Origin of the sequence: Acetobacter vaccinii, assembly GCF_008365315.1 — a bacterium.
GTDB lineage: Bacteria > Pseudomonadota > Alphaproteobacteria > Acetobacterales > Acetobacteraceae > Acetobacter > Acetobacter vaccinii.
Window position 1 is genome coordinate 670,001 of sequence record NZ_CP043506.1, and the last position, 57,079, is coordinate 727,079.

Genomic DNA, 57,079 nt, shown 5'->3' on the forward strand with positions numbered 1-57,079 from the left:
TTCCGTACCGTTGCGAATAAGGGCAGGCAGATGCCGGGCAAGGTGATGCGCCTGCTGGCGCGCCACCTGAGCCGTCGGCGGCAAAGGCTCATCGCGGATGAAGGAACAGTCGCCCATGGCGAAAATCCGCTCATCATCCACAGAGCGCAGGTTCGGCTGCACAATAATCTGCCCGGAGCGATTCAGGGACAGACCACCGAATTTCTGTGTAACTTCCGGTGCCTTGACCCCAGCCGCCCAGACCCGCAGCGTTGCGGGCACATGGGTGCCGTCCTTCAGGGTAAAGCCGGTTTCATCCGCGCCCGACACCATGGCCGATGTGCGGACATCAACATGAATATGCTCAAGCTGCTTCTTCGCGGCCTCTGAAACCTGCTCAGGGAAAGCAGGGAGAATGCGTGGACCAGCCTCAAGCAATGTGATCTTGAGTGTCGGGGGTTTGCTGTCAAAAGAATACAGGCGCACAAGATCAAGCGCCTTATGCAGCTCCGCAGCAAGCTGCGTGCCAGTCGCGCCCCCGCCAACAATGGCGATATCCAGTTCACTGTTCTGGGAATAGGCTTTCAGCAGTTCCATACGGAACTTGTCATAAAACCCGTTGGCTTCAACCAGATTGTCGATGAACAGGCAGTGCTCCGCCACACCAGGTGTGCCAAAGTCGTTGGCGCAGCTTCCTATGGCCAGAACCAGTGCATCATAATGCACGGTACGCCCTTCAAGCACGGCCGACCCTTCTGCGGATTGGAACGGCCCCAGAACAGCCTTTCTGTTCTGACGGTCGATGCTGATCACCTCACCGGGCCAGAAGTCAAAATTATACTGACTTGCCTGCGACATGAAGCTGATACGGTTGTTCTCATTCTGGACTGTGCCCGCCGCAAAGCAGTGCAGCATGGGTTTCCAGACATGCGAGAAGCTTTTGTCGATCAAGGTAATGCGCGCTTCGCCGCGTCGGCCAAGCGTTTTGCCCAAACGTGTTGCCAGAGCCAGCCCGGCGACACCGCCGCCCACTATAAGAATTTCTGATTTTGCCGCCATTGCTCTCAAGCACCCGTTTAGGAAACATTTAGAAGCGAAGATGGGGTGCCAGGCACCCCATCCGTTTCAAACAGCTCAGAAGAAACCGAGTTTCTTTTCGCTGTAGCTGACCAGGAGGTTCTTGGTCTGCTGGTAGTGTTCAAGCACCATCTTGTGGGTTTCACGCCCGATGCCCGACTTCTTGTAACCACCGAAGGCGGCATGAGCGGGGTAAGCATGGTAGCAGTTGACCCACACGCGGCCCGCTTCGAGCCCACGGCCCATACGGTAGCAGGTGTTGGCATCACGCGACCACACGCCCGAACCCAGACCGAAGGGGGTGTCGTTAGCAATTGCCAGTGCTTCTTCCTCAGTGCGGAAGGTCGTGACGGCAAGAACCGGCCCGAAGATTTCTTCCTGGAAGATACGCATCTTGTTGTTGCCGCGGAACACGGTCGGCTGGACGTAGCAGCCTTTGCTGTAGGCATCGCCCAGGTCGGGTTCGCCACCGCCGGTCAGCAGTTCTGCGCCTTCTTCCTTACCGATGCGGATGTAGTCGAGAATCTTCTGCTGGTGACCAACAGAGTTCTGCGCACCCATCATCGTGCTCAGGTCAAGCGGGTTGCCCTGCTTGATGGCCTTCACGCGCGGCAGAACGCGCTCGATGAAGCGGTCATAGATGGATTCGTGCACCAGTGCGCGGCTCGGGCAGGAGCAGATCTGGCCCTGGTTGAGCGCAAACATGGTGAAGCCTTCGATCGCCTTGTCCAGGTAATCGTCGTCTTTGTCCATGATGTCGGCAAAGAAGATGTTGGGGGACTTGCCACCCAGTTCCAGCGTAGCCGGGATCAGGTTTTCTGCCGCAGCGTGTGCGATCATCTTGCCGGTCGGGGTGGAGCCGGTGAAGGCAACCTTGGCAATACGTTCGCTGGTGGACAGAGCCGCACCAACGTCACGGCCCAGACCGTTGACAATGTTGAGCGTGCCAGCGGGGAACAGATCACCGATCAGTTCCATCAGCACCAGCATGCTGGCGGGGGTGGTTTCGGCGGGCTTCATGACCACGCAGTTACCAGCGACCAGAGCCGGAGCCAGCTTCCATGCGCCCATCAGCAGCGGGAAGTTCCACGGAATGATCTGCGCGACAACGCCCAGCGGTTCGTGGAAGTGGTAGGCGATGGTTGAGTCGGTAATTTCGCTCAGCGTGCCTTCCTGCGCGCGGATACAGCCAGCGAAATAACGGAAATGGTCGATCGCCAGCGGGATATCGGCGTTCAGCGTCTCGCGGATCGGCTTGCCGTTGTCCCAGGTTTCGGCACGAGCCAGCAGCTCAAGGTTGGCTTCCATCCGGTCTGCTACCTTGAGCAGAATGCCCGAACGTTCGGCAACGGAGGTATGAGCCCAGCCTTTGAAGGCCTTGTGCGCGGCATCGAGTGCCAGTTCGATATCTTCAGCCGTGGACTGCGGCACTTCGCACAGAACCCGCCCGTCAATCGGGGAGGTGTTTTCCATGTACGCACCCTTTACAGGCGCGATCCATTCTCCACCGATGTAGTTGCCATAACGCTTTTTGAAAGGAGGTTCTTGATTAACGGACACAGACTGGCTCCATCATCTGATTGGGGGCGCCCCCGCGCAAGAGAGGACACGACCGGACACACAACAAGCCCCGCATTCAGGACCATATTGTTCGCCTTTGCTGATATATAGTCCGCAGGCCCAACGCAATGCGTTGGAGGTCACATGATTGTGATATTTTGACACTGAGTGCCATTTTTTACAATGGGAGAGCACCGTCCGCGAACGGAGGAAATTTTTGGCCTTGCCTTGCCGCGATCGGCCAGAAATTGCCCTTCTTTCGCCATCGGCGCTGAATGTGGGGATAGTATTTCGACCCGGCGACCGAATGCAAGTGCAGCTTCACCCGCAGGGCAGACATACAGAAAGGGCGACCCAGCTTCCGCTGGATCGCCCTTTCCGCCATCACCACCACTGGCCTAACGGGCCGAGCAGCATGTTGGTTCCCACGCGGGAACCACTTTCTTGATTTTTGCAACCCGCACTCAGCGGCCAGTCATAATCCGCTCAACCAACTGGCCAACTGTAGGCACAAACCCATCGGCGTAGAACGGGTCTGTTGCAAAGCGCCAGGCATTGGTGCCGCCAAACATCAGATTGCTATCCACAATCTTGTCCTGATCCTCGCCACTGGCATGCGCCACGGTCTGGAGTGTTTTCTGAATGCAGAAAGAACGCGGGTCGGCCTTGTGGCCATTGGTATAGCCCGGCCCACGCTGGCTCCAGTTGGAAAACTGGCATTCAGACAGGCAGCCCATGCAGTCGGCCTGATCGGCCAGAATCTCGCGCGCCCGATCAGGAGTGACAAAAATCAGGGTCGAGTCGGGTGTCCGTAAGGCTTCGGTATAGCCCTGAGCCTCCCACTGCTGCACCCGCGGCACATCATCAGGGGCCAGAAACACCTCGCGCTTGCGCGGCCCGATACCGTAGGACGCGCTCAATGCACCCTCGACCTCGCTTGCAAACGGCACCTGCCGTTCGGACCGGCCTTTCAGCTCCTGCAAGAAGCCGTTATTGACCGCTGACGAATAGAAGCCGGTAGGCGAAAACTTGTTCAGATGCACATCGCCCTGCTTGAGGGTGCGCAAACGCTGCTTCCAGGCATCAGGAATAGGGCTTTCGCGTGTCAGCAGCGGACGGGTGCCGAACTGGAAAACAATCGGCCCGAGCTCGGGGTTGTCAATCCAGTCTTCCCACTCTTCCAACCACCAGACACCACCGGCCATAATGATCGGCACATCATTCAGACCAAACCCGCGCATGACCTGACGCAATGCCAGAACGCGAGGGTAAGGGTCTTCCGGGTTCAGCGGGTTTTCCGTGTTGGACAGGCCGTTATGTCCACCAGCCCGCCAGGGGTCCTCATACACCACGCCGCCGAGCAATTCTGGAGCTTTGTGAAAGGAACGCTTCCACAATGCATTGAACGCCCGGCCGGACGACACGATCGGGTAATAATGCACCCCAAACCGCACCGCGATTTCAGCAAGACGATACGGCATGCCCGCGCCACAGGTCAGGCCATGGATCAGCCCCGGCGCACCTTCCATGACACCGGTAATAACCCGTTCAGCCGCACCCATTTCCCACAGGATATTGGCATGGATACGACCACGACCACCCGCCATTTCATGAGCAATTCTGGCCTGGGCAATACCACCGCGCACGGCGTATTCAACCAGTTCTTCATGCCGTTCGCGGCGTGTGCGGCCCTTATACACCTGCGGCACCGGGTTGCCCTGCGCATCGTAGCTGTCGGCATTAACAATGGACACCGTACCAGCACCGCCAGCCGCAGCCCATGCCCCAGCCGATACACCGGTGGATACGGAAACCCCTTTGCCGCCTTCAACCAGCGGCAGGATTTCAGCCCCCCCCATGCGCAGCGTGTTGATCGCCTTCATCGTCGTCCTATTCGTCCTGCAACTACCGTGGTCAGAGCGTAGACAGGTATTTTGCGTTCCTGCCCGCGCAACCTGGAAAAAAACACCAAGACACCGACAGGGCAAACCTGTCGGTGGTCATGGATAGCACAAATACCAGCGCAACGGCCTGCCTGGATCTACCCGGCAGGCCCTCAGCCTCTCTGGCTGCTTTATTCAGCATCCCGGCGAGGCGCACGCGCAGGCTTTTCGCCAACGGTCTCGGTAATATCGGCACCGGTTGCCTGGTCAACCACCCGCATGGACAGCTTGACCTTGCCGCGGTCATCAAACCCGATCACCTTCACCTTAACGGTATCACCATCCTTCACGATATCGGTGGTGCGACCCACGCGACCCTGTGCCAGTTCGGAGATATGCACAAGGCCATCACGCGCGCCAAGGAAGTTCACAAACGCGCCGAAATCAGCGGTCTTGACCACCTTGCCGTCGTAAATACGGCCCAGTTCAGGCTCGGCCACAATCCCGTTGATGCGCTCCAGAGCTTTCTTGGTCTGCTCTTCAGCCGTGGAGGCAATGGTGATCGTGCCGTCATCACCGATATCAACCTTGGCGCCAGAGTATTCCACGATTTCGCGGATAACCTTGCCACCAGACCCGATGACATCACGGATCTTCTCGCGCGGCACTTTCATGGTGGTGATGCGCGGTGCCGTAGCGGAAACCGTGTTACGGGTTTCTGTCAGGGCACGGGCCATTTCACCCAGAATGTGCATGCGACCTTCGCGGGCCTGACCCAGAGCGATCTTCATGATTTCCGGTGTGATGGACGTAATCTTGATGTCCATCTGCAGCGCGGTCACACCTTCTTCCGTGCCCGCAACCTTGAAATCCATGTCGCCCAGGTGGTCTTCATCACCCAGGATGTCGGACAGGACGGCAAACTTCTCACCTTCCTTGATCAGACCCATGGCAATGCCAGCCACAGGGCGCTTAAGCGGCACGCCTGCGTCCATCAGCGCCAGAGAACCACCGCACACCGATGCCATGGAGGAAGAGCCGTTGCTTTCCGTGATCTCGGAAACAACACGCACCGTGTAGGGGAATTCCTTACGGTCGGGCATCAGCGGGTGGATGGCTCGCCATGCCAGCTTGCCATGCCCGACTTCACGACGACCGGGGGAACCAACACGCCCGCACTCACCCACAGAGTAGGGAGGGAAGTTGTAGTGCAGCAGGAAGTTGGTGCGGTATTCACCTTCAAGCGCGTCAATAACCTGCTCGTCCTGGGCGGTGCCAAGGGTGGTGACCACCAGAGCCTGGGTTTCGCCACGGGTGAACAGGGCAGACCCATGCACGCGGGGCAGCACGCCCACTTCCGGCACGATGGGGCGAACGGTGACCAGATCACGACCATCAATACGCTTGCTGGTCTTGAGGACGGAGGTCCGCACCACGTCGGCTTCCAGGTCCTTGATCATCGGCTTGGCAGCGGCGGCATCCAGTTCAGCAGCAACCAGCTTTTCAGTAATGGCTGTGCGGGCAGCGCCGAGCTTTTCGTAACGTGCCTGCTTCTGCTTTTCCTTGTAGGCGTCAGCAATCAGCTTGCGGCCGAGCTTGTCCACCTGCTTGCGCAGTGCCTGGGCTTCCTTGCTTTCCTGCGGCAGGGGCCAGGGTTCCTTGGCGGCGTGTTCAGCCAGGGAGATGATGGCATCAAGCACAGGCTGGAACCCGGCGTGACCGAAGGTCACAGCCTCCAGCATGATCTCTTCCGACAGTTCGGAGGCTTCGGATTCGACCATCAGTACGCCTTCGGCCGTCCCGGCCACGACGAGGTCAAGATCGCTTTCCTTCATCTGGTCCAGGGTCGGGTTCAGGATGAAAGCACCATCCTTGAAGCCAACGCGCGCAGCGCCAACCGGACCGAAGAAGGGAATACCCGACAGGGTCAGGGCAGCGGAGCAGCCGATGAGAGCCGCAATGCCAGGATCATTTTCCATATCGTGCGTCAGCACGGTGGCGATGACCTGCACCTCGTTGCGGAACCCTTCGGGGAACAGCGGGCGGATAGGACGGTCGATCAGCCGTGAAACCAGCGTCTCATTCTCGGACGGGCGGCCTTCACGCTTAAAGAAGCCACCGGGAATCTTGCCCGCAGCGTAGGCTTTTTCCTGATAGTTGACGGTCAGGGGGAAGAAGTCCTGCCCAGCCTTGACGTTGTGGTCACCCACAGCCGTACACAGCACCACGGTCTCACCATAGGTGACCATGACAGCGCCATCGGCCTGACGGGCAACCTTGCCGGTTTCCAGCACAAGCGTGCGGCCCGCCCATTCAATTTCTTTACGGTAATAATTAAACATTCTGTTTTCCAAGCCTCTGATACAAAAACGGTTCAGGGTCACGGAAACAGGCTGGGACAGCACCGGATGGCGGACAGCGCCTCGGACGGCATGGTGACTGGCGGCAAATACCACCCAGGCGCCATGTGGTCGGAAACGCCGTGGCCGGTCCGGAGCTTTCAATCCCGCATGCCTGACCTGTGACGCCGTGTCACCATAAGGGCATTGACCGGGTATGGCCAGCCCAATGCCTCATGCCGGTGCAATAGCCCGGCAAGCGTGCCCGCACAGACTGCCCCAACCCGTGGGTTATGGCAGGTCATGCGGGCAAAACCTGTTAGCGACGCAGGCCCAGACGTGCAATCAGCGCCTCGTAACGGGTCTGGCTCTTGCCACGCAGGTAGTCGAGCAGACTGCGACGACGGCCAACGAGGATGAGCAGACCACGGCGGGAATGGAAGTCCTTGGCGTGGGTCTTAAGATGTTCGGTCAGGTTGTTGATACGCTCGGTCAGGATCGCAACCTGCACTTCCGGCGAACCGGTGTCGGTCGGGGTGGTCTGGTATTCAGCGATCAGCGCCGTGCGGCGTTCTGCGGTAATCGACATCACATGTCTCCATTCAAACAAACATAAAAACTAGAGAATCCGTACAGGGCGCAGCCACCCGTCTTCCAGGCGGCCTATGCCCAATACGCGCTCCCCTTCCATGACCCGGACAGTGCCGCTGGCGTCTGTCTGTGGGATACGCCCCATCAGACCGACAAGGCCCAGTGGCCGCCCGTGGCACAGGGATGTAGCTTCTTCTTCAGTCAGGGCCAGCGCCGGGATGTCGGCCAGCGCGGTCCCGACCGGACAAAGAAGGTCCGGGGAAGCAGGGGCCTTGTCGTCGTTTGGGGCGAGTTTGTCCAGCATAATCGCATCGGACTCGGTAAAAGGCCCCACCCTGAGCCGCCGCAACGCGATAATATGCCCCAAGGCCCCACAGGCCAGCGCCACATCCCGCGCCAGAGCACGCATATAGACCCCTTTGCCGGACTCCACCTCGAACACGGCAGTATCCGCATCCAGCCGTTCGACCAGTTCAAAACGGTCCACCCTGGCCGGACGGGGGGGCAGTTCCGGCGGGCGGCCATCACGCGCCATATCATAAGCACGTTCCCCCGCGACTTTCAGTGCGGAGAACACGGGCGGTACCTGCATGATGTTGCCCGTCAGGGCGGGCAAGGCCGCACGGAGCTGGGCATCTGTCGGGCGGACGTCTGACTGGCCTGTCACGGCGCCATCGGCATCGTCACTATCGCGCGATTCCCCCAGCCTGAGGGTAAAGCGGTAAATCTTGGTGCCATCCATAACATAAGGCACTGTTTTAGTGGCCGTACCAAACGCCAGAGGCAGCAGGCCTGTAGCCAGCGGGTCCAGTGTGCCACCATGCCCGACCTTTTGCGCGTCAAACACACGGCGGGCATAGCCCACGACCTGGGTCGATGTCATACCGCTGGGCTTGTCTACAATAAGCCAGCCATCCAGCGGCCTGCCGCGTTTACGTCGCATGCGTCTCTCCCCCTACAGGGCGCAGCCCCGTGGTGTCATTCTTCCAAAGCGGTGCATCTAGCCGAGCCAACACGCCCCGGCAATGCCACGCCTGCCCGCAAGGCTGGCCTGCCCCTATGGTCTGCCTGTGTGCCAAAAGCGCACTAAACCGGACATTCCCATCCCCCGACCGCCCCCGGCAGCACTGAAGAAGCCCGATACGCACACTAGCCAGCACTGCCCCCTTGCCTTAGGGTTGCCTTAAAGCCATGCCTGAACCTACGCCCCCTCCCCCGCCCGGCCCGGCCACACAGGCCAGCGACACACCACAGTGGACCATCCATGACACCACGGATGGCCCCAGCCTGTGCGTACAAGGGGGCTGGACACTGGCCAACGGCGGCATGACACCCTTTGACACCAAGGCTCTGGCCAGCATACCCGCAGGCCAGACACTGACTGTCGATGCCTCTGGCCTTGGGGCATGGGATTCCGCTCTGGTCTCTTTTTTATGGAGCGCCAAGCAGGCAGCCAGCACCGCAGGACTGCATTTTGAAAACGGCAGCCTGCCAGCCCCGGCCCAGCGCCTTATGGCGCTGCTGCCCCCCACAGCTGCCACGCCTGCGCGCCATGCTGCCAGCCACGCCAATATTCTGGAAAAAACCGGCGACCTGACGCTGGATGCCCTGAACGAAGCAGGCACCCTGGCGCAGATGATGAGCGATGCCACGACGGGGGCCATGCGTGCGCTCCGGGGCCACGGCTTCATGCGCGGCAAGGACCTGTTGACCGACATCTGGAACGCTGGCCCCAGCGCCCTGCTAATTGTCGGGGTGGTCAACTTCCTGCTGGGGGCCATTCTGGCTTTTGTCGGGCTGGTAGAACTGCAACGCTTTTCTGCTGAAATTTATGTGACCGACCTTGTGGGCATTGCCTGCGCGCGTGAGATTTCGGCCATCATGACCGCCATTATCATGGCCGGTCGCACAGGTGGCGCTTATGCAGCGCGTATTTCCACCATGCAGGGCAATGAGGAAATTGATGCCCTGACGGTCTTTGGCATTCCCATCTCGGGCTATATCCTGCTGCCCTCCATTGTCTCGCTCTCGCTGATGATGCCGCTGCTCTATATCTACGGCACGCTCATTGGCATTCTGGGCGGGTTTGTGGTGGGCATGCTCATGATGGACGTGTCACCCGTCGGCTACTGGATTGCCACCTTTGACGGCGTTGCCTTCAAGGAATTCGTGTTCGGCTTCATCAAGTCGTATTTCTTCGCCATTTTCATTGCCGCTGCGGCCTGCCGTGTAGGCCTTAAAGCCGGGCGCAGCGCTGCCGACGTGGGTATTGCCGCCACACGTGCGGTCGTGATCGGCATTGTCGGCATCATCGCCATGGACGCGATCTTCGCCGTCGTGGCCAACGCACTGGGAGTCTGACCACCATGTGTGCAGCCCCCACCACAACCCCACAGGCAACGCAGCCGCTGATTGCCGTGCGGGACATGACCATCGCTTTCGGCCCGAAAGTGATCCAGCATAACGTCTCCTTCGACCTCAAACGCGGCTCCATCTTTGCCGTCATGGGTGGGTCGGGCTGCGGCAAAAGCACCCTGCTGAAAAGCATGATCGGCCTGCTGCGCCCCACCACAGGGCAAATCCTGGTGGAAGGGGAAGATTACTGGGCGCAGGATGATGCCCGGCGCACCGCCATCAACCATCGCTATGGGGTGCTTTTTCAAAGTGGCGCGTTGTGGAGCTCCATGACAGTGGGCGAAAACGTCGCCCTGCCGCTTGAAATGTTTACCAGCCTGCCGCCAGAAGTTGTGCGCAGGCTGGTTGAACTCAAGCTGGGCCTTGTCGGCATGGAACAGGCGATAGACCTGTTTCCGTCGGAAATTTCAGGCGGTATGCGCAAACGCGCAGGGCTTGCGCGCGCCATCGCCCTGGACCCCGACATCCTGTTTTTTGACGAACCCTCGGCCGGGTTGGACCCCATAACCTCCGCCCGGCTGGACGACCTGATCCTGACCCTGCGCGACGGGCTTGGTGCGACAATTGTTATTGTCAGCCACGAACTGCCCAGCCTGTTTGCCATCGCGGATGACGGCATTTTCCTTGATGCCGTGACCCATACCCCCATTGCCCATGGCTCCCCCACAGCCCTGCGCGATACCTGCACCATTCCGGAAGTGACGGCTTTCATGAACCGCGCCTCCTCCATTTCCGATACCGAAGAAGGCTGAGCGGCACATGTCACAAACCTCCAACCGCAAGACAATGCTCGGGGCGTTTGTAATCCTGGGCGGGTTGCTGGGCCTGTTCGTTATCATGGCCTTCGGTCACATGCAGATATTCACCCCCTCGCGCGAGGCGGCGGTTGTCTTCCAGAACTCCATCAGCGGGCTGTCCATCGGGGCACCGGTCAACTTCCGGGGCGTGAAGGTGGGCACGGTCAAAAGCATTACGCTGCGCTTTGATCCGGCAGACCACAAAGCCTACATCCCGGTGGTGCTGACACTCGACCCCGACCAGGTGCATGTCATCAAAGGGCCGTCCGGCGCGACGGATGTCAGCATTCAGGCTTTGATTGCCTATGGCCTGCGGGCGGAGCTGAACCTGCAAAGCTTTGTCACCGGCCAGTCCAACATTGAACTGAACTTTGACAAATCCGTCCCAGCCGTCTTGCACCCACGCATTACCAACCTGCCGGAAATTCCTGTGCAGTTGTCTGCGGTGGAGCAGTTGAAGAACACGCTGACACAGCTCCCCCTCAAGGAAATCGGGCAGCATGCCGACACAGCCCTGCTGTCCATTACCGCTGTCAGCGAGGACCTGCGCCAGCAGTTGCCCTCAATCATCGCCAGCATCAAAAGCACGTCTGACCATTCCACCGACGCTATGGCTGCTGCGACCGAGGCTATCCGCACCCTTCAGTCCAAGCTGACCATTACGCTGGACAAGATGAATACGCTGATGGAAACCGGCACCAACCAGCTTGATGCCCGCGGCAACGACCTGCATGCCACCCTGGCATCCGCCACCAAAACGCTGGATTCCCTGCAAAGCATTCTGTCCCCCCGCTCGATCGACCGGGCCAACCTGGACACGGCGCTGCGCGATATTGCCGCGACGGCTTCCGCCCTGCGTGGTTTTTCCAGCGATATCGAACATAACCCACAACTGCTGCTGATGGGACGCCGCCCATGATCCGCCTGCCTACTCCTGCCTCCCACCCTGCGGACCGTCGGGTCAGGCAGCGCTTTGCCGTCAGGATGGCCGGTGTCATGGCCGGGTGCCTGCTGCTGGCCGGGTGTGCCGGGCCGCCGCTGCGCCTGTACACACTGGGCATGCCATCGGACCGGGAGGCTCCACAGCCGCACCTGTCGCCCCGCGCGTCCACCATTGCCATAGGCCATGTTGTGGTGCCCGATTACCTGGACACACAGGATATTCTGGTGCGCAATGGAGAGGAAATTCACCGTAACCAGTCGTCACGCTGGGCGTCGCGCCTGTCCATCGGCATTACCAACCTTGTTACCAACGAGATCGCCAGCTTCCATCCATCAGAGCTGATTACCGACCAGCCTCTGGCCGATGCTGCCACCATGCAGATCCAGATCAACGTGTCCCGCTTTGACGTGGACTCTTCTGGTCAGGTCGTGCTGGAAGCCAACTGGTCCATTCTGCCAAGCGACCCCAACAAGCCGCTGATCCGCGACCGGGCGCAGATCCGGGATTTCGGGCCTGTGACCACCTCGGCAGATGTCGCGGCCCTTATGCGTGGGACTGTTATCAAGCTGGCTGACAAGATTAATGCCTCCCTGCCCTCCACGCTGACATCCGGGCATTAAGCTTACCGCTAGAGTTTATGACAAAATCATCTCATTGACCGAGGTCGCTTTCCTTTTCCCTTACGTTTTTTAGAATGCAGCCGCCCACCTGCATGCGCTGAGGGAGAAGGTCAGTGAGCGACACCGCCGAAACCAATCATCTTCTCAAAAAAATATACGCTTTGAAGTTTCTTGAATCTCAAGGAATAACCGTCAATTTTAACGAACTGGCGACAGAATATAACGCCGTTCTGCAGGCCATGGCGGAAGCCAAAAGCAAGCTGGCAAACTTTCAGGCCATGGAAAAGAAATGGACCCTGCAAGGCAACATGTCAGAATATGCCGGGGCCAAAGCGGAATGGCAGCAGAAACTTGAAAAGTCTTTTTCTATCAAAGAAAAATTTGAACGCGACCACAGGCTCTACCTGGACATTATCAAAGACATTCACGAAGCCCGCAAAAGCTGACAACGGACTAGCAGCCAGATAGCCCCCGCGACCTCCCCCCATTGAGGTAATGCCGTGTGGCTGGCCGTCAGGCGGGCCTTGTCCTGCCTGACACATCCCCCTCCCGGCAACTTGGGGTAAAGATGCTGCTGCTTCATCGGGCCACAATGGCAGACGCCACTATGTCGTGTTCCATGCCCCTGCAATGCCGCAGCATTCCATAACAAAAAAGCCCGGCATGGCGTTACGCCAGACCGGGCTTTTGTTCAGTCAGGCTGCACGCAGCCTGTCAGTCAGAGCTTACGCTCCAGCTGCAGTTCCTTGATCCGGCCGATCGCCTTGGCCGGGTTCAAACCCTTGGGACAGGTCTGGGTGCAGTTCATGATCGTGCGGCAGGCGTACAGCTTGAAAGTATCTTCAAGCGCATCAAGCCGCTCACCCGTATGTTCGTCACGGCTGTCTGCAATCCAGCGATAAGCTGCCAGCAGCACGGCCGGGCCGAGGTAACGGTCACCATTCCACCAGTAGGACGGGCAGGACGTGGTGCAGCAGAAGCACAGAATGCACTCCCACATACCATCCAGCTTGCCGCGCTCTTCAATACTCTGGCGGCGCTCACCATCGGGTGGTGGGGCGCTGTCGGCCTGCATCCAGGGCTGGATGGAACGCAACTGGGCGTAGGCACCATCCAGATTGGACACAAGGTCCTTCACGATCGGCATATGGGGAAGCGGATAAATCCGCACATCGCCCTTGATGTCCTTGATCGGCTTGAGGCAGGCCAGCGTGTTTTCGCCATCAATGTTCATGGCGCACGACCCGCAAATACCCTCGCGGCAGGAACGCCGGAAAGTCAGGGTCGGGTCCACCTCGTTCTTGATGTGGATAATGGCGTCAAGCACCATTGGCCCGATGGTATCAAGGTCCAGTTCGTAGGAATCGATGACAGGGTTTTTGCCATCTTCCGGAGACCAGCGATAAATCCGGAATGTCCGGACGTTCTTCGCACCCGCCGGGGCAGGAACAGTCTTACCTGTCCCGATGGTGCTGTTGCGTGGCAGTCTGAGTTCGACCATTTTCGCCTCCCTTTGCCCGGCAGATCAGTAAACGCGCTTTTTGGGCGGGAAGACCTCGACCTCATCGGTCAGGGTCTTCATGTGCACCGGACGGTAGGTCAGCTTCACGCCGCCTTTGTCATCCAGCCAGGATACGGAGTGTTTGAGCCATTCGTGGTCGTCACGATCGGGGTAGTCGTCACGCGCGTGGGCGCCACGGCTTTCATGGCGGGCCAGCCCGCTTTCCAGCGTGACCGTGGCGTTGGCCAGAAGGTTCTCAAACTCCAGAGCTTCCATCAGGTCGCTGTTCCAGATCAGCGACGTGTCGGAAACGGCGATATCACCAAGGCCGCCCCAGATCTCACGGATCTTATCAACGCCTTCCTGCAGGCTTTCCTGCGTACGGAAAACCGCCGCATGGGTCTGCATGTCGCGCTGCAGGCGGTCACGCATGGCGGACACCTTGGTGCCACCCTTGGCGTAACGCAGCTTGTCCAGACGATCGAGCGCCATTTCCCCCGCCCCTGCGGGCAGCGGACGCACGAAGTCGGACGGCTTGACCACTTCTGCCGCACGGCGGGACGCAGCACGACCAAACACGATAAGATCAAGCAGCGAGTTGGTGCCAAGGCGGTTAGCCCCATGCACGGACACGCAGGCGGCCTCGCCCACGGCCATCAGGCCCGGCACAACAGCATCGGGGTTGTCAGCCGTGGGGCGCACAACCTCACCATGGATATTGGTCGGGATACCGCCCATGTTGTAATGCACGGTCGGCAGAACCGGCACAGGTTCCTTCGTCACATCAACGCCTGCGAAAATGCGGGATGTTTCGATAATACCCGGCAGGCGCTGGTGCAGCAGGTCGGAGCCCAGATGCTCAAGGTGCATCATGATGTGGTCTTTCTTGGGACCACAGCCACGGCCTTCCTTGATCTCGATCGTCATGGCACGAGAGACCACATCGCGCGAGGCAAGATCCTTCGCCGTCGGCGCGTAACGCTCCATAAAGCGCTCACCTTCCGAGTTGGTCAGATACGCGCCTTCACCACGGCAGCCCTCTGTCAGCAGACAGCCAGCGGGGTAGATGCCGGTGGGGTGGAACTGCACGAACTCCATGTCCTGCGTAGGCAGGCCCGCACGCATGACCATGCCGTTGCCGTCACCCGTGCAGGTGTGGGCCGAGGTGCAGGACTGGTACGCACGGCCGTAACCGCCGGTGGCCAGCACGACCATCTTGGCATTGAAGCGATGGATGGTGCCGTCGTCCTGACACCAGGCCACAACGCCACGGCAGGCCCCTTCATCATCCATAATCAGGTCAATGCCGAAGTATTCGACAAAAAATTCCACATTATGCTTCAGGCACTGCTGATACAGCGTGTGCAGGATGGCGTGGCCCGTACGGTCGGCAGCGGCGCAGGCGCGGGGCACAGGGGCCTTGCCGTAGTCGCTCATATGCCCACCAAACGGACGCTGATAGATGCGGCCATCTTCCGTGCGGGAGAACGGCACACCAAAATGTTCCAGTTCCTGCACGGCGGGCACGGCCTCGCGGCACATAAACTCAATGGCATCCTGGTCACCCAGCCAGTCCGACCCCTTGACGGTGTCGTACATGTGCCAGCGCCAGTTATCTTCCGCCATGTTACCAAGTGAGGCCCCGATACCCCCCTGGGCAGCCACGGTATGGCTACGGGTCGGGAAAACCTTGGTCACGCAGGCGGTTTTAAGCCCTGCGGCCCCCATGCCCAGCGTAGCGCGCAGGCCCGAACCACCCGCACCCACAACCACCACGTCATAAGCGTGGTCAACAATCCTGTAAGCTCCCCTTGAAGGAGAGGAATTGGCATTCATCGTGACGGCGCTCCCAATATGCGTTCGGCCTGTCAGTCGTTCATGGTCATGCCGCCGGGTATCCGACCTGTCCACCGGCGGCCCATCATTCTCAATAGTGTGGCAAAGGCCCGCTTATTTCGCAGAGCTACCTGACGCCACCAGCCTGATCACGGCAAAAACCCCCAGAAGACCCAGGAGAGACGTGCCGATCTTGACCAAAAGCCGCGCGGGCAGATGTGCCTTGCCGTGCACGTAGTCATCCACGATCACCTGCAGGCCAACCTGCGCGTGGTAGAAGGTGGTAATGATCAGTGCGGCCAGCATGGTGGCGTTCACGGGCTTGCCGCCCCACTTCACCACTTCTGCGTGGTCTGCGCCGCCCAGGCGGAACATCTGCACCACAAACCAGCTGGACAACGGCAGCAGGGTTGCGGCGGATGCGCGCTCGGCCCACCAGTGGCCCACGCCGGAATGCCCAGCACCCAGCCCGCGTGCGCGCCCAAGCTGGGAACGCATGACCTCGATATGCGGAGTGTTCGCGTTCATTTCAGCCTACCTTCCCTGCTCTGGCCCGGCTGCGACGACGGCAGCCGCTAACACACAGCAGTGCGAGGGCAAGCACGGTGCTCACCCCTGCTGTCACGCCGACGGCAACGGGGCCGTCCTCATTGATTTCTTTTTTGTCAAAACGGTAACCGCTGTCCCAGATCAGGTGGCGGATGCCGCCGACCGTGTGGTACACAACGGATGCCAGCCAACCCACCAGCACAAGCTGGCCCAGGGGATTACCCGTGACCTTGCGTGCCGTAGCATAAGCCTTTGGCCCCTTGGCCGCTGCACCAAGCCAAAAAACGCCCAGTGTCGCGCCCGCCGTGGCAATAACGCCCGTAATACGGTTTGTGATCGAAAGAACCATGGAAAGCCGATAACGGTAGACCTGCAAATGCGGCGACATAGGCCGCTGCACCAGTGTGCCGTCACTTCGACTCCCCACGTAAAGAGCCTTACGGATATCCTGCATTGTCAGCCTCGTACCCCGTCTGTGTTCCGCCACCGCAATGGCGCCAGCGGACCTGTGCATCGCTTTGTCCTACGCCCCGCCACTCCGGCCGGTCAATTCAGGCTATCAACACGAGACCGAGAGGGGCGGGATTCTCACTCAGGCGTGTGCACGCAGGAGATCGAGCGCAATCATTGTTTCGGCAATCTGCACTGCGTTAAGTGCCGCGCCTTTCCTCAGGTTGTCCGACACGCACCAGAAGGCCAGACCATGGGGCACGGTAGGATCGACACGAAGGCGTGACACATAGCTTGCGTCCTCACCCACGCATTCAATCGGTGTCACGTAGCCACCGTCTTCACGCTGGTCCAGCAGGACTACCCCCTCCGCACCGCGCAGGGCCTCACGCGCACGCTCAAGGTCCACTGGCTCGGCAAATTCGGCCACAACCGCTTCCGAATGACCGATAAACACCGGAACACGCACACAGGTTGCCAGCACTTCCACATCGGGGTCGAGAATCTTGCGGGTCTCGACTCGCATCTTCCACTCTTCCTTGGTCGCGCCGTCTTCCATGAAGCGGTCGATCTGGGGAATGCAGTTAAAGGCGATCTGCTTCTGGAACTGTTCCACCTTGGGCGGATCATTCACAAAGCTGCCACGGGTCTGGGCAAACAGTTCGTCCATCCCATCCTTCCCCGCGCCGGAGACAGCCTGGTACGTGGACACCACCACCCGCTTGAGGGTGAACAGGTCGTGCAGGGGCTTGAGCGCCACCACCATCTGAATGGTCGAGCAGTTCGGGTTGGCAATGATGTTGCGCTTGATCTGCTTCAGCGCATCCGGGTTCACCTCTGGCACCACCAGCGGCACATCGGGGTCCATCCGGAACTGGGAGGTATTGTCGATGACAACACAGCCCGCCTTGGCCGCGATGGGGGCATATTTGGCGGAAACCGATGCTCCGGGGGAAAACAGTGCGACATCCCAGCCGGTGAAATCAAAGGTTTCGAGGTTTTCAACCTTCACAACCTTGTTGCCGAACGACACCTCACGCCCGGCAGAGCGGGGCGAGGCCAACGCGGCAATAGCGTCCACCGGAAATTCCCGTTCGGCCAGGGTTTTGAGAATTTCACGCCCTACGGCACCCGTCGCACCAACAACAGCAACCCGATAACCCATGATCCACCTTCTTCCCTGTCTTCTTCCTGTACAGTCTGAATGCGTGCGTTCCTGGCAACCGCGACATACGCGCTTCCGGCACGGGCAACAGCATGGCGGCAGACCCTAGACCATTCGCCCCACAAAGGGAATTGCCCACTCCACACCCGCCCGCCCCCTGCACAGGCCGAAACGAAATCGTTTTTTCAGTGTGGTTATTTTGATGCATATCAATGCGGCCCACGCGGGAAAAACGCTCTCATACCAGCCTTGGGGCAGGGAGACGCATCTCGCACACGCTCCGCGAGACATCGCGCCAGACCGACCTGACAGAACGGACTGGAAAAAACGTGACCGTTACAATCGCCATCCTTAAGGAAACGCAGCCCGACGAAAAACGGGTTGCCATGATCCCGGCGGTGGCGCAGCGCCTGGCCCACCTTGGTGCCACCCTTGCGGTGGAACAGGGCGCAGGCCAGGCCGCCACCTACCCCGATGCCACCTATACACAGGCGGGGGTCAGCCTGGTGGCCGACCGGACCAGCCTTGTTGCCCAGGCCGATATCGTGCTGGCCGTGCAGCCCCCTCCGCTGGAGGTGGTGCAGGCCATGAAGCCGGGCAGCCTGCTGGTGTCATTCCTCTACGCTACCAGCCAGCCCGACCTGGTCCGTGCCCTACGTGACCAGCGCGTGACCACCTTTGCCATGGAGATGATACCGCGTATCAGCCGCGCCCAGGCCATGGATGCCCTGTCCAGTCAGGCGGCCCTTGCGGGGTATTATGCCCCTCTGCTGGGCTGTGTACATATGCAGAAAATCCTGCCCATGATGACAACCGCCGTCGGGTCCCTCCGCGCGGCGCATGTGCTTGTCATGGGGCTTGGGGTTGCCGGGCTACAGGCACTGGCCACAGCACACCGGCTGGGGGCCATTTGCGAAGGCTACGACGTACGCCCCGAAACACGGGAGGAAGCAGCCTCCGTCGGGGCAAAGTTCGTGGACACCGGCGTGGATGCCCGCGGCGCTGGCGGCTATGCGCGGGAACTGACGGCGGAGGAAAAAGCCAAGGTCCGCACCGTTCTCAGCCAGCATATCGCCCAGGCGGATATGATCATCACCACCGCCTCCGTCCCCGGTCGGCGCGCCCCACGCCTGATTGATGCCCAGCAACTGGCGGGCATGAAGGAAGGGTCCGTGGTGGTGGACATGGGCGCACCCAACGGCGGCAACTGTGAAGGCACCAAGGCGGGAGAGATCGTCCGGGTTGGCCCCGTCACCCTTGTCGGCCCCACCAACCTGCCCTCCTGCCTGGCCGCACAGGCCAGCGAACTTTACGCCAAGAACATCCTCAACCTGTTGCAGCAGGTGCTGCATGACGGGGTGCTCAAACCCGACTTTACAGACGATGTCATTGCCGGGACCACCCTGACCCATGACGGCACCATTACCAACCCCGCCATCCGGCAGGCCCTTGAGCCTGCACCTGCGGAGAAAGCCTGATGGAATCCGCAACATCCATGACCCTTCTGGTCGCGCTTTATATTTTCATGCTGGCGGCCTTTACCGGCTACGTGGTGATCAGCCGCGTACCCTCCATCCTGCATACCCCACTGATGTCGGGGTCCAACTTTATCCACGGCATTGTGGTCGTGGGCGCGCTGGATGCGCTGTTTAACGCCACAACCCCGCTGGAACAGGCCATCGGTTTTGTGGGGGTCTTTCTGGGGGCTGGCAATGTCATGGGCGGTTATGTGGTGACAGACCGCATGCTGGCCATGTTCCGCCCCAGCCAGAAACCCGCAGCCCCAACACAGGAGCCCCCCCAACATGGTCAGTGAATACTGTACGGGCCTGGGTGGCATTGTTGCGGCCGGGCTGTTTATTTATGGCCTCAAGGCCATGTCCTCCCCCGTTACGGCGGTCTCGGGCATTGTTGCCGCTGGGTACGGCATGCTGTGCGTGGTGGTGCTGACCTTCCTCAACCTTTTCCATACCACGCCGGAAGCCCAGGCCCACCTGCCCGCCAACATTGCCCTGGCCCTGCTGGCTCTGGCGCTGGGCTGCGCCTGGGCTGGATGGCGGGGCCGCACCGTGCAGATGACCGCCATGCCGCAGATGGTGGCCATCTTCAACGGTATGGGGGGCGGGTCCGCCGCCTGCCTTGCCGCCGTAGCCTTACTGGGTGGTCGGGCGGCCTCCCCCCTGCATCTGGGAGTGACCATGATCGGGGCGCTGATCGGGTGTATCTCCCTCTCCGGCTCCCTCATCGCCTGGGCCAAGCTGGATGGCCGCCTGAACAAGCCACTACGCTTTGGCGGGCAGCGCGTGTTCAATGCCGGGTTGTTCTTGGTGACCCTCGCCCTCGGGACTTTGGCAGTGCTGCAATACGGCACCCCGCTGGCAGGTGCCCCCAGCACCCTGTTCTTTCTGGCTGCCCTTCTGTTTGGTGTGTGCATGACACTGCCCATTGGCGGTGCAGACATGCCGGTCGTGATTTCGCTCTACAATGCCTTTACCGGTCTGGCCGTGGGGCTTGAAGGGTATGTCATGGACAACCCCGCGCTGATGATTGCGGGCATGGTTGTGGGCTCGGCAGGTGCATTACTGACCGCCCTGATGGCCAAAGCCATGAACCGGTCATTGACCAACGTACTGTTCAGCAACTTTGGGGACATCTCGGCCACGGCTGATGGCCCCCAAGGCACCATGAAGTCGGCCGAGGCATCGGACGCGGCCACCAACATGCGGTATGCCGCCAGTGTCATTATTGTGCCCGGCTACGGCCTGGCTGTGGCGCAGGCACAGCAGAAGCTCTATGAATTTGTGAAAATTCTTGTTGCCGCAGGTGTGGATGTCAAATTTGCAATCCACCCCGTTGCAGGACGCATGCCCGGCCACATGAACGTGCTGCTGGCCGAGGCCGGTGTTCCCTATGACATGATTTACGACATGGACGACATCAACGACAGCTTTGCCAGCACCGATGTCGCCCTGATTATCGGCGCCAATGACGTGGTGAACCCGCAGGCCCTGACCGACAAGACCTCCCCCATTTACGGAATGCCAATCCTGAACGCGTACAAGGCCCGTCAGGTGTTTGTCATCAAGCGTGGGGCGGGGACAGGGTACGCCGGGGTGCAGAACCCGCTTTTCTTTGAAGAAAACTGCACCATGGTTTTTGGCGACGCCCAGGCCGTTCTGTCCAAAATGGTTGAAGCCGCCAAGGCGCTGGCAACAGCATAATATACGCTCGAAAGGTTCAAGACCCATGTCAGGCACTATGAAAGCCGCCGTTGTCCACGAATTCGGCAAACCGCTGAGCTTGGAAGAGCTGGCCATTCCCACCATTAACGACACACAGGTGCTGGTACGCATGATTGCCTGCGGTGTCTGCCACACCGACCTGCACGCCGCCCGGGGGGACTGGCCGCAAAAACCCACCCTGCCCTTTATTCCCGGCCACGAGGGCGTCGGCACCGTGGTGCAGGTTGGCCGGGAGGTAAGCTGGGTCAAGGTCGGGGATGTTGTCGGTATTCCCTGGCTACATTCAGCCTGTGGCCACTGTCCGCACTGCCTGGGCGGGTGGGAAACCCTGTGCCCGCAGCAGGAAACATCAGGCTATTCCGTCAACGGCTGCTTTGCCGAATACACTGTGGCCGACCCCAACTATGTTGCCCATATTCCCGCCGGGGTAGACCCGATTGCCGTCGCCCCCGTGCTCTGCGCCGGGCTGACAGTCTATAAGGGCCTGAAAATGACCGACGCCCGACCAGGCGACTGGGTTGCCATTTCGGGGGTTGGTGGCCTGGGGCAGATGGCCGTGCAATACGCCATTGCCATGGGCATGAATGTGATTGCCGTTGATGTCAGCGATGAAAAACTGGCCACAGCCAAACGGCTCGGTGCAACGCATACCGTCAACGCCCTCACGACTGACCCCGCTGCCTATATCCAGAAGGAAGTGGGGGGCGCTCACGCCGGTTTGATCACCGCCGTTTCGACCTCCGCTTTCGAGCAGGCCATGGGGTATATCCGCGCAGGCGGCACGCTTGTGCTCAATGGGCTGCCCCCAGGTGATTTCCCCATATCTATCTTCGATATGGTGATGAATGCCATCACTATCCGCGGCTCCATTGTCGGCACCCGACTGGACATGATCGAGGCTCTTTCCTTCTTCGCGGAAGGCAAGGTTACCTCTGTCACGCAGACCGATACTCTCGAAAACATCAATCACATCTTCGAGAAACTCGAAAAAGGCACTGTCGAAGGGCGTATTGTCCTCGACTTCAGGAACTGAAGAACGCCCTACGGCATCTGAAAGGAACAGAAGCATGGCCTATGCGACAATCAATCCCTTCACCGAGGAAGCGCTGACATCCTTTCCCGACAGTACTGCTGCCGATATTGCCAGCGCGCTGGACAAAGGCCACGCGGCCTTCCTGCGCTGGAAAAAAGCCTCTCACGCCCAGCGCGGGCGTGTGCTGCAAAAAGCTGCTGATTTGCTGCGCCAGAATCTGGACAGCTACGCAAAGCTGCTGACCCTTGAAATGGGCAAGCTCTTTGCCGAGGCACGGGCCGAAACCGAACTGTCGGCCGCCATTTTTGAATATTACGCCATCCATGCAGAGCGCCTGCTGGCCCCCGAGATCCTGCCTGTCTCGACCCTGAAGGAAGGGCGCGCCAAGATTGTCTTTGAGCCGCAGGGCATTATCCTGGCCATCGAGCCATGGAACTTCCCGTTCTATCAGGTAGCCCGCATTATCGCGCCGCAGCTTTCTGCCGGGAATACGGTTGTTCTCAAACACGCTTCCAACGTGCCGCAGTGCGCCGCCGCCATGGAACGGTTGATGCTTGAAGCCGGGTTGCCCGAAGGTGGCTTTAAAAACCTCTACGCAACGCATGACCAGTTGAACACCATTATCGCTGACCCCCGCGTGCGGGGCGTGGCGCTGACAGGGTCGGAAGGTGCGGGGGCCAAGGTCGCATCGGAAGCCGGGCTGGCTTTGAAGAAATGCACCATGGAACTGGGCGGCTCGGACGCACTGATTGTGCTGAACGATGCTGATCTGGAAAAAACGGTGAAATGGGCCGTCTTTGGCCGCCACTGGAATGCAGGCCAGGTGTGTGTCAGCGCCAAGCGCCTGATTGTGGAAGACGGCATTTACGACACGTTTGTTGCCCAGTACCGCAAGGGTGTTGCCGCCCTGCGCATGGGCGACCCGATGGACCCCGCCACCACCCTTGCCCCGCTGTCGTCCCGCTCTGCCGTCGATGGCCTGCGCCAGCAGGTGGAGCAGGCCGTGGGCCATGGTGCCATTGCCGAGGAAATTCCGCTGGACCTGCCCAACCACGGCTGTTTTTTCCGCCCTGTGCTGCTCAGCGGCCTGAACGAAACCAACCCCGCCCGGCTGTGGGAATTCTTTGGCCCGGTCAGCATGCTGTTCCGCGCGCGTGATGCGGAACACGCCATCGCCATCGCCAACGACTCCCCCTACGGGCTGGGCGGTTCCATCTTCACTCAGGACGAGGAGCGCGGCGCAGAACTGGCACGCCAGATCGACACCGGCATGGTCTATATCAACCACCCGACCATGGTGAAGGCCGATCTGCCGTTTGGTGGCGTCAAACGCTCGGGCTTCGGTCGGGAACTGCTGGACCTGGGGCTGAAGGAATTTGTCAACGCCAAGCTGATCGATATCGTGGATATCGACGCACCGTTCTAAAAGTATTTGGTGAAGCTTTTTTCGGAAAGCTTCACCAAACGTCGCCTTTAAAAAAGACGCCCCCAAAAGCTTTTATCCTTTGAGACCGAGGGTGTCTGACACCTTCCCTGACACACCCTGCCATGCACTGTGCCTTTGCCTGCACGGAGTAAGGCGGGTGTCGTCTTCTGCCAACACTGTCTTTAAAGTCTGGTGCCTTAAACGCAGCAGGTTTTAACAGGCAGGGTCCAGGGTTCATGCGAAAAATATGTGTCTTTTCCGGCTCCAGCCCCGGACGGGACAGCCATTACCATGATGCCGCCGTCGCACTGGGCCAGCTTTTGGCAAAACGGGGTATTGGTCTGGTCTATGGCGGGGCCTCGGTAGGGTTAATGGCTGCCGTGGCCAATGCCACCCTGGCAGCAGGCGGGAATGTTATTGGCGTTATCCCGCAGGCTCTGGTCGCGCATGAGGTTGCCCATACGGGTCTGGCTGACCTGCGTATTGTTGGCTCCATGCATGAACGCAAAGCCCTGATGGCCGGACTGTCCGATGCCTTTATCGCCCTGCCCGGCGGCATAGGCACGCTTGAAGAACTGTTTGAAGTCTGGACATGGACCCAGCTTGGCACCCACGCCAAGCCCTGCGCCGTCCTGAACGTACTGGGCTTTTACGATAAACTGCTTGGCTTTCTCGATCATGTTGTGGACGAGGCTTTTCTCAAACCCGTGCACCGCAAAATCCTGCTATCGGCTGACAACCCCACAACCCTGCTGGACCAGTTAGCGGCGCAGAAACTGCCCAGCCAGACCAAATGGATCAATAATGCCCAACGATAACCTGCCCCGTGTTGGCTGTGGGGCAGCGATTATCCAACAGGGTAAGGTCTTGCTGGTTCGCAGGCGTCGCGCGCCAGAGGCAGGCTGCTGGGGCCTGCCTGGGGGAAAGGTGGACCCGTTTGAAACCATCAAAACGGCTGTCGCGCGCGAGATCAGGGAGGAACTGGGCATAACAATCCGCCCAGAAACGCTTTTATGCTGCGTGGATCAGATTGATCAGGCTGCCGGACAGCATTGGGTCGCGTTGGTCTACAGAGTGGCACAGTATGACGGCACACCCACCATTATGGAGCCCGATGCCCTGTCTGACATGGGCTGGTTTGCTCTGGACACGCTCCCCACCCCGCTGACGCAGGCTACGCAACAGGCTGTCCTGGCATTGGCTACGCCAACGGGGCTGAGCCGCTCGTAGCGGTGGATTGGAACCTGCAAAGCCCCATCCACCCGATATAACTGGTTCTGCCCTGTCACACACATGCGCAGCAGGGCAGAACCGAGTGCTCTCAGCGCACGCGCTCGGCAGGTATCCTGAGCACAAGCCCCACACCAACCAGAGCCAGAACCACCAGACAATACAGGGCCATCTGCGTACCGCCTGTTGCGTCCTTGATCCAACCCACCAGATACGGAATGATAAAACCCGCGATCTGCCCAAGGGAGTTGATCAGCGCAACCCCACCGGCCACCGCCATGGGGCTGAGGTACCCATTCACCAACGGCCAGAACAGCGGCAACCCCGACAAAGCGCCTGCGGTTGCAATGCTCAATGCCATCAGTGCCAGCACGGGCATGCCATGGCACAGGGCAGCGCCCCCAAGCCCGACAGCCGCCATCAGCAACGGCACGGCCAGATGCCAGCGGCGTTCACGCTGCCTGTCTGCCGACCGCCCGGCCAGCACCATGAACACACAGGCCACAACATAAGGAATGGCGCTCAGCCAGCCGATTGTTTCCGGGTTCTGGAACCCACTGCCCTTGATGATGCTGGGAAGCCAGAAATTGATGGCATACACGCTGCTCTGAATACAAAAATACAACGCCCCAAGGGACCAGATAGCAGGATTACGCACAACATCAGCAAAGCTGTCAGCAAGCTGTTTTGGCTGGGCATCCCTGTCCGCCTGCAGAATATCCTGCATGGTGGATTTTTCCTGCGCGGTCAGCCATGTGACCTCCGAGGCATCGTCCCGCAGGAAGACAAGCATCCCAAGACCCAGCAGAACCGTGGGCAGCCCTTCCAGCAAAAAGAGCCACTGCCAGGCTTCCAGCCCCCAGGCCCCGCCAGAAAACTTGCCCATGATCGTGCCAGACAGCGGTCCACCCAGAACGCCCGACAGCGGAATGGCAGCCATAAACAACGTCATGGCCCGCCCCTGCCGATATGAGGGGAACCAGCGTGTCAGATACACCACCATGCCGGGAAAGAAGCCAGCTTCCGCCAGACCTGTCAGAAAGCGCAGCACATAGAACACAGGGGCAGAATGTACAAACAGGAGTGCCGTGGACAGCAGCCCCCATAGTGTCATAATGGTTGCAAGCCAGCGCCGGGGGCCAATCTTGGCCAGGATCAGGTTGCTGGGCAGGCCAAAGGCAATATAGCCCAGAAAAAACACCCCGGCCCCAAACCCGTAGGCTGTTTCGCTCATGTGCAGGCTGTCGAGCATCTGCAACTTGGCAAAGCCAACGTTGACCCTGTCCAGATAATTGAACAGGTAGCAGACAAAAATATAGGGAATGAGCATAACGGTAATCTTGCGGAATGTGGCCGCTGCCGCATCCTCCTGCGTCATTCCTGTGCCCGGCACTGTATGGCGCATGTCCTCTTCCTTTTTTTCTTGTTCTTCTGGATATAAAGCCACCCAGCCCGGTTGCATGACCGAGCGCATGAGTTAAGCCATTCCCCCTCCGCCAATCAAGGTCACAGGCTGGCTGGCAGGGCTTTCATGGGTCAAAACAGCACGGAATCGAAACAGCATAACGCGCGGCTCCATATCAGGAGCAAGGCTGTCCGTGGCTTTTCCTTAAGGTACTGCACCACCTTGTCCGCCAAGGAGCGTGCAAACGCCCTGCCTTACTGGAGCAGGGCTTTCACAACGGGCCTGTCTGGCCCGCTTGACTGTCAGGCCGCAGGAGTGACCTGGGCAAAGGCCCAGTCCAGCCAGGGCAGCAGGGCTTTGATATCCGCAGGCTCAACCGTGGCACCACCCCATATCCGCAGACCAACCGGAGCATCACGGTAGCTGCCAATATCAAAGGCAACGCCTTCCTTTTCCAGCAGGGCCAGTATTTTTTTAAGGACTGCCATCTGCTCGGAGCGCTCCAGCGCCACAAACCAGGGGGCAACAATCCGCAGGCAAATAGCGGTGGAGGAACGCTCAGCCTCATGGCTGGCCAGAAACTCAACCCAGTCAGCCTGCGCCACCCATTCCGTCACAGCGGCAAGGCTGGCACGGCTGCGGGCTTTCAGCCCCTCCAGCCCACCTGCGGCTTCCGCCCAGATCAGGCTGTCCAGCGCATCTTCCACGCACAGCATGGAAGGCGTGTTGATCGTGTCGCCTTTGAAGATGCCGTCAATCAGCGCACCCTTGGAGGTCATGCGGAAGATTTTTGGCAGGCCACGGGGGGGCTGGTAGGCCTCAAGCCGCTGTACTGCACGGGGCGAAAGGGCGATCATGCCGTGTGCGGCCTCACCCCCCAAAGCTTTCTGCCAGGACCATGTCACCACATCCAGCCGGTCCCACGGCAGGTCCATGGCAAAGGCAGCCGATGTTGCATCGCAGATGACCAGCCCGTCGTGGCTGGCGGGAATAGCCTCAGGCCCCGGCAGGCATACGCCCGATGTGGTACCATTCCAGGCCAGCACCACGTCATGGTCCCAGTTGATGTCAGACAGGGCTGGCAGATGGCCGTAATCGGCCTTCAGGACACGGGCATTCTCAAGCTTGAGCTGCGACACAATGTCCTGCGCCCACAGGGCGGAAAAACTCTCAAACGCCAGCACGTCCACCGGGCGTTCCCCCAGGAGGGACCACAGTGCCATTTCCATGGCCCCTGTATCCGACGCAGGTACAATACCGACCTTCCAGCCTTCGGGGATGCCCAGAATACGGCTGGAACGGACAATAACCTCGTTCAGCCGGGCGCGCCCTTCAGCCGACCGGTGCGAACGCCCCACCAACGCCTTGGACAGTGCCGAAACATCCCACCCTGGGCGCTTGGCGCAAGGACCGGAAGAAAAGCATGGATTATGGGGGCGGCTGGCCGGGCGAGAAGCCACGGAAGGGGAAAAGGCGTTCATGACCCTGACTGGCACGTAAGGAAAGACATGGTACGAGAGAGGGGATTCGAACCCCTATGCCTTTCGGCGGTCGATTTTGAGTCGACTACGTCTACCGTTCCGTCACTCTCGCAGGCTGGGTTTTTCCTACCAGCAAAATGCGCTGTGGGAAAGACCCACATCACTCATCATGCGTGCAGGCCGCTTAACGGCAGACCCTGCGCGTGCCATCCGCTGCAATATAGGTGCCTGTCTGGGTATTGAAACAGGCGTTACGCACACAGGAGTTTCCCGTAGCCAGAGGCTGCGGATAGTTCTGCACCCCCATGGCCATGGCTTCACGCTCGGCCGTGCCACACAGCGGGGTGTTGGCTGGGGCGGAGGGGTCATTTTGCAAACCGCCACTATGGGCTTCCTCACCCGTCAGACCGGGGGCAAAATCCTGGGGCGGGGTCCGGCCCGATACCCCATGGCCCGGCGTTGCCGCACAGCCTGCCAGAAGGCCACAGGCAAGCCCGGCCCCAATCAAGGACATTCGAAAACGGATGGACATGCGTATCAGCCTTCCCGCCCGGCGCCGACCCACTGTCCGCGCCATATATTTTGCAGACTATTCCAAAACCTCAGACCAGCCAGCATAGCCCTGTCGGGACATGCCTCTCAACCAGCCTGATGGCACCAACACCGCATGACCCCTGTCTGCGCCTGCCAGCACAGACAGGGCCAGCACCACGGGCCTCAGAGATCAAACTCTCCCTGACCGTGACCACCTTTACCGTGGGTGATGGTGGCTTCCCGCGTGCCATCGGCAAATGTCAGCGCCACATTCTGCCCACCACGCAGGGCCGCAGCACTGGTCACAGCCTGCCCGCCGACACTGACAAGCGCATAACCACGCGCCAGCACCGCCATGGGGGATACTGCCTCCAACTGCCCTGCCACTCCGGCCAATGCCAAGCGCTTCTCACGCAGCAGGGCAGACAGGGGGGCGGAGGACAGGCGGCACCGGCCCTGCCGTACCTCCCACCGTTGGAAGGTATGCCGCACGCCCGACACCAGCCCGCCCCCCAGCACGGCAAGGCGTGTGCGCCGCCCGGCCAGCAACGTATCCACCGCAGGCATGCGCCGTTCCACCGCAACCAGAGCCGCCCGACGATGCTGGACAAACGCAGGCAGGGCGGCATCAAGCCTGCGGCTTCTGTCATCCAGCCGCATCCGGGCTGTCTGTAACAGGCTGGGCAGGTCGGGCAGGCCCGAAGCCGCACGGTCCAGCCGCAAGCGGGCGGTCTGCAACTGCCGGGCCAGCCCACCTGTTGCACGAGCGGCCCGATGGGCAATCTCAGCCAGCAGTTCGCTCCGCACCGGCACGGCCATTTCTGCCGCTGCCGTGGGGGTGGGCGCGCGCCTGTCAGCGGCAAAGTCAATCAGGGTTGTATCAGTCTCATGCCCGACGGCGGAAATAAGCGGGATACGACAGGCCGCCACGGCCCGGACCACGGCTTCATCATTAAACGCCATCAGGTCTTCCAGCGACCCGCCCCCTCGCGCCACAATCAGCACATCCGGGCGGGGTACCGGGCCCTGGCCGTCCAGGCTGTCAAAACCGGCAATGGCGGCCGCGATTCTCAATGCAGCCCCCTCCCCCTGCACAGGCACAGGCCACACCACCACAGGCCGGGGGAAACGACGGCGCAATGTTGTGCGGATATCGTGCAGAACAGCACCCTGAGCAGACGTTACAACCCCGATCACTCGTGGCAGCAGCGGTAACAGCTGTTTGCGGGCTGCCTCAAAAAGCCCTTCCTCGGCCAGGCGCTGGCGCAGCCGCTCGATCCGGGCCAGCAGCGCACCCTCGCCCGCATACTCCATACGCTCGACCACAAGCTGGTAGCTTGAACGCTCACCATAGGCAGAAATCCGCCCTGTCGCGATGATTTCCAGCCCGTTTTCCGGCACCAGCCCCAAGCGCGAAACAGACCCACGCCACACCACACCCGACAGTTTGCCCTGCTCGTCCTTGAGCGAGAAATACAGATGCCCCGACGGATAACGCTTGAACTCCGTAATCTCGCCACGCACACGCACCCGGCTGAAAGCGCCTTCCAGCGTACGGCGGATCGCACCGGAAATTTCCGATACGCTGTATTCGGGCACATTGCCCACACCCGCCTGGGACGAGGTATTTCCAAAGTCTTCGTGCATGGTGCCAACCTATGCTACAGACGCTCGCCCCGAAAGAGCAGACACGCACAGCAGGAGAAAAGAATGCGCGTACTTCTGGTTGGATCAGGCGGGCGCGAACACGCGCTGGCCCAGACACTGGCGCGTTCGCCCGAGCTGTCTGCCCTGTTTATTGCTCCGGGCAATCCAGGCACGGCATCCCTTGGGATCAATGTTGCCATTGGCGCGCATGACGTACCCGCCCTTGTGGCCTTTGCGCTGGAGCAGCACGTGGACCTGGTGGTCCCCGGCCCTGAAGCCCCGCTGGTTGCCGGGCTGGCCGATGCCTGCGCCGCTGCCGGGCTACCCTGTGCCGGGCCGACAAAGGCTGCTGCCCAGCTTGAAGGCAGCAAAACCTTTACCAAGGAAATCTGCGACGCTGCGGGCATTCCCACCGCCGGGTGGGCCCGCTTTACCGAGGCCGCACCCGCGCTGGACTATGTGCGTAGCAAGGGTGCCCCCATTGTCGTCAAAGCTGATGGGCTTGCCGCTGGCAAGGGTGTTGTGGTGGCCACAACGCTAGCCGAAGCAGAAGCCGCCATTACCGACATGATGACAGGTGGCTCACTGGGTGATGCAGGCCGCAGCGTGGTAATCGAAGACTGCCTTGTGGGGGAGGAAGTCTCGCTCTTCGCCTTCTGCGCGGGGGAAACCGCAACCCTGATTGGTGCCGCACAGGACCATAAACGGGTGGGCAATGGGGATACCGGCCCCAACACCGGCGGCATGGGTGCGGTTTCGCCCCCCAAAGGGTTTGACCGCGCCGCACAGGAAGCCGCACTGGACACGCTGGTACGCCCCATGCTGCATGAAATGATGCGCCGTGGCACGCCGTTCAGAGGCGTCATCTTTGCCGGTTTGATGCTGACTGAAACAGGCCCCAGCCTGATTGAATACAATGTCCGCTTTGGTGACCCGGAAGCCGAAGCTCTGCTGCCCCGCCTGACATCCGACCTGCTGCCCGCCCTGCATGCGCTGGCACAGGACAGGCTGGATGCAGCCCCGATTACCTTTTCCGACCAGGCTTCGGTCTGTGTGGTCATGGCCGCTCGCGGCTACCCCGCCAATCCGGAAAAAGGGGGCGTGATTACAGGGCTGGACAACGCTGCGGCCCTGCCCGGTGTGCATGTCTTCCAAGCTGGCACCATGCAGAACATGGCTGGAGAGCTTGTTGTCTCGGGCGGGCGGGTGCTGGTTGTCTGTGCTCTGGCTGACACCGTGCAGGAAGCCCAGAAGCGCGCTTATGCTGGCGTTGCCGCCATAAGCTGGCCGGGAGCCCACTGGCGCACCGACATTGGCGCACGCGCCCTATAAAACTGACTGAACTGGCTGGGGGTGGGCTATCCACCTCCCGCCAGCATAGTGCCTTTACAACACTGTCAGCCCGACTGCCCTGCGCATAAACGCCCCAGAACATAGGCATCGGAGCCATCTGCATAATAGCGTTTACGCAACCCGAAACGGGCAAAGCCTGCCTGCTGATACAGGGCAATCGCCCCCCCGTTCCTGACGGAAACCTCCAAAAACATTTCCGCCACCCCTGCCGTTGCTGCAGTGGACAGGCCCCATGCCACAAGCTGGCTGGCCAGACCGTAGCGGCGCATGGCCGGGGCCACGCACAGGGTCAGCACTTCTGCCTCATCCGCTGCACGGCGGAGCATGATCATCCCTGCTGGCGTGCCTTGCCAGACAGCCAGCCCGGCCCACACTCCGACAGAGGTCAGCAGTTCCTCCATGGCTTGGGTGGACCATTGCTCATCCTGCGAAAAGCTGAGCGCATGCAGCGCTGCCAGCACGGGGGCCTGTGTGTAACCCACCGCCGTAATGCCAGTCTGATCCGTGGGTCTGTCTTCAACCAACCTGTCAGACAACAGGCTGGGCGCACCATGTGGTGTCATACAGGGGCTGGCCGCAGGCCATCAGCGGGCAGACTTGCCTCTGGTGGGTCCACATACAAAGGCAGTGCCTCCCGCGCGGGCAGCCCACCGGACAGGCGCAGTAGCGCAACAGCCGCTATCTCCTCGGGAGTTGGCTGGGTCTGGGAGACCATGACCGGGGTCACATAGGGCAGGCTCTGGGCGGCATCACCCGCAATCAGCCATTGCCCCTCCGGGGGGTGCCAGTCTGCGATGCTGACGGCCTGTACACCCTCGACCCCTTCCACAAACACCCGACCACGCCGCGCCGCCGTTACCAGTTGCCAGCCACGCAGCGCGCCGCCGTGCGCCGTAACAGCGGCAGCCAGCATCGGAGCCATGGCCTCCCCCCGGGTTACCCCGATCAGAGCCGCACCAGCCCCCAAGGCATACCCTGCCGCCACAGCGCATGAGGCACGCAGGCCGGTAAACGACCCTGGCCCCACAACAACAGCCACGCAGTCAGGCCGACTGACGTGTGTCCACCCGGCTTGGGCCAGCGCCTGCTCGGCCAGCAGGCTTATGCCCTCCGCCGCAGAACGCCCGGCCTGCTGGCATAGTGCCACCACTGACAACCTGCCTGCGCCATCACGCGCAACACAGGCGGCAAGCCCGCAGGCGGCATCACCCGCCGGGCTGCCGTCGAGTACAAGAATACGCTGTTGGGTCATGCGATTACACGGCACCCCTGGCCAAAAGACAGCCTGGGCGCACGCGGGGGCAGGCCTTCGTGCTCGGCATACCCAAGGCAGAGCAGGAAGTTGGCACGCCAGCCATCTTCCGCCAGAAAGGCGCTCTCCACCGTGGACTGGTCAAAGCCCGAAACCGGCAGCACATCCAGCCCCAAAGCGCGGGCCGCCATGATCATGTAGCCCCCCTGCAATGTGCCATTCCTGAATGCTGTTTCCTCCGAAAGGCCAACATCAGCCGCAAACCATGGCCGCAGGTCCTCGGTCGGGCACAGCAGGGGCAACTGTTCAAAAAACAGCGGGTCATACGCCACCACCACAATCAGCGGCGCCCCCATGACACGATTGACATTACCCGCCGACAGGGCGGGCCGCAGGCGCTCCCGCCCCTCCGAGCCAGTGATAAAAACAAACCGCGCCGGGCTACAGTTGCCCGAGGTCGGGCCAAGACTGACCTGTTCGTACAGAGTCTGGACAAGGGCATCGTCCACAGGCCGGGTTGTCCAACGCTGCGGGGTACGCGCCGCACCGAACAGACAGTCCAGGGCGTTTGCATCAAGCCTGCGGGAAGGGCTTTCGGCCATGGAGTATGCTCCTCAGTCCACCTGCTCGACCGAGACAACCTCTGGCACATAATGGCGCAGCATGTTTTCCACCCCGTGCTTGAGGGTCGCGCGGGAGGACGGGCAACCAGAGCAGGCCCCCTGCATGGTCAGGCGCACAATCCCGTTGCGATAGCCACGGAACACGATATCGCCCCCATCCGCTGCAACAGCAGGCCGTACCCGCGTATCCAGCAGTTCCTTGATCTGGACGACAATTTCCGCATCTTCAGGGGCAATGGCGTCTTCCAGCACAGCCGCCCCTTCGGACACGATGGAATGACCCGCCACAAAATGATCCGTCAGCACGGACAGCACCTGCCCACGCAACTCTGCCCAGTCCGTCTCATCCGTCTTGGTGATGGACACAAAGTCATTCCCGAGGAAAACGCGGGCAACACCGGGAATGGCAAACAGGGCTTCCGCCAGGGGGGAGCGCCCGGCCACAGCATCGGCGTCAATAAAATCTATTGTGCCAATGTCACCCATTACGGTCCGGCCCGGCAGGAACTTGAGTGTGGCCGGGTTGGGAGTACCTTCGGTTTCAATAAACATGGGTCGTGGGTCCGATCAGCAGAGGTGGGATCTGTCGTTTGTGGCTTTCCAGTTGGCACCGGATGGCCAGCAAGACAAGACCGGTCCTCTTTTTTTGCCTGACCGCCCTGCACCCAGACGATAGCTGGGTGCATAGTACGCCCCAAGCAAACACCCCTTGCTTTGGCTGATCAGACAAAAGCAGACGGCCACTACAAGGCCCGGCCAGACAAAGACCAGCCCAGCCGACACAGCAACCAAACCAGCCCCGAAAAAGTCAGGCCTGGCAATGCCTCCGCTTAGCGCAGGATACCGGTGTGACCGATGGAATAACGGCCCGGCTGGGGCCAGACTGTCAGGCCATGAGGCTCCTGCCCGACAGGAATACTGATGACCGAACCATCCGCCGTGTTGATGCGGTACACCACATCATCAAACCGGCCAGACAGCCAGAGGCTTTTGCCATCGGCGCTGACATTGCCCATGTCGGGGCTGCCACCACCGGGAATCGGCCAGTTGGCCACGACCGCATTGGTCCCGAAGTCGATGACCGATACCCCACCGGCATGGCTGTGCGGGCGACCATGGATTTTGTGCGACCCCCGGTTAGCCACATACATGCGCTTGCCATCCCGGCTGGGATACAGCCCGTGGGTGCCGACACCGGTGTGGATAAAGCCGGTTTCCTTAAAGCTATCCCCATCGACCAGAAAGACGCCATCGGCCATCATATCTGCGATGTAGAAGGTCTTGCCATTGGGGGAGACCAGAATATCCTGCGGCATACCCCCGGAGGACAGCTTGAGGTAACCCAGTACCTTCTTGTTGACGGTATCAACCTTGACCAGATGGCCCCCAAATTCGCAGGTGAAAATGGCATAGCGGCCATCGGCTGAGAACGCGGCATGGTTAACACCTGCGCAATCTGGCGTTTCCACCGACTGCTGCAACGCCATGCTGTGCGGGTCGCGGAAGTCCAGCCTGCGGCGGGCTTCTGCCACCACAATGGCGGAGCGCCCATCAGGCGTGAAATACATGTTGTAGGGGTCATCCACCGCAACGCTCTGGCCGGGGCGGCCTGTGCGGGGGTCAATGGGGGTCAGGCTGCCGTTGGTCGTGCCTTCGGCATTGTTTGTAACCCACAATGTCCGCAGGTCCCACGACGGCACAACGTGCTGGGGGCTGCGCCCGACACGGAAACGGTCCACCACCTTGTTGGTGGCCGGGTCGATGACAGACACATCGTTCGAGCGCAGGTTGGGCACATACACCCGTGGCAGATCCTGTGCGACCTCGGGGGCAATGTGGCCTACCCCGGTCTCGCTATACAGGTTGGAAGGGTCGATCACAGGCGGCATGCCAGGAATAACCTGCACAGCCGCAGGAGTGCTTGCCGGAGGGGCCAGCGGGGCAGCCTGCGTAGCGGCAGCCACAGGGTCAGTCGGTGCCCCTTCTGCCGCAGGGGCAGGGTTGACCTGCTGCGCGTGGGCCTGAGCGCCCCCCACCATCAACCCGATCAGAGCCGTTGCGGCCAGAGACTGTCTGATACCCATAAACGTCACAACCTTCCTGCTTGGCCTTCAGGCCCAGCCTGTAAAACTTCTGCCGCATTTACCATGCGGCAGGCACAGCGTCCATCTGCGATCCTGGCAGACAGACACATGCAGAATCCTGAATAAAACAGTCCTGTTTCACGGCCCGCGTGCGGCTTCAATCGCCTTGACGGCGGCATCCACCTGCATGGCCAGCCCGGCCTGCCCCAGCACAGCCGAGGCCCGCGTGGGGTTGCCGCCATAAATACCCTGGCTGGCAGAGGGTGGTGGTGCATGGCGCAGCGCGTCCTGCCGTACCATGGCCGGGTTGGCAGCCAGCATCAGGGATGTATCGCTCAGTTCAGCATGCTGGCCGACATCCGCACCATATCCCTGTCGCCGCAGCCACTGGGCGTACTGGTGGGGCAGAACCTCATAATAGTCTGGCACATACACAATTCTGGCCCCGGTCTTTGCCCAGGCTGGAGCCAGCATACGGGCAACATGCCGCAAGGCATCCTGATACCCGCCATGGTCCCCCAGCAGCACCACGAGGGTAAACCCCTGCACCCGCAGGCTTTCCGCAGCGGAGGAGACCAGCCTTTCAAAAACATCGACCGGCACAGTCAGCGTGCCGGGAAAACGCATGTGGGATGTCCGGGGTGACACCCCCCCTTCGGGTACATACGCCACAACGGGGGCCACCAGCGTATGGCCGACACGCTGGGCAATCCGTTCAGAAAGAACCTTGACGCGCTCGTTATGTTTACCAACAGCAATATACGGACCGCTTTGCTCCGTCCCACCAACCGGGATAATGGCAGTGGTAAAGCCGCAGGCAATATCCTGGCTGATTTCGGTCCATGTTTCCTGCTCCAGCCAGACTGTCTGCGGGCGACTGGCGCAACTCTGCGCGGCTCTGGCATGGCCAACGCCCGAGGCCAGCAGCAGAGCTGCCAGACATGCGCTCTGGAAAATTGTTCTTTTCATTTTTTCTTTTTCCCAAGCAGCGGAGCAAGAAAGCGCCCCGTGTAGCTTTGTTTGCACGCGGCAATATCCTCCGGCGTGCCTTCCGCCACAATACGACCGCCGCCGCCGCCGCCCTCCGGCCCGACATCAATAATCCAGTCCGCCGTTTTGATGACTTCCAGATTATGCTCGATCACCACCACCGTGTTGCCGGTATCAACCAGAGCATGCAAAACTTCGAGCAGCTTCTTGGTATCTTCCGTATGCAGACCGGTTGTCGGCTCGTCGAGAATATACAGGGTGCGGCCGGTGGCGCGACGAGCAAGCTCCTTGGACAGTTTGACGCGCTGCGCCTCCCCCCCCGACAGGGTTGTGGCCTGCTGGCCCAGCGCCATATAGCCAAGCCCCACCTGTTGCAGGATCGCCAACCTGTCCCGAATACGGCTCTGAGCGGAAAAGAAGGGGTAGGCCTCGTCCACACTCATGGCCAGAACATCGGCAATGCTCTTGCCCCGGAAACGGATGTCCAGAGTCTCGCGGTTGTACCGTGCGCCCTTGCAGGTATCGCAGGTTACAAACACATCGGGCAGAAAGTGCATTTCGATCTTGAGCACACCATCCCCCTGGCATGCCTCGCACCGGCCCCCTTTGACGTTGAAGGAAAAACGTCCGGCCTTGTAACCACGGGCCTTGCTTTCGGGCAGTTCCGCAAACCAGTCCCGGATGGGGGTAAACAGGTCGGTATATGTTGCGGGGTTGGAACGCGGAGTGCGCCCGATGGGTGACTGGTCAATGTCGATAATCTTGTCGAGCAGTTCCACACCCTTGATACGCTTGTATGGCTCAGGCGTGGCGGCTGCCCCCATCAACTGCCGGGACAGAGCTGCGTGCAGCGTGTCGATCACAAGGGTGGACTTGCCACTGCCCGACACACCGGTCACGCAGGTAAAGGTGCCGAGCGGGAAATGCGCTGTCACATCCTTGAGGTTATGCCCACTGGCCCCTTCCAGCGTGACCATGCGTTTTTTATTGATCGCACGGCGGGTCTTGGGCACCTCGATACGCTTGCGGCCTGACAGATACGCCCCTGTCAGACTGTCGGGAGATTTGGCAACCTGTGCAGGCGTGCCCACGGCAATAACCTGCCCGCCATTCACCCCCGCAGCAGGCCCCATATCCACCAGCCAGTCGGCACTGCGAATGGCATCTTCATCATGCTCAACAACAATCAGCGTATTGCCCAGGCTTTTAAGCCGCTGCAACGTGCCCAGCAGGCGCTCGTTATCGCGCTGGTGCAAACCGATCGAAGGTTCGTCCAGCACATACAGTACCCCTGTCAGCCCCGAACCGATCTGGCTGGCAAGGCGGATACGCTGGCTTTCCCCACCCGACAGGGTGGCGGAACTGCGCGACAGGGTCAGATATTCCAACCCCACATCGTCCAGAAATGTCAGCCGTTCGACAATTTCCCGCAAGATCCTACGGGCAATTTCAGCCCTTTGTGGGGTCAGTGTGGGCAGGACGGCATCAAACCATGTCAGCGCCTCACCGATCGGCAGGTCTGCCGCCTGAGCAATCGTCTTTTCCGCCACACGCACGGACAGGGCCTCGGGCTTCAACCGTGCGCCATGGCAGACGTGGCATGGTTTTTCGGACTGATAGCGCGACAGTTCCTCCCGCACCCACATGCTGTCGGTGGTGGCCAGGCGTTTGGCCAGACTCCGCAGAACCCCCTCAAACGGGCGCGCCACCACATGAGCCTTGCCGCCCTCCTGATAGGTGAAGACAACCTTGTCCTCCACCCCGTTCAAAATACCCTGCCGGGCCTCTTCTGGCAGATCCCGCCAGGGGGTTTGCATATCAATGTCAAAATGCGCGGCAAGACTGTCCAGCGTCTGGGCCAGCAAAGGCGATTTGGCATCCCGCCAGGGGGCTATGGCCCCACCGGCTAGAGAAAGCCCTTCATCTGGCACGACCAGAGCGGGGTTGAAGAATTTTTCCAACCCGATGCCATCACAGGCCGGGCAGGCCCCCTGAGGCGCGTTGAAGGAAAACAGGCGCGGCTCAATTTCCTCCAGCGTAAAACCACTGACAGGACAGGAAAAGCGAGAGGAAAAAACAAGCCGGACAGCATCGGGTTTGTCTTCCCCGTCCCGCAGGGCTTCCTCCGCATAAACAATGCCATCCGACAGGCCCAGCGCCATTTCCAGACTGTCAGCCAGACGGGTTTCCTGACCGGGTTTGACAATAACCCGGTCCACCACAACCTCAATCGTATGCCGCAGCTTGCGATTAAGCGCTGGAACATCTGCAATCTCGTGCAGCGCACCATCAACCCGCACACGGGTAAAGCCACGGCTTTGCAACTCGGCCAGTTCCTTGCGGTATTCCCCCTTCCTGTCCCTGATCACGGGGGACAGCAGCATCAGCCGGGTGCCTTCTGGCAGGTCCAGCAAACGGTCCACCATCTGGCTGACGGTCTGTGCCTCAATCGGCAGGCCGGTCGCAGGGGAATAGGGCACCCCGGCCCGCGCCCACAGCAGGCGCATATAGTCATAAATCTCGGTCACGGTGCCGACCGTGGAACGCGGGTTTTTGGAGGTGGTCTTCTGCTCGATGGAAATCGCGGGGGAAAGCCCCTCGATCGAATCGACATCGGGCTTGCCCATCAGTTCCAGAAACTGGCGTGCATAGGCCGACAGGCTTTCCACATAGCGGCGCTGCCCTTCGGCATAGATCGTGTCAAACGCAAGGGAGGACTTGCCCGACCCTGACAGCCCCGTCACCACCGTCAACTGGTCACGCGGGATGTCGATGTCGATGTTCTTGAGATTATGAACCCGCGCACCCCGCACACGAATACTGTGCGGCCCCAGACCATCCGAACTCTTCATGATAACGCCACCCCACCCGTTCCTGTTTTGTCCTGTTATGCCGCGTCTACCCGCTGTCATGCAATGTGCGAAAACGCACCCCCCACCAGCACGGGGGATATAGGGTGCCAACCACCGTGTTGCCATTGCACAGCAAGCTCTGATGGCCCATCTAGAAACCCAGCATATCAAGGCAGACAGGCACCGCCACCACCCCGGTCGTGACGGCGCGCAAGAGCGAGGAAAACAAAGCCCATGGAACAACTGATCGGCCAGCCCGCAAATACGCCCCAGGCCACGCAGGATTCCGCCATCATCAAGGACGGCACACAGGCCACCTTCATGCAGGACGTTCTGGAAGCCAGCCGTTCCGTGCCGGTTCTGGTTGATTTCTGGGCAGAGTGGTGTGGCCCGTGCAAGCAGCTTGCCCCCACGCTGGAAAAAATTGTCAAAGCTGCCAACGGACGGGTCCGGCTGGTCAAGATTGATATCGAAGCCAACCGCTCCCTTGCCGCCCAGCTTGCCCAGGTCGGGCTGCCGCTCCAGTCCATCCCGCTTGTTGCAGCCTTCTGGCAGGGTCAGATTCTGGACCTTTTCCAAGGGGCGCTGCCTGAGAGCGAAATCAAGAAATTTGTTGAAAACCTGCTCAAATCCAGCGGTGGCGGCACCCTGCCCGCAACCGAACGCCTGAATGAGGCCGACACCGCCCTTGAAGCTGGCCAGCCTGATGCCGCGGCGGAACTCTACTCCTCCGTTATTGGGGAAGAGCCGGAAAACCCCAAAGCCTGGGGTGGGCTGATCCGCGCCATGCTGGCCCTGGATGATGAAGATGCCGCCACCGCAGCCCTGGCTGATGTGCCTGCCAAGATCGCCCAGGCCCCCGAAGTGGCCGGTGCCCGTGCCGCCCTTGAACTGAAGAAGGAAGGCCGCGCCGCTGCCGAGGCCATGGAAGGTATTCAGGCCCGCCTGGACGCCAACCCCGATGACTTTGAAGCCCGATGCGAACTGGCCACCGCCCTGAACGCCGCCGGCCGGCGCGAAGATGCCGCCAACGAGCTGCTCCATGTCATCCGCGCGGACCGGGAATGGAAGGACGGCGCTGCCCGTCAGCAGTTGCTGCGCTTTTTCGAGGCCTGGGGCAACGCCGACCCGGCAACCCTTGTGGCCCGCCGCCGCCTGTCATCCATTCTGTTTTCCTGATCGGGGGGATCGGCCCGTGCCTTCCGTCGTGACTGACGATATCCCCCGGCGGCTGCCCCGACTGGGTGAGATGACACTGGCCGACATCCCGCCCCTGACGCGGCTATTGCCACTCAGTAGCGTTATGTTGCTGCCGCGTGGCAGGCTGCCGCTGAATATTTTTGAACCCCGCTACATCGCTCTGGTGGAAGACGCCCTGGCCAGTAGCCGCCTGATCGGCATGATCCAGCCCCGCTGGCGGGAGGAAGATGATGACGAAAACAAGCCCCCACCCCTGTATGGCACCGGCACGCTGGGCCGCATTACCTCGTTTACCGAGCGCGCCGATGGCACCTACGCCATTACGCTGACAGGTGTCATCCGCTTCCGCCTGCTGCGCGAAACGGAGGAACACCGGGGCTACAGGCAGGCCCGTACGGATATGTCCGGCTTTGCGGGCGACCTGAATGAAATTCCCTCCGAACCCTTTGACCGCGCGCGGCTGCTGGCCTCCATGCGCCGGTATTTCAAAAAACAGGGGCTGGAGGCCCGCTGGTCCCTGATCGAGCAGATGGATGACAGCATGCTGCTGGTCACACTGCCCATGATCTGTCCTTTCCCTCCGGCGGAAAAACAGGCATTGCTGGACGCGGGAAGTCTGACAGACCGTGTGCGGGTGCTGCAAACACTGCTAGACCTCTCAGGCCCGGAACAGGAAGGCCCTCCTTCCTGATGACAGATAGGAAAACCGTGTCCATGCCCGATAGCGCACCGCTCGACCCGCGCCTTCTTTCCATGCTGGTCTGCCCCGTGACCAAGGGGCCGCTGGTTCTGAACAGCGCCACCAATGAACTGGTGAGCGAAAAAGCAGGGCTGGCCTATCCGATCCGCGATGGCATTCCCATCATGCTGGCTGATGAGGCCCGCCGCCTCGAAGGCTGAGCCTGTCCAGGTGCGGCAGGTGCAGCCCATGTCCAGAGGATACCGGATTGGCAGGATGCTGGGCCTTCTGGCCCTGATTGCTCCGTTGCTGAGCGCCTGCCATGGGGAAATCGAGGGCGAAAACATAGACCTGCCGCCAGAACGCCCCGGCCGCTTCCTACCCGAAGCGGCGGAGGCCGAGGCGCGTGCCGCCCAACGCGACATGGAGCGGCTTGACCGCCAGCAGCGTGAGGCCGAGGCCCGCAACGGTGGCCACGCCGCACCGCCGCCAGCACCAGAAGACCGCTACGAAACCCTGCCGCAGGATGCCGAAGGTTCGGCTGGCCCCATGCGGCTGGAAAACGGCCACACCATTATCCCGCAAACGCAGGCCATCTACGGCAGGCCCGCTGGCAAGTAGCCTGACCCTACCTGTTGCCCGCAAGGCACAGGCTCAATCCGGCACGACCTCATCCCACAACAGCCATCCATGTGGCAGGCACCGCCTCCCTGCCCCGGGCAATGCCCAGGGCACGGGTCACAGCCTAATCCTCTGGATCAGGCTCATGCTGCCCTATGCGGCGGCGCACGATATCGCACACCAGCATCCCCAGCGCCCCCACCAGCATCCCGGTCGCGGTTGGCACCGTACCACCCCCAGGCAGCACCCCAACCAGCACACTGCCACAGGCCCCAAGGCTGAACTGGATCGTGCCCAGCATGGCCGAGGCACTGCCCGCATGTTGCCCGTGACGTGAGAAGGACAACACTGTCCCATTCGGGCCAATAAACCCAAGCCCACCCGTCATGCTGACAATCAACAGACAGACAAGCAAAGGGTGCCCGGCCCCCGCAATGCCAGCCAACGACAGGCCGACAAACACACACCCAGCAAAACTGACCCAGAGGATTGACCGCTCCAGCAACTTTGTCAGGGCCACGCGGTGTGTCAGCCGACCATTGATCTGCGTGCCCAGAATGAAGAACGCCGCATTGACACCAAAGAATACGCCGAACATCAGCGGCGAAAAGCCCAGCAACTGCTCGAACACCATCGGTGCACTGCCCAGATAGGCAAACATGACAAAGCTTGAAAACGAGGTAATGAGCGCGTTGGTCAGAAACACAGGCTCACGCAGGATACCGTAATACCGGCTGACAATCCCCGCAGGCCGCAAAAATATACGTCGGTCCATTGCCAACGTATCGGGCAGCATGGTCAGCACACCCACAATGGCCAGCACACCATAAACTGTCCCCAGCCAGAAAATATCGCGCCAGGAGCCAAAACGCAGCACAAGGCTGCCAAGGCTTGGAGCCAGCACCGGCATAACCCCGAACACCAGCGTCAACTGCGCCATGATATGCGCGCCTTTGCGGCCGGTTGCCACGTCGCGCACAATGGCGCGCGGGATAACCGCACTGGCCGAGCCCCCCAATGCCCCCAGAAAACGATAGAAGCAGAACCAGTGGTAGTCATGCACAATGGCGCAACCCGCCGATGCCAGGGCAAATACCAGAAGCCCGATAATCAGCGGTGCCTTGCGGCCAAACCTGTCAGACAACGGCCCTTGTGAAAACTGCCCAACCGCAAGCCCTAAAAACCAGGCGCCAAGCGTAAACTGGGCAGACCCGGCACCGCCCCCCAGTTCACTCTCCAGTTCCGGAAAAGCAGGCAGGTACATATCCGTCGCCAGCGGGCCTATGGCTGTTACAAGCCCCAGCAGGACAATCAATGGACGGGTCAGCACAACGGAAGAAAAAACGGATGATGAGGGCATAAGCACCTGCCTGAGAACATGCCCTGCCGTTCTTTCCCTTTCAGGCGCATTTGTCCACCTGGGACAGGGCTGAAACCGCTTTTCCATGCATGCGGTACGGGCATGGGGCACCGGACATCACATCAGGGCGTGTTCTCTGTGGCAGTCCTTCAATAAAAAAGGCCACCGGGACAGCCGGTGGCCTTTATCCAAGATCAAGAAAACCCATTCCAGAAACCGGTCAGGACCCAAGGGGCTGCCATAGGATGGTCAGCCCGGCTTGACCCGGTTTGTGGATGGAACGCCTTAGTGTCCTGCTTCAGCCGGGGGCGGCGGGGGAGGAGGAGGCGGCGGAGCTTCCGGCCGGTCTGCAATCTGCTTGAGCTGCTCCTTGGTCAGGATATCATGCACCTGCACTTCAACCTGGAGCCGCTTGAGGGCATTCTGGGCCTGCAATGCGCTGATCTGGCGCTCCAGATCCTGCAACTTGGCCTGGTCAACCGGGCCGGGTGTTGTCAGGGCTTCGCGCAGCTGATGGTGCAGGGCATGCATCTGCTCCATGTCAGCCTTGGGGTTTTCCGGGCGGGCCGCTGTGAAGATCTGCTTCAGCTTGGCTTTCTGCTCGGTTGTCAGCTTCACACCGTCAAGGCGCAGCACCGGGCCACCAGGGCCGCCCGGACCATGGCCGTGGTGCATGGGGCCGCACGGCGGGGGTGGCGGAGGGGGGGCAGCAGAATCGGCGGCGTGGGCCAGACTGATGGAGGCCGCAGCAAGGCCCGCCATGAGGGTCGTAGCCAGAAAAGACTTTTTCATCCGATATCACCTTTACGCAGGATATCATGTTCAGACAGAGAACCATGCCCCTGTCCCATAGCCTGACTGTGGCAGGCCGTTATGTCCGAAAAAAGGCGGCTCTCTGAAAATTTTGCAGCCATGCCGCCCTGATAAGGCCCTGTTATGATGCCCCGGGTGTCCAGTCCCGCCGCCAGACCTGCAATGCCGCCCCGACATCACGCAGCATGGGCAGGAATGACCGCTCCCGCGCACGGAAAATCCGCAAGGTCGGATACCAGGGGGACTCCAGACCGTCATTGCCCCACCGCCAACAGGAATCGGGCCGGTTGGCCAGCCAGACCGGCCTGCCCAGCGCCCCGGCCAGATGCAGCGGAGACGTATCCACCGAAATGACCAGATCCAGATTTTCCATAATGGCCGCCGTGTCAGCCATGTCCCTGACATCATCCATCAGGTCAAAAATGGGCTGCCCAGTCCACTGGGCCAGCTCGCCCTTGGGGTATCCAAGCTGGAGGTTGACCAAGGTGGCATCAACCGGGGTCAGGGCCTCGCCTATTTCCTTTAACGTGACCGAGCGACGCTTGTCAGCCTGCACATCCTCACGCTTGACGCGCCTGTCCCCACCCCAGACCAGCCCTATTCTGGGGCGGGCAGCAGGCAGCAGGGCCGCATAGCGCGCCACATCCGCCGGGTCAGCCCGCAGGTAGGGTATGGGCGCGGGAATATCGGCATAGGTTGCAATGCCCGCAATAAACGGCAGGTCAGGTATGGGTGCGGCGTAGCTGTAACCGTCCTCCTGGGGGAATGTATCGCGTTCGTACACAGTCACATTCGGATAGGATAGGCTGAGCAGGCGGGTCAGCGACCTGGGCACAACAAGGGTAACATCCGCCCCCTGCTCCAGCAGGACAGTGACCAGCCGGATGAAGTGGATGGTGTCCCCCAGCCCCTGCTCCTGGTACAGAATGACCTTTTTGCCCGCCACATCATCCCCATACCGCAGGCGCGGCAGGTCCATGAACCACCAGACCATGTCGGCAGTACGCGGGGCACGGCTGGCATACCCGGTAAAGCCCTCCTTGAGCATACCGGACTTCAACTGGGCCAGCGCACGGCTGAAGCGGACATCCTCACTATCGGGCATCAGTTCCAGGCACTTGTCATACCAGGGCACAGCCTCGTCCGCTCGGTTCAGCCGCACCAGCGCACAGGCGATATTGTTCATCAACGCCGGGGATGGCAGTCCCTGCCGCACCCAGAGCTGAAGGATTTCAAACGCTTCACGCGCGTAACCCGTATCCAGCATCGCCTTGGAAATGTGCTCGCACAGATTGGTACGCAAATGGGGGTATTTCGCCATCAGGTCAGAAAACACCGCGTAGCCGCCGACAATATCCTCCGCCGCGACCAGAGCATTAGCCAGCGCCACATGGGCGGAAATATTACCCGGCTCCCGCAGGGTGACCCCACGCAGGATGGTGACCTCAATATCATGCAGGGACAGGAGTTCCCCCACCAGGGCAGCCGCCCGCATGGCCAGTGCGGAATTGTCGGGGTAGCGGGCAACAGTTTCCAGCGCCATGCGAAGGCCTTCGCGCACCTGCCCTTTTTCAATCAGGCTCCGGCAGGTCTCGGCAAACCCTTCTACCGAGGGTTGTGCCAGCTCGGCCTTGTCATCGGTCTGGGGCTGCTGTGTCGATGCTGCTAGCGTGTCGTGCATCCTGCGTCCTGTTGCTCTGGTCCAAGGTCCGGGCCACGGCCCTGCTGTCATCGATACTGATTTATAGCGAAATGACCAGCCCCACGACCACCATCTAGTATGGCCAGCGGCTGCCTCAACCTGCTATGAGTGCAGGGCTGTCGGGCCTGGCCTGGGTAAAGAGTGACAGCGGTGCCCCCACCTGAAACGACCGCGCCGAAAGGTCAGCAGGCTGGACATGACCGCACACCCTGTCATGACGCTGAGTGTACCCTGGCCGCCATGTTGAAAAGATGTGCAAAAGGAAACGTGGTTCTTGAATACTGCCGATGGCTCGTCCGCAAAGAAGCCCACAGGCGCACTGGCTGAAAAAACTGCCGCAGCACGAAGCAAGCTGACATCTGCCACCCGTGCGCTGTCCCAGTCAGCCGGAACCCTGCGCAGTGGCGGGTGGAAAGCCATTTCATGGCGATCCTTCCTGCCCGGCACCGACGTTGGCCTTGCGCTGGCAGTCGTGGCGGTGCTGTCCATCCTGATTCTGCCGCTGCCTACCTTTATCCTGGACATGGGGCTGTCGCTATCCATCACCTCCTCGGTGCTGGTGCTCATGGTGGCGCTGTTCCTGGAACGACCGCTGGATTTTACGTCCTTTCCCACCCTGCTGCTGCTGACCACCCTGCTGCGTCTGGCGCTGGAAATTGCTACCACCCGCCTGATCCTGAGCCACGGGAACGAGGGCACCTACGCCGCAGGCCATGTGGTGGCGGCGTTTGGCGGCTTTCTGATGGGGGGCGATGTCGTGATCGGCGGCATCGTGTTTGCCATTCTGCTGGTCGTCAACTTCATGGTCATCACCAAGGGGTCGGGGCGTATTGCCGAAGTAGCGGCACGCTTCTTCCTCGACTCGATGCCCGGCAAACAGATGGCTATCGACGCCGACCTGTCCTCCGGCGCGATCAACGAGCGTGTTGCCCGTCTCAAACGTAAGGAACTGGAGGACGAAAGCGCCTTTTATGGTTCCATGGACGGTGCGGCAAAGTTTGTCCGTGGGGACGCCATTGCCGGGATCATCATTACCGCCATCAACATTGTGGGCGGGCTTGCCATTGGTATCCTCCGCCACGGCATGCCGCTGAACGAAGCCGCCAATACCTTTACCACCCTGACCGTGGGTGACGGCCTTGTGTCGCAGATACCGGCCCTGCTGGTGTCCACCGCCGCCGGTATTGTCGTCACCAAGGGCGGGACCGATGGCTCGGCCGACATCGCGCTGGTCCGCCAGCTTGGGAACAACCACAAGCCGCTGGCCATTGCTGCCATTCTGTCCGCCCTGTTTGCGGTCATGCCCGGCCTGCCTGCCCTGCCCTTTCTGCTTATTTCCGTTCTGGCCGGAGCCGGGGCCTGGCTGCGCCACAAGGCCCCCACGACCAGCACCGACGGCGACGTAACAGAAATTGCAGCGCCCCCTGCTGCTGCCCCTATTTCGGAAGTGCTGCGCCTTGACCTGCTGCGGCTGGAACTGGGCTTTGGCCTGTTCCCCCTTATCAGTGGTGACAACCCGCAGTTAACGGAACAGATCAAGGCGCTCCGCCGGACTGTCGCGACCGAGATGGGCTTTATTACCCCGCCGATCCGTATTCAGGACAACATCCTGCTGCCGTCTGAAAAATACGTCATCAAGCTCAAGGAAATCGAGATCGGCTCGGGCGAGGTCAAACCCGGCAAGCTCATGGCCATGACCCCCTCTGGCGGTGTACCCGACCTGCCGGGTGACAAAACGACCGAGCCCGCCTTTGGCCTGCCTGCCGTCTGGATTGACCCGTCCCTGAAAAGCAAGGCCACAGCACTGCATTGCACCGTGGTTGATCCGGCCAGCGTGATTGTCACCCATCTGAGCGAGGCCGTACGCCAGAACCTGCCTGACCTGCTGACCTATGTTGCCACCCAGACCCTGCTGGATGACCTGCCACGCGAGCAGCAGAAACTGGTCAACGACCTTATCCCTTCGCAGGTGCCCCTCAGCACCGTGCAGCGGGTGCTCCAGGCCCTGCTGGCCGAGCGTGTTTCCATCCGCGATCTGCCAACCATTCTGGAAAGTATCCAGGAAGGGTGCAGCCTCAACCTGCGTGGCATTCCCGCCCTGACAGCCCATGTGCGCGGCCGCCTGTCCCGCCAGATCTGCCACACGCTGATTGGCCCGGCTGGGTATATTCCCATCATCACCCTCTCCCCCGAATGGGAGTCGGACTTTATTTCCCATCTGGCTGGGCAGGGCGAAGATCGACGTCTGGCTATGCCGCCCTCCATGCTCAACCGCTTTGTCGGCAAACTGCGCGAGGCCTTCAATACCGCCTCGGCCAGTGGGGAGGTGCCGGTGGTTGTGGTCTCCAGCCCCGTGCGCGACTCCATGCGCTCAATCGTGGAGCGCGTGCGGCCTTCTGTCTCCGTTCTGTCCCAAAGCGAAATCTACCCCCGCGCCCGCATTAAAACCGTCGCCACAGTCAGCTAATACTGTGCCGCAGGTAACGTTAACGTAAAATTAATATGCCGGGCGGGGGCTGAGAAATCTCAACTCTGCTTCTCTGGGGGTTTCCCTTGGGTACAGCCCCTCTCCATTCCACCACAGGCCATGGATGGCCATGACAGCCCGCCCGCCTTACCCGCTGGCGGGCTTCTTTTTTCCTGTGTGAATGGCAGTTGCTCCGTCCTGCAATGCTGCCCCTGCTTACAGTGCCCAACACTCAAGGCCATATGACCAGATGATATAGCAACCATCTGTAAAACAAAGATTTTTTTAAACGGCACTCAAGCACTCATGCCTTTGTCAGACATGGAAAACAGCGGCTGGCAGCCCAGCATGCCCCCAATCCGCCATAGTCAAGGCATATCTTATGTTTTTTTTGCCTTCCTGATCGCGCTCGCTAGGTTATATATCCTTGGCAGACACCGCCATACAGCCTTGACGTAAAGGATACGGCAATGGCAAGGCGAGAGATATCAAGTGTCAGTATGCTTAAACAGGCCGGAGGATTTCGTGGCTCCCCCTTCCCATGTCGCGACAACGTAACGGCTTCGTATGCAAAATTTATTGGCGGGCCTGAAGGGCCTGGGGCGTGCGCGACTGGCCGCACTCGGTGTTGCAGCGGCTGTTCTTCTGACAGTGCTGGGGGTTTTTGTCTTTCGCGGCAGCAGTGGCGACATGGCCCTGCTGTACGGCAACCTCGACCTTGGTGAAGCCTCTGAAATGATCGAGAGCCTGGGTAAGGCTCACATCACGTCAACCACCAACCCCGAAGGCACCAGCATTTTTGTGCCCCGCGACAAGGTGGCCAGTGCCAGGCTTCTGCTTGCCAAGGAAGGCCTGCCCAGTGGCGGCGCTGTCGGTTACGAGCTGTTTGACAAAAGCGGCACGCTGACCAGCACCCAGTTTGAGCAGACCATTAACGAAACCCGCGCCATGGAAGGGGAGCTTGAACGCTCCATCCGCCTGTTGCAGGGCGTGCGGAATGCGCGTGTACACCTTGTGCTGCCCCACCGTGACCTGTTTTCCACCCAGACCAGCCCTTCGCAGGCCAGTGTGGTGCTTGATATTGGCCGGGCTGGCCGTCTGGCCCCCGATGCCATCCAGGCGATCCAGAACCTGGTAGCCGCAGCCGTGCCGGGCCTGCGCCCGCAGAATATCTCGATCATCGATACCCGTGGTGATGTGCTGGTCAAACCCGGCGACCCTGACAGTCTGGCAGGCCAGGAAAACACCCTGGACAAGATCCGCCATGCTGAGGAACAGCGCCTGTCGCAGGCTGTCGAAGACATGCTGGTGCCCACGCTGGGCATGGGCCATGTCCGCGCCCGCGCCGCTGTGACCATGAGCACGGACGAAATTCACGAAACGGATGAAAGCTACGACCCTAACCAGCAGGTTCTGCGGTCGCAGCAGACAAGCTCGGACAAGAGCGTCAACACCGAGAGCAGCCCCAACACCTCCGTTTCCAACAACCTGCCAAACGCCAACGCCAATCAGGACAACAGAACCGGCTCGACCGACAACCGTGACGAAGAGACCGATAACTACGAAATCGGCAAGCGTGTCCGTGTGACCAGCCAGACCCGCCCACGACTGGCCCGGATCAGCCTGGCTGTCATGGTGGATGGCGTTGTTACCAAGGACAAGAACGGCAAAGAAATCTGGCAGCCGCTTGACCAGGCATCGCTCGACCGGATCACGACCCTGGCCAAAACCGCCGTTGGCTATGACAAAAGCCGTGGGGACGAGATCAGCGTTGTCTCCATGCGTTTCATGCCCGATGGCGGCATGGGCTTTGCTGGCGACAACAGCAGCCTCTTCAACCGCGATACGCTCATTTACGTGGCGGAATGGGTTATCCCCATCATCCTTGCCCTTGGTGCCATCTTTATCGCACTGCGGCCCATGCTCCGCCGTGGGGGTGGTCTGCCCGGCCTGCTGGCTGGCGGCGGTGCCGCAGCCGCTGTCGGGGCCGACGGTACTGCCATTGGTCAGGCTGGTGCGGCTGGCCAGATCACCAGCGGGCCTGGTGCCACTGGTGCGCTGGCCACTGCCGACGAGAACGCTGGCGACGAGACTGTCAGCATCGAAGGGATCGAAGGCAAACTGCGTGCGGCGGCTATCCTCAAGGTTGCAGCCCGCATGGAGGAAAGCCCCAAGGAAACCGTGCTTATCATCCGCAACTGGCTTAACATGCCCGACCCCGGCAAAGGAGGATAAGCAGGCATGTCGCTGTCCGTCATTACCACCGCTGACTTTGCGCACCTTAATGGGAAGCAGAAAGCGGCTATCCTCATGCTTGCTGTTGGCCGCGATCAGGCGTCCAAGATCCTCAAGTTCCTGCATGAGGACGAAATCCGCGACATCTCCATCGCCATGGCTGGCCTGGGGCTGGTAAAGGCGGAAATCGTGGAAGCCGTGTGCAATGAATTCACACGCAATTTCGAATCGTCCGAAGGTCTGGTCGGCACGTACGAAACCACCGAGGAACTGCTACGCAAGGCTCTGCCGGAAGATCAGGTCGAGAAGATCATGGACGAAATCCGTGGTCCGGCTGGCAGAACCATGTGGGACAAGCTGGGCAACGTGCAGGAAGCCGTGCTGGCCAACTATCTGCGCAACGAATACTCGCAGACAGCCGCTGTTATCCTGACCCGCCTGCAACCCGCCCACGCGGCCCGTGTCCTGGCCCTACTGCCCGAGGACTACGCCACCGACGTGATGATGCGTATCCTGCACATGGAAACCGTGCAGCGCGAAGTGCTGGACAGCGTGGAGGCCACCCTGCGTTCGGAATTTATCTCCACCCTGGGGCGGTCGGCCAAGCGCGACAGTTACGAACTGCTGGCAGAAGTGTTCAACAACTTCGACCGCAAGACCGAAACGCGCCTTATGGATTCCATGGACAAGCGCAACCACGACGACATGGAAAAGGTCAAGGCGCTGATGTTCACCTTCGAGGACATCAAACGCCTGCCGCACGAAGCGCTTATGCGTGTTGTGGCCGAGGTGGACCGCGAAAAGCTGCCGCTTGCCCTCAAAGGCGCGTCGGAAACTGTGCGCAAGATGTTCCTGCAATGCATGTCCAAGCGCGCAGGCAGTATTCTGCTTGAAGAAATCCGCGCTCTGGGGCCGGTCCGCGTCAAGGATGCCGATGCCGCGCAGGTTGAGATTGTCACGGTCATCAAGAACATGGCCAACGCCGGTGAAATCGACCTGGCAGAAAACGGCGGCAATGACGAGATCATTCCGTAATGGCTGACCAGCTTGATCCTTTGTCCGCTCAGGCAGGCGTTGCAGGCCTGCGCCTGCCGCGCGAACTGCCTGACATGGAGGATTTTGGTGCCCCCCCTCCCGCACAGGCACAGGTTGCAGAACCTGAGCCTGAGGAGGACAGCCTGGCCCCTGACCAGATGCTGGTTAGCGAGGCAGAGCTGGCAACCCTGCGTGACACGGCTTTTAACGAGGGGGTTGAAAAAGGGGCACAGGAGCGTGAGGCCGCCTTACAGACGCAGCACGCAGCAGACCTGACAGCCCTGGCCGATGCCTTTGCCGCAGAAAGCCAGAGGCGGGCGCAGGGACTGCAAGAGGCAGCTGATGCGTTTGTCCTGACTGTGACCGATGTCGTACGCGCCCTGACCGCACTGGATGGCAGCCTGCTGGAAGGTATGCAACGCGACCTGACAGCCGAAGCCGCCAGTTTTGTAGCCACCTGTGATGGCGACATAACGGTACAATGCGCGCCAGAAGATGCCCCCCGCCTGCAAACCCTGCTGCGCGGCCACAGCAATGTGCAGGTGGAAGCCGGGCAGGACACAGGACAGGGGCTGATGCATATTGTTTCGCCCACGCACAGTATCGTCATCGACTCCGAACAGTGGCGTAAAGCTGTTGGAGAAAAAATCATTGCCGCTGTCACGGCCCTTGCGGAGCAGCGCACAAAGGGTCCCGAGCGGAAGGCATAAGGCCAGGCGGAGAGAAGCATGAACACGAACAACACGGAAATTGGGCTGGAAGATTTTGCCACCACCCCTGCCGACGCAGCCCCGGCAGCCCCGACCGAAACCCCGGACGAGGCCTCGGCCAGCACCGCCCCCACCGCAAGCCAGATGGAGGCGGTGTATGAGATTCCGGTCAAGATCACCGCTGTCATCGGCACGGCAACCATGCCTGTCAGCCAGTTGCTCAAGCTGGGCCGCGGCGCAGTGGTGGAACTGGACAAGAAGCTGGGTGAAGCCGTGGATATTTATGCCAACAACCGCTTGATCGCCCGTGGCGAGGTGGTGGTGGTGGACGACAACCATATTGGCGTGACCATGACGGAAATCCTGTCCTCCTCATCCTCTTCCGCCAGCTAGGACACAGACGCGGTGTCCGGTACCAACGGGCCGTCCATGCCGCAGGCAGAAGTGCTCACGCACACTACAGGCTCCATGACTTCCATGTGGCTGACGGGGCTTGTCTCGTTTGTCATTGTCATCGCGCTGATCCTGCTGTGCCGCTACGGCCTGAAGTATCTGGAGCCCTATCTGCTCCGCACCCGACGGACACGGCATCTGGCCGTGCTGGAAACACTGTCCCTGGACCAGCGCCGCCGGATCAGCCTGATCCGCTGCGGTGACTATGAGGGCGTGATCCTGACCGGCGGGGGGAGTGATATTTTTCTGGGCTGGATACCCCCCCACACCCCTGGCACCCCAGGTGCCGGCCCTGCCCCAGACAGCTTTGCCCAGGCTGTCTGGCTGGAAGAACGACGCGAACCCGTGGAGCCTGCGCCTTGACACTTCCCTTTCCAACACGGCGCAACCTACGGGCAGCCCTGTGTGTGGCCGGTCTTCTGGGCGTTGGCATCCTGCTGGCCTGCATGCCCTTTCTGGCCCACGCGCAGTCAGTGTCCATAGACCTGGGCAAAAGCGGGGGAGAGGCCGGCACAACCAGCCGCCTGATCCAGTTAACCGCGCTGATTACCCTGCTGTCGCTGGCCCCCAGCCTGCTGGTTATGGTCACGGCTTTTACCCGGATCATCATCGTATTATCGCTGCTACGCGGCGCGTTGGGGGCACAGGGTACGCCGCCCAATACTGTGCTGATCGGGCTTGGGCTGTTTCTGACCTTTTTTGTCATGCAGCCGGTACTGGAACAATCGTGGATCCATGGGGTAGCCCCCATGATGAACGGCCAGATCAGCGAAATTGACGGACTTAAAGCTGCCGCCGAGCCTTTCCGTGGCTTCATGCTGGCCAATGCGCGCCCGACCGATATCACCACTTTTTTGCATCTGGCCAATCTGCCACCGCCGCCTACTCCGGCTGAAACCCCGTGGCGCGTGCTCATGCCCGCCTTCATGATCGGGGAACTGAGCCGTGGTTTTGAAATGGGCTTTCTGCTCTATCTGCCCTTTCTTGTGATCGATATTGTCACATCGAGTGTGCTGATGAGCCTTGGCATGATGATGCTGCCGCCTGCGACAATTTCCCTTCCTTTCAAACTGATCTTCTTTGTCATGGTGGATGGCTGGCAGATGGTGGCGGGTGGTCTTGTCCGGAGCTTTGGCAGTTGACCACCCAGCCACCAGAACACTGTTACCAATCGGCGCGTTTCGGGGTGCTGGCCGCCAAAGCACTCTGGCACGACAGGCAGCAATGCCTTATTATGGCCAATGTCAAAAACAGGGACGAGTATCCATGCTGATCAGGCGCGCGAGTATGTTGCTGGTGTTGGCCGCAGTTGGCGGTTGCTCGCCTGATTACATTGCAAGCCGCATGACCGGGCGGGAATGTAGTGCCGGTTTCATTCAGGAAGGTGACAACTGGTGCGCCCCCCCTGAGCGCCCACCACCGCCCCAGCCCTACTGCACCCGTAGCTGGAATGGTGTGGACTGCTGGGGCCGCCCAGACCAGATGCCCAATGTCGCACCTGAAGTGGCAGAGGGCCCAACCGGCCTGACGCAGGATCAGAACTCCAAGAGGCTGAACCTGCCGATCAACAAGATCCCCCCCACCAACTCTTACATTCCGTAAAGGGTTGGATCAGGGGTTAGGCTGCCTGGCTATACGCCACAGTTGAGACTACTTCGGCTGTATTATGACGCCATGGAGTGCAGCGTCGCGTCATGATACGCTCTTCTGGCACGCAGGCTCCTTATTCGCCGTCTCTGCCTGATCTCACATAGTTTGACAGTCGTTATCTGGCGCAGCCAAGGCGCGGCATAAGTGTGCCTCATTACAGCACCTCAGTCTCTGTTATCCTGAGTGTATTGCTGTGCAGTATTGACTATTTTGAAGCCACACTGTGCTTACAATTTCCAAAAATTTTGGGGTTTTCTTTTGAGTAAGTTCTAAAGACTGTCGCCTTTTTGGAAAAAGGCGACACCCAAAAACTTTTATTCTTTTTGTTGAGACGCAACTATTAAAGCAGATCAAACACTCTCAACGGATCGGCCGCGCCAGGAAGGTATTTTCAAAAGGCTGCTGAGAACCACCAGAGCGGACATTCACACCATTGCGCCCTTTGGCACGGCGGCCTGTACCGTCCTGCTGGCGACCCTGGTTCTGTCCACCGCCACCACCCTGCTTGGCGTCCCGCACCTCTGGCTGTGCGGCCTGTTCAGCTTTTGCAGCATCAGGCTGCAGGACTGTGGCCAGTTGCGTCTCAACCATCAGCGGTACAGCCTTGGCCCGTTCAATCAGTTCCTCAAGCCGCTTTTCCTGCGGAGGAATCTGCGTCACCAATGCTTGCAAGCGGTCGGCAACGGCATCAGCACGACCGGACAGGCTGTCCAGTTCTGCTTCTGTCACCTTGGCCTGTTCCAGCATACGGCTGAGTGGGCGACCACTGACTTCCCCCGCAACGCGGAGTTTGTCTACGCCCTCTTCAGCGCTCTTCACGCTGTTTTCAAGCTTTTCCACAAGGCCCAGAAGGCTCTCGCGGTCGCGCTTGAGGTTGGACAGCACACGGCCAAGATAAAAGCTGTAGATTATTCCCATAAGCAGGAAGAACGACAGCACGATCTCGATGATAAGTTGGATCTGTGTCAGCATCTCTTCATTGCCTCCAGTCTGGTCTGGCCAGAAGGCCAGGGGCCGGTAGTGGAATGACCACAAGCACCGTTATGTCTTGGCTTCAGCTTCAGGTGCCGGTTCGGCAGCCTGTGCTGTTGCAGCGTGTTTCAGCGAGCTTTCCGACGACAGCAGCTTCTTTTCAATCCTGACTGCCGCCTTGCCATTCAGCTTTCCAAAACGCCCTTCGAACACCGGGGTCTGGCCACACTGGAGTTTGACACGGATTGGTGTCCCACTGCGATGGGGAAATGTCAGTAATGCACCGGGGCGCATATTCAGCACATCCCCCAACGGGACTGTTTTTTCGTCAAAAACGGCGGAAACCTGCACGTCTGTTTCCAGAATTTCTGAAATCAGATGCCCTTCCCAAATGGAGTCACGGCCAAACCGCTCCCCCATGAACTGCTGCGACAACTGGTCGCGCACGGGTTCCAGCGTAGCATACGGCAGGATCAGATCCAGATTGCCGCTCCGATCTTCCATATCAATATGGAAGCGGCTCATCACCACGGCATTGGATGCGCGCGCAATTGCTGCAAAGCGCGAACTGACTTCCAGCCGCTCAAACGCCAGATCAATGGTGCAGACCGGGCTGAACGCAATGGAGAGGTCATTCAGGGTCAGCGTGATCAGCTTTTCAATCAGGGCACGCTCAATAGCGGTATGGGGGCGATCTTCCATACCGGCATGACCGGCCCCACGCGGCCCACCCATGAGAATATCAATGATGGAATAGGACAGTGAGGAATCAACAACCACAAGGCCATAATTCTCCCACTGCATGGCCTTGAAGACCGCAAACAGGGAGGAAGACGGCACGGCGTTCATGTAGTCACCAAAACTCATCGAACGGATGGTTTCTATGGTGATTTCCACGTTGTCGTTGGTAAAGCTGCGCAGGGTTGTGGACAGGATACGCACCAGACGGTCGAAGACGATTTCGAGCATCGGCAGGCGTTCGTAAGACACGAACCCGGCCTTGATGACACGCTCCATCCCGCTTTCTTCGCGGATCGGCAGACCGCCGAACGCATTGCCCAGCAGGCTATCTATCTCAGACTGGTCAAGAAGCTGGCTGCCCAGGCCATCGTCTTCGGCCTCGTCCTCATCCACCAGAGCGGCTTCGTGCTCATGCGCAACGTCGTCTTCAGGCTGATGGTCGTGGTGGTCCGCATCGTGCTCAGTGCTCTCCCCTTCCTGCGCGGCAGGCTCAGGGGCTCCCTCATGCTCGCTTTCAACGCCAACATGGGCCTCTGTATCAGCCGGAGGTGCCGGGTGTTCCTCGGCATCAGCATCGGCCTGCGTGCCTTCATGCGGCACGTCAGAAGGCGCCTGCGCAGCCGTGCCCTGGGGCTCGGTGCCATCTGTCGTGTCGTCTACATCCTGCATGGTATCTTTTCGCCGCGGCTTGAACTGGGGGAACTGCTGTCTGTGGTCAGGCTGTTACCAGCCTGGAATTACTGCACGAGAAATTCGACCAGATACACATTGGTAACCTGCAAGGGCGCCAGAGTAGCCCGCAAGCGGCGCAACACGGCCTCACGCAGGCGGTAGATACCGTCACCACGGATGTCCTGGGGCCGGGTTTCGTGCAGGTAGGTCTGGAAAATATCCTGAATTTCAGGAATGCGGTTCTGCAGCGAGGCCTCGTTCACCGCGTCCGCAATTTCCACCTTGGCGGTGATTTTGACATACACCGGCCTGCCATCCCCACTGTCGAGGTTGGAAACGATGGTCGGTATCCCCAGCATGATGGAGGTGTGCATGTTGGAGGCAACGCTTTTACCGTCCTTGCTCGCAACACTCCCAGCCTTGTGGGACGAGAAAAGCCCCTTCTGCCAGGCGAAGACCCCGCCCCCAACCAGCAGAAGCAGGACAACGGCCGCCACGATAATCAGCTTGAGCTTGGATTTGGATTTCTTCTGCTCTGCCTGGCGAGACGCCTCAGCACCCGCCTCCTGCCCGGCACCCCCGGATGGGGAGGCGGTTACGGTCTCGCTCATATCTGGCTGGCTCCGGAATGGTTTCTAAGGTGGTAAGTGATATTTTAACTCCTGGCGTCAGGTGACTCAATGCCTTCTCTGCCCCCATGACACACAGAAACCATGGATTGGAGACAGAAAAAACCGAATTGACCTGCTGCCAGGAGAATGGAGCGTTTTCAGGCAACCGGAGCTTATGCGCAAGCAGCAGACTGCACGCATGTACGCGCCGGATAAAAAACGCCAGAACCTGATAAAACCGGCCCACCCCAGACAGGGCGGGCCGGTCGTATTCAGGGTTTTACTGCTTCATCGCAATGGT

Annotated in this window: 54 protein-coding genes and 1 tRNA gene (2 of these 55 cut by a window edge); 25 read left to right on the forward strand and 30 right to left on the reverse strand. The window is 60.3% G+C overall.

Annotated elements, in window-relative coordinates:
* The 6 genes from FLP30_RS02960 to truB form a co-directional block, all read right to left on the reverse strand.
* Positions 1-1,038, reverse strand: the 5' portion of a protein-coding gene (locus FLP30_RS02960) for an NAD(P)/FAD-dependent oxidoreductase (RefSeq protein ID WP_149278519.1). It extends 246 nt beyond the left edge of the window; 1,038 of the gene's 1,284 nt are visible here — the first part of the coding sequence; the start codon lies at positions 1,036-1,038; the stop codon falls past the left edge of the window.
* A 75-nt stretch (positions 1,039-1,113) separates the two neighbouring features.
* Positions 1,114-2,616 carry an aldehyde dehydrogenase family protein gene (locus FLP30_RS02965; protein ID WP_149278520.1) on the reverse strand — a complete coding sequence of 501 codons (1,503 nt, stop codon included), beginning with the start codon at positions 2,614-2,616 and terminating at the stop codon, positions 1,114-1,116.
* A gap of 464 nt (positions 2,617-3,080) precedes the next feature.
* Entirely contained in the window at positions 3,081-4,499 is a 1,419-nt protein-coding gene (locus FLP30_RS02970) for an NAD(P)H-dependent flavin oxidoreductase (RefSeq protein WP_149278521.1), read from the reverse strand.
* 191 nt (positions 4,500-4,690) lie between these two features.
* Entirely contained in the window at positions 4,691-6,841 is a 2,151-nt protein-coding gene (gene pnp / locus FLP30_RS02975) for a polyribonucleotide nucleotidyltransferase (protein WP_149278522.1), read from the reverse strand.
* Between the two features lie 316 nt (positions 6,842-7,157).
* Positions 7,158-7,427 (reverse strand): 30S ribosomal protein S15, encoded by a 270-nt coding sequence (gene rpsO / locus FLP30_RS02980; protein WP_149278523.1) that lies wholly within the window; start codon positions 7,425-7,427, stop codon positions 7,158-7,160.
* A 30-nt stretch (positions 7,428-7,457) separates the two neighbouring features.
* Positions 7,458-8,372, reverse strand: coding sequence for a tRNA pseudouridine(55) synthase TruB (truB, locus tag FLP30_RS02985; protein ID WP_149278524.1), 915 nt, complete (start codon positions 8,370-8,372; stop codon positions 7,458-7,460).
* Positions 8,373-8,620: 248 nt separating this feature from the next.
* Between truB and FLP30_RS02990 the strand changes: the two genes are divergently transcribed.
* The 5 genes from FLP30_RS02990 (at position 8,621) to FLP30_RS03010 (ending at position 12,650) form a co-directional block, all read left to right on the forward strand.
* Positions 8,621-9,790, forward strand: a complete 1,170-nt coding sequence (locus tag FLP30_RS02990; RefSeq protein ID WP_149278525.1) for an ABC transporter permease — start codon at positions 8,621-8,623, stop codon at positions 9,788-9,790.
* 5 nt (positions 9,791-9,795) lie between these two features.
* Positions 9,796-10,596, forward strand: coding sequence for an ABC transporter ATP-binding protein (locus tag FLP30_RS02995; RefSeq protein WP_149278526.1), 801 nt, complete (start codon positions 9,796-9,798; stop codon positions 10,594-10,596).
* 7 nt (positions 10,597-10,603) lie between these two features.
* The gene (locus FLP30_RS03000; protein ID WP_149278527.1) at positions 10,604-11,560 is read left to right on the forward strand and encodes an MlaD family protein; all 957 of its coding nucleotides are present in this window, start codon (positions 10,604-10,606) and stop codon (positions 11,558-11,560) included.
* Complete coding sequence (locus tag FLP30_RS03005; RefSeq protein ID WP_246856573.1) at positions 11,557-12,204, forward strand: PqiC family protein; 648 nt, start codon at positions 11,557-11,559, stop codon at positions 12,202-12,204. The genes FLP30_RS03000 and FLP30_RS03005 overlap by 4 nt, the downstream gene beginning before the upstream one ends.
* A gap of 113 nt (positions 12,205-12,317) precedes the next feature.
* Positions 12,318-12,650 (forward strand): hypothetical protein, encoded by a 333-nt coding sequence (locus FLP30_RS03010; RefSeq protein WP_149278528.1) that lies wholly within the window; start codon positions 12,318-12,320, stop codon positions 12,648-12,650.
* Between the two features lie 272 nt (positions 12,651-12,922).
* On the opposite strand, the gene FLP30_RS03015 is transcribed toward FLP30_RS03010, so the two are convergent.
* The 5 genes from FLP30_RS03015 to FLP30_RS03035 all read right to left on the reverse strand — a co-directional run bounded on the left by FLP30_RS03015 (position 12,923) and on the right by FLP30_RS03035 (position 17,705).
* A complete protein-coding gene (locus FLP30_RS03015; protein ID WP_149278529.1) occupies positions 12,923-13,705 on the reverse strand; it encodes a succinate dehydrogenase iron-sulfur subunit in 783 nt (260 codons plus the stop codon).
* A gap of 24 nt (positions 13,706-13,729) precedes the next feature.
* Positions 13,730-15,541, reverse strand: a complete 1,812-nt coding sequence (sdhA, locus tag FLP30_RS03020) for a succinate dehydrogenase flavoprotein subunit (RefSeq protein WP_149280179.1) — start codon at positions 15,539-15,541, stop codon at positions 13,730-13,732.
* Between the two features lie 114 nt (positions 15,542-15,655).
* The gene (gene sdhD / locus FLP30_RS03025; protein WP_149278530.1) at positions 15,656-16,069 is read right to left on the reverse strand and encodes a succinate dehydrogenase, hydrophobic membrane anchor protein; all 414 of its coding nucleotides are present in this window, start codon (positions 16,067-16,069) and stop codon (positions 15,656-15,658) included.
* A 1-nt stretch (position 16,070) separates the two neighbouring features.
* Positions 16,071-16,544 carry a succinate dehydrogenase, cytochrome b556 subunit gene (sdhC, locus tag FLP30_RS03030; protein WP_149280180.1) on the reverse strand — a complete coding sequence of 158 codons (474 nt, stop codon included), beginning with the start codon at positions 16,542-16,544 and terminating at the stop codon, positions 16,071-16,073.
* Between the two features lie 138 nt (positions 16,545-16,682).
* Entirely contained in the window at positions 16,683-17,705 is a 1,023-nt protein-coding gene (locus FLP30_RS03035; RefSeq protein WP_149278531.1) for an aspartate-semialdehyde dehydrogenase, read from the reverse strand.
* A gap of 329 nt (positions 17,706-18,034) precedes the next feature.
* Here FLP30_RS03035 and FLP30_RS03040 point away from each other — a divergent pair, with 329 nt between their 5' ends.
* The 7 genes from FLP30_RS03040 to FLP30_RS03070 all read left to right on the forward strand — a co-directional run bounded on the left by FLP30_RS03040 (position 18,035) and on the right by FLP30_RS03070 (position 24,636).
* A complete protein-coding gene (locus FLP30_RS03040; RefSeq protein WP_149278532.1) occupies positions 18,035-19,183 on the forward strand; it encodes an NAD(P) transhydrogenase subunit alpha in 1,149 nt (382 codons plus the stop codon).
* Positions 19,183-19,521, forward strand: coding sequence for an NAD(P) transhydrogenase subunit alpha (locus FLP30_RS03045; RefSeq protein WP_149278533.1), 339 nt, complete (start codon positions 19,183-19,185; stop codon positions 19,519-19,521). The genes FLP30_RS03040 and FLP30_RS03045 overlap by 1 nt, the downstream gene beginning before the upstream one ends.
* Positions 19,511-20,926 carry an NAD(P)(+) transhydrogenase (Re/Si-specific) subunit beta gene (locus tag FLP30_RS03050; RefSeq protein ID WP_149278534.1) on the forward strand — a complete coding sequence of 472 codons (1,416 nt, stop codon included), beginning with the start codon at positions 19,511-19,513 and terminating at the stop codon, positions 20,924-20,926. The genes FLP30_RS03045 and FLP30_RS03050 overlap by 11 nt, the downstream gene beginning before the upstream one ends.
* Positions 20,927-20,951: 25 nt before the next feature.
* On the forward strand, positions 20,952-21,980 hold the full coding sequence (adhP, locus tag FLP30_RS03055; RefSeq protein WP_149278535.1) for an alcohol dehydrogenase AdhP: 1,029 nt from the start codon (positions 20,952-20,954) through the stop codon (positions 21,978-21,980).
* 34 nt (positions 21,981-22,014) lie between these two features.
* The gene (locus FLP30_RS03060; protein ID WP_149278536.1) at positions 22,015-23,406 is read left to right on the forward strand and encodes an NAD-dependent succinate-semialdehyde dehydrogenase; all 1,392 of its coding nucleotides are present in this window, start codon (positions 22,015-22,017) and stop codon (positions 23,404-23,406) included.
* Positions 23,407-23,642: 236 nt separating this feature from the next.
* Complete coding sequence (locus FLP30_RS03065; protein ID WP_149278537.1) at positions 23,643-24,224, forward strand: LOG family protein; 582 nt, start codon at positions 23,643-23,645, stop codon at positions 24,222-24,224.
* A complete protein-coding gene (locus FLP30_RS03070) occupies positions 24,211-24,636 on the forward strand; it encodes an NUDIX hydrolase (RefSeq protein ID WP_149278538.1) in 426 nt (141 codons plus the stop codon). The genes FLP30_RS03065 and FLP30_RS03070 overlap by 14 nt, the downstream gene beginning before the upstream one ends.
* A 91-nt stretch (positions 24,637-24,727) precedes the next feature.
* On the opposite strand, the gene FLP30_RS03075 is transcribed toward FLP30_RS03070, so the two are convergent.
* The 5 genes from FLP30_RS03075 to xseA form a co-directional block, all read right to left on the reverse strand.
* Positions 24,728-26,041: an MFS transporter gene (locus tag FLP30_RS03075; RefSeq protein WP_149278539.1), complete on the reverse strand. Its 1,314-nt coding sequence runs from the start codon at positions 26,039-26,041 to the stop codon at positions 24,728-24,730.
* A 302-nt stretch (positions 26,042-26,343) separates the two neighbouring features.
* Complete coding sequence (locus tag FLP30_RS03080) at positions 26,344-27,522, reverse strand: phosphoserine transaminase (RefSeq protein ID WP_149278540.1); 1,179 nt, start codon at positions 27,520-27,522, stop codon at positions 26,344-26,346.
* 28 nt (positions 27,523-27,550) lie between these two features.
* A tRNA-Leu gene (locus FLP30_RS03085) sits at positions 27,551-27,634 on the reverse strand.
* Between the two features lie 72 nt (positions 27,635-27,706).
* Positions 27,707-28,054, reverse strand: coding sequence for a BA14K family protein (locus FLP30_RS03090; protein ID WP_149278541.1), 348 nt, complete (start codon positions 28,052-28,054; stop codon positions 27,707-27,709).
* 185 nt (positions 28,055-28,239) lie between these two features.
* Positions 28,240-29,703, reverse strand: a complete 1,464-nt coding sequence (xseA, locus tag FLP30_RS03095) for an exodeoxyribonuclease VII large subunit (RefSeq protein ID WP_149278542.1) — start codon at positions 29,701-29,703, stop codon at positions 28,240-28,242.
* 63 nt (positions 29,704-29,766) lie between these two features.
* On the opposite strand from xseA, the gene purD reads away from it, so the two are divergent.
* On the forward strand, positions 29,767-31,035 hold the full coding sequence (purD, locus tag FLP30_RS03100; protein ID WP_149278543.1) for a phosphoribosylamine--glycine ligase: 1,269 nt from the start codon (positions 29,767-29,769) through the stop codon (positions 31,033-31,035).
* 65 nt (positions 31,036-31,100) lie between these two features.
* On the opposite strand, the gene FLP30_RS03105 is transcribed toward purD, so the two are convergent.
* The 7 genes from FLP30_RS03105 to uvrA form a co-directional block, all read right to left on the reverse strand.
* Positions 31,101-31,619, reverse strand: coding sequence for a GNAT family N-acetyltransferase (locus FLP30_RS03105; protein ID WP_149278544.1), 519 nt, complete (start codon positions 31,617-31,619; stop codon positions 31,101-31,103).
* A complete protein-coding gene (gene tsaB, locus FLP30_RS03110) occupies positions 31,616-32,308 on the reverse strand; it encodes a tRNA (adenosine(37)-N6)-threonylcarbamoyltransferase complex dimerization subunit type 1 TsaB (RefSeq protein WP_149278545.1) in 693 nt (230 codons plus the stop codon). Before tsaB ends, FLP30_RS03105 begins: the two co-directional genes overlap by 4 nt.
* Entirely contained in the window at positions 32,305-32,910 is a 606-nt protein-coding gene (locus tag FLP30_RS03115; RefSeq protein WP_149278546.1) for a malonic semialdehyde reductase, read from the reverse strand. Before FLP30_RS03115 ends, tsaB begins: the two co-directional genes overlap by 4 nt.
* Positions 32,911-32,922: 12 nt before the next feature.
* Positions 32,923-33,483, reverse strand: coding sequence for a NifU family protein (locus tag FLP30_RS03120; protein ID WP_149278547.1), 561 nt, complete (start codon positions 33,481-33,483; stop codon positions 32,923-32,925).
* A 278-nt stretch (positions 33,484-33,761) separates the two neighbouring features.
* Positions 33,762-35,015 carry a YncE family protein gene (locus FLP30_RS03125; protein ID WP_210419297.1) on the reverse strand — a complete coding sequence of 418 codons (1,254 nt, stop codon included), beginning with the start codon at positions 35,013-35,015 and terminating at the stop codon, positions 33,762-33,764.
* A gap of 138 nt (positions 35,016-35,153) precedes the next feature.
* Positions 35,154-35,984, reverse strand: a complete 831-nt coding sequence (locus FLP30_RS03130) for a creatininase family protein (RefSeq protein ID WP_149278548.1) — start codon at positions 35,982-35,984, stop codon at positions 35,154-35,156.
* Complete coding sequence (gene uvrA, locus FLP30_RS03135; protein ID WP_149278549.1) at positions 35,981-38,857, reverse strand: excinuclease ABC subunit UvrA; 2,877 nt, start codon at positions 38,855-38,857, stop codon at positions 35,981-35,983. Before uvrA ends, FLP30_RS03130 begins: the two co-directional genes overlap by 4 nt.
* A 234-nt stretch (positions 38,858-39,091) precedes the next feature.
* Here uvrA and FLP30_RS03140 point away from each other — a divergent pair, with 234 nt between their 5' ends.
* The 4 genes from FLP30_RS03140 (at position 39,092) to FLP30_RS03155 (ending at position 41,357) form a co-directional block, all read left to right on the forward strand.
* The gene (locus tag FLP30_RS03140; RefSeq protein WP_149278550.1) at positions 39,092-40,036 is read left to right on the forward strand and encodes a tetratricopeptide repeat protein; all 945 of its coding nucleotides are present in this window, start codon (positions 39,092-39,094) and stop codon (positions 40,034-40,036) included.
* A gap of 70 nt (positions 40,037-40,106) precedes the next feature.
* Positions 40,107-40,748, forward strand: a complete 642-nt coding sequence (locus FLP30_RS03145; RefSeq protein WP_149280182.1) for an LON peptidase substrate-binding domain-containing protein — start codon at positions 40,107-40,109, stop codon at positions 40,746-40,748.
* A 23-nt stretch (positions 40,749-40,771) separates the two neighbouring features.
* A complete protein-coding gene (locus FLP30_RS03150; RefSeq protein WP_149280183.1) occupies positions 40,772-40,957 on the forward strand; it encodes a Trm112 family protein in 186 nt (61 codons plus the stop codon).
* A gap of 28 nt (positions 40,958-40,985) precedes the next feature.
* Positions 40,986-41,357: a hypothetical protein gene (locus tag FLP30_RS03155; protein ID WP_149278551.1), complete on the forward strand. Its 372-nt coding sequence runs from the start codon at positions 40,986-40,988 to the stop codon at positions 41,355-41,357.
* Between the two features lie 124 nt (positions 41,358-41,481).
* On the opposite strand, the gene FLP30_RS03160 is transcribed toward FLP30_RS03155, so the two are convergent.
* The 3 genes from FLP30_RS03160 to FLP30_RS03170 all read right to left on the reverse strand — a co-directional run bounded on the left by FLP30_RS03160 (position 41,482) and on the right by FLP30_RS03170 (position 45,211).
* On the reverse strand, positions 41,482-42,717 hold the full coding sequence (locus FLP30_RS03160; RefSeq protein WP_149278552.1) for a multidrug effflux MFS transporter: 1,236 nt from the start codon (positions 42,715-42,717) through the stop codon (positions 41,482-41,484).
* Between the two features lie 285 nt (positions 42,718-43,002).
* Positions 43,003-43,509, reverse strand: coding sequence for a Spy/CpxP family protein refolding chaperone (locus tag FLP30_RS03165; RefSeq protein WP_149278553.1), 507 nt, complete (start codon positions 43,507-43,509; stop codon positions 43,003-43,005).
* Positions 43,510-43,651: 142 nt separating this feature from the next.
* Positions 43,652-45,211: a glycosyltransferase family protein gene (locus tag FLP30_RS03170; protein ID WP_149278554.1), complete on the reverse strand. Its 1,560-nt coding sequence runs from the start codon at positions 45,209-45,211 to the stop codon at positions 43,652-43,654.
* A gap of 295 nt (positions 45,212-45,506) precedes the next feature.
* On the opposite strand from FLP30_RS03170, the gene flhA reads away from it, so the two are divergent.
* The 8 genes from flhA to FLP30_RS03210 all read left to right on the forward strand — a co-directional run bounded on the left by flhA (position 45,507) and on the right by FLP30_RS03210 (position 53,734).
* On the forward strand, positions 45,507-47,699 hold the full coding sequence (flhA, locus tag FLP30_RS03175) for a flagellar biosynthesis protein FlhA (protein WP_149278555.1): 2,193 nt from the start codon (positions 45,507-45,509) through the stop codon (positions 47,697-47,699).
* A gap of 567 nt (positions 47,700-48,266) precedes the next feature.
* On the forward strand, positions 48,267-49,934 hold the full coding sequence (gene fliF, locus FLP30_RS03180; RefSeq protein WP_149278556.1) for a flagellar basal-body MS-ring/collar protein FliF: 1,668 nt from the start codon (positions 48,267-48,269) through the stop codon (positions 49,932-49,934).
* 6 nt (positions 49,935-49,940) lie between these two features.
* Positions 49,941-50,969, forward strand: a complete 1,029-nt coding sequence (gene fliG, locus FLP30_RS03185) for a flagellar motor switch protein FliG (RefSeq protein ID WP_149278557.1) — start codon at positions 49,941-49,943, stop codon at positions 50,967-50,969.
* On the forward strand, positions 50,969-51,679 hold the full coding sequence (locus tag FLP30_RS03190; RefSeq protein WP_149278558.1) for a hypothetical protein: 711 nt from the start codon (positions 50,969-50,971) through the stop codon (positions 51,677-51,679). Before fliG ends, FLP30_RS03190 begins: the two co-directional genes overlap by 1 nt.
* Before the next feature lie 18 nt (positions 51,680-51,697).
* Complete coding sequence (gene fliN, locus FLP30_RS03195) at positions 51,698-52,072, forward strand: flagellar motor switch protein FliN (protein WP_149278559.1); 375 nt, start codon at positions 51,698-51,700, stop codon at positions 52,070-52,072.
* A 12-nt stretch (positions 52,073-52,084) separates the two neighbouring features.
* Positions 52,085-52,495, forward strand: a complete 411-nt coding sequence (locus tag FLP30_RS03200) for a FliO/MopB family protein (RefSeq protein ID WP_210419298.1) — start codon at positions 52,085-52,087, stop codon at positions 52,493-52,495.
* An 83-nt stretch (positions 52,496-52,578) separates the two neighbouring features.
* Entirely contained in the window at positions 52,579-53,274 is a 696-nt protein-coding gene (gene fliP, locus FLP30_RS03205; RefSeq protein ID WP_149280184.1) for a flagellar type III secretion system pore protein FliP, read from the forward strand.
* Between the two features lie 124 nt (positions 53,275-53,398).
* The gene (locus tag FLP30_RS03210; protein WP_149278560.1) at positions 53,399-53,734 is read left to right on the forward strand and encodes a hypothetical protein; all 336 of its coding nucleotides are present in this window, start codon (positions 53,399-53,401) and stop codon (positions 53,732-53,734) included.
* Between the two features lie 408 nt (positions 53,735-54,142).
* On the opposite strand, the gene FLP30_RS14225 is transcribed toward FLP30_RS03210, so the two are convergent.
* The 4 genes from FLP30_RS14225 to FLP30_RS03230 form a co-directional block, all read right to left on the reverse strand.
* A complete protein-coding gene (locus FLP30_RS14225; RefSeq protein WP_246856575.1) occupies positions 54,143-54,754 on the reverse strand; it encodes a DUF6468 domain-containing protein in 612 nt (203 codons plus the stop codon).
* A gap of 69 nt (positions 54,755-54,823) precedes the next feature.
* On the reverse strand, positions 54,824-56,164 hold the full coding sequence (fliM, locus tag FLP30_RS03220; protein WP_149278561.1) for a flagellar motor switch protein FliM: 1,341 nt from the start codon (positions 56,162-56,164) through the stop codon (positions 54,824-54,826).
* Positions 56,165-56,232: 68 nt separating this feature from the next.
* Positions 56,233-56,778: a flagellar basal body-associated FliL family protein gene (locus FLP30_RS03225; protein WP_149278562.1), complete on the reverse strand. Its 546-nt coding sequence runs from the start codon at positions 56,776-56,778 to the stop codon at positions 56,233-56,235.
* A 280-nt stretch (positions 56,779-57,058) separates the two neighbouring features.
* Positions 57,059-57,079, reverse strand: partial view of a flagellar hook-basal body complex protein gene (locus FLP30_RS03230; protein WP_149278563.1) — the 3' portion only. Its footprint extends 1,704 nt past the window's final position; 21 of the gene's 1,725 nt are visible here — the last part of the coding sequence; the start codon falls outside the window, past its right edge; the stop codon is at positions 57,059-57,061.

Coding starts and splice junctions, on each gene's coding strand:
- FLP30_RS02970 (WP_149278521.1), bottom strand. CDS start 4,499: ATGAAGGCGATCAACACGCTGCGCATGGGGGGGGCTGAAATCCTGCCG.
- pnp (WP_149278522.1), bottom strand. CDS start 6,841: ATGTTTAATTATTACCGTAAAGAAATTGAATGGGCGGGCCGCACGCTT.
- rpsO (WP_149278523.1), bottom strand. CDS start 7,427: ATGTCGATTACCGCAGAACGCCGCACGGCGCTGATCGCTGAATACCAG.
- truB (WP_149278524.1), bottom strand. CDS start 8,372: ATGCGACGTAAACGCGGCAGGCCGCTGGATGGCTGGCTTATTGTAGAC.
- FLP30_RS02990 (WP_149278525.1), top strand. CDS start 8,621: ATGCCTGAACCTACGCCCCCTCCCCCGCCCGGCCCGGCCACACAGGCC.
- FLP30_RS02995 (WP_149278526.1), top strand. CDS start 9,796: ATGTGTGCAGCCCCCACCACAACCCCACAGGCAACGCAGCCGCTGATT.
- FLP30_RS03000 (WP_149278527.1), top strand. CDS start 10,604: ATGTCACAAACCTCCAACCGCAAGACAATGCTCGGGGCGTTTGTAATC.
- FLP30_RS03005 (WP_246856573.1), top strand. CDS start 11,557: ATGATCCGCCTGCCTACTCCTGCCTCCCACCCTGCGGACCGTCGGGTC.
- FLP30_RS03015 (WP_149278529.1), bottom strand. CDS start 13,705: ATGGTCGAACTCAGACTGCCACGCAACAGCACCATCGGGACAGGTAAG.
- sdhA (WP_149280179.1), bottom strand. CDS start 15,541: ATGAATGCCAATTCCTCTCCTTCAAGGGGAGCTTACAGGATTGTTGAC.
- sdhD (WP_149278530.1), bottom strand. CDS start 16,069: ATGAACGCGAACACTCCGCATATCGAGGTCATGCGTTCCCAGCTTGGG.
- sdhC (WP_149280180.1), bottom strand. CDS start 16,544: ATGCAGGATATCCGTAAGGCTCTTTACGTGGGGAGTCGAAGTGACGGC.
- FLP30_RS03035 (WP_149278531.1), bottom strand. CDS start 17,705: ATGGGTTATCGGGTTGCTGTTGTTGGTGCGACGGGTGCCGTAGGGCGT.
- FLP30_RS03045 (WP_149278533.1), top strand. CDS start 19,183: ATGGAATCCGCAACATCCATGACCCTTCTGGTCGCGCTTTATATTTTC.
- FLP30_RS03050 (WP_149278534.1), top strand. CDS start 19,511: ATGGTCAGTGAATACTGTACGGGCCTGGGTGGCATTGTTGCGGCCGGG.
- adhP (WP_149278535.1), top strand. CDS start 20,952: ATGTCAGGCACTATGAAAGCCGCCGTTGTCCACGAATTCGGCAAACCG.
- FLP30_RS03060 (WP_149278536.1), top strand. CDS start 22,015: ATGGCCTATGCGACAATCAATCCCTTCACCGAGGAAGCGCTGACATCC.
- FLP30_RS03065 (WP_149278537.1), top strand. CDS start 23,643: ATGCGAAAAATATGTGTCTTTTCCGGCTCCAGCCCCGGACGGGACAGC.
- FLP30_RS03070 (WP_149278538.1), top strand. CDS start 24,211: ATGCCCAACGATAACCTGCCCCGTGTTGGCTGTGGGGCAGCGATTATC.
- FLP30_RS03075 (WP_149278539.1), bottom strand. CDS start 26,041: ATGCGCCATACAGTGCCGGGCACAGGAATGACGCAGGAGGATGCGGCA.
- FLP30_RS03080 (WP_149278540.1), bottom strand. CDS start 27,522: ATGAACGCCTTTTCCCCTTCCGTGGCTTCTCGCCCGGCCAGCCGCCCC.
- FLP30_RS03090 (WP_149278541.1), bottom strand. CDS start 28,054: ATGTCCATCCGTTTTCGAATGTCCTTGATTGGGGCCGGGCTTGCCTGT.
- xseA (WP_149278542.1), bottom strand. CDS start 29,703: ATGCACGAAGACTTTGGAAATACCTCGTCCCAGGCGGGTGTGGGCAAT.
- purD (WP_149278543.1), top strand. CDS start 29,767: ATGCGCGTACTTCTGGTTGGATCAGGCGGGCGCGAACACGCGCTGGCC.
- FLP30_RS03105 (WP_149278544.1), bottom strand. CDS start 31,619: ATGACACCACATGGTGCGCCCAGCCTGTTGTCTGACAGGTTGGTTGAA.
- tsaB (WP_149278545.1), bottom strand. CDS start 32,308: ATGACCCAACAGCGTATTCTTGTACTCGACGGCAGCCCGGCGGGTGAT.
- FLP30_RS03115 (WP_149278546.1), bottom strand. CDS start 32,910: ATGGCCGAAAGCCCTTCCCGCAGGCTTGATGCAAACGCCCTGGACTGT.
- FLP30_RS03120 (WP_149278547.1), bottom strand. CDS start 33,483: ATGTTTATTGAAACCGAAGGTACTCCCAACCCGGCCACACTCAAGTTC.
- FLP30_RS03125 (WP_210419297.1), bottom strand. CDS start 35,015: ATGGGTATCAGACAGTCTCTGGCCGCAACGGCTCTGATCGGGTTGATG.
- FLP30_RS03130 (WP_149278548.1), bottom strand. CDS start 35,984: ATGAAAAGAACAATTTTCCAGAGCGCATGTCTGGCAGCTCTGCTGCTG.
- uvrA (WP_149278549.1), bottom strand. CDS start 38,857: ATGAAGAGTTCGGATGGTCTGGGGCCGCACAGTATTCGTGTGCGGGGT.
- FLP30_RS03140 (WP_149278550.1), top strand. CDS start 39,092: ATGGAACAACTGATCGGCCAGCCCGCAAATACGCCCCAGGCCACGCAG.
- FLP30_RS03145 (WP_149280182.1), top strand. CDS start 40,107: ATGACACTGGCCGACATCCCGCCCCTGACGCGGCTATTGCCACTCAGT.
- FLP30_RS03150 (WP_149280183.1), top strand. CDS start 40,772: ATGCCCGATAGCGCACCGCTCGACCCGCGCCTTCTTTCCATGCTGGTC.
- FLP30_RS03155 (WP_149278551.1), top strand. CDS start 40,986: ATGTCCAGAGGATACCGGATTGGCAGGATGCTGGGCCTTCTGGCCCTG.
- FLP30_RS03160 (WP_149278552.1), bottom strand. CDS start 42,717: ATGCCCTCATCATCCGTTTTTTCTTCCGTTGTGCTGACCCGTCCATTG.
- FLP30_RS03165 (WP_149278553.1), bottom strand. CDS start 43,509: ATGAAAAAGTCTTTTCTGGCTACGACCCTCATGGCGGGCCTTGCTGCG.
- FLP30_RS03170 (WP_149278554.1), bottom strand. CDS start 45,211: ATGCACGACACGCTAGCAGCATCGACACAGCAGCCCCAGACCGATGAC.
- fliF (WP_149278556.1), top strand. CDS start 48,267: ATGCAAAATTTATTGGCGGGCCTGAAGGGCCTGGGGCGTGCGCGACTG.
- fliG (WP_149278557.1), top strand. CDS start 49,941: ATGTCGCTGTCCGTCATTACCACCGCTGACTTTGCGCACCTTAATGGG.
- FLP30_RS03190 (WP_149278558.1), top strand. CDS start 50,969: ATGGCTGACCAGCTTGATCCTTTGTCCGCTCAGGCAGGCGTTGCAGGC.
- fliN (WP_149278559.1), top strand. CDS start 51,698: ATGAACACGAACAACACGGAAATTGGGCTGGAAGATTTTGCCACCACC.
- fliP (WP_149280184.1), top strand. CDS start 52,579: ATGCCCTTTCTGGCCCACGCGCAGTCAGTGTCCATAGACCTGGGCAAA.
- FLP30_RS03210 (WP_149278560.1), top strand. CDS start 53,399: ATGCTGATCAGGCGCGCGAGTATGTTGCTGGTGTTGGCCGCAGTTGGC.
- FLP30_RS14225 (WP_246856575.1), bottom strand. CDS start 54,754: ATGCTGACACAGATCCAACTTATCATCGAGATCGTGCTGTCGTTCTTC.
- fliM (WP_149278561.1), bottom strand. CDS start 56,164: ATGCAGGATGTAGACGACACGACAGATGGCACCGAGCCCCAGGGCACG.
- FLP30_RS03225 (WP_149278562.1), bottom strand. CDS start 56,778: ATGAGCGAGACCGTAACCGCCTCCCCATCCGGGGGTGCCGGGCAGGAG.